Annotated in this window: 46 protein-coding genes and 1 pseudogene (1 of these 47 running past the window's edge); 12 read left to right on the top strand and 35 right to left on the bottom strand. The window is 72.2% G+C overall.

Annotated features, from left to right (window positions below; genetic code table 11):
* The 3 genes from J2X68_RS30370 to J2X68_RS30360 all read right to left on the bottom strand — a co-directional run.
* A protein-coding gene (locus tag J2X68_RS30370; protein WP_310435801.1) for a BTAD domain-containing putative transcriptional regulator crosses the window boundary here: on the bottom strand, positions 1–840 show its beginning. 993 nt of this gene lie to the left of the window's left edge; 840 of the gene's 1833 nt are visible here — the first part of the coding sequence; its start codon is at positions 838–840; its stop codon lies beyond the left edge, outside the window.
* Between the two features lie 55 nt (positions 841–895).
* Positions 896–1069, bottom strand: coding sequence for a hypothetical protein (locus J2X68_RS30365; RefSeq protein WP_310435800.1), 174 nt, complete (start codon positions 1067–1069; stop codon positions 896–898).
* Positions 1070–1261: 192 nt separating this feature from the next.
* Positions 1262–1561: a hypothetical protein gene (locus J2X68_RS30360; RefSeq protein ID WP_310435799.1), complete on the bottom strand. Its 300-nt coding sequence runs from the start codon at positions 1559–1561 to the stop codon at positions 1262–1264.
* Positions 1562–1868: 307 nt separating this feature from the next.
* On the opposite strand from J2X68_RS30360, the gene J2X68_RS30355 reads away from it, so the two are divergent.
* Positions 1869–2864 (top strand): helix-turn-helix transcriptional regulator, encoded by a 996-nt coding sequence (locus J2X68_RS30355; protein WP_310435798.1) that lies wholly within the window; start codon positions 1869–1871, stop codon positions 2862–2864.
* Positions 2865–3131: 267 nt separating this feature from the next.
* On the opposite strand, the gene J2X68_RS30350 is transcribed toward J2X68_RS30355, so the two are convergent.
* The 25 genes and pseudogenes from J2X68_RS30350 to J2X68_RS30230 form a co-directional block, all read right to left on the bottom strand.
* Positions 3132–4577, bottom strand: coding sequence for a DHA2 family efflux MFS transporter permease subunit (locus J2X68_RS30350; protein ID WP_310435797.1), 1446 nt, complete (start codon positions 4575–4577; stop codon positions 3132–3134).
* A gap of 50 nt (positions 4578–4627) precedes the next feature.
* A complete protein-coding gene (locus J2X68_RS30345; RefSeq protein WP_310435796.1) occupies positions 4628–5785 on the bottom strand; it encodes a hypothetical protein in 1158 nt (385 codons plus the stop codon).
* A complete protein-coding gene (locus J2X68_RS30340) occupies positions 5782–6399 on the bottom strand; it encodes a hypothetical protein (RefSeq protein ID WP_310435795.1) in 618 nt (205 codons plus the stop codon). The genes J2X68_RS30345 and J2X68_RS30340 overlap by 4 nt, the downstream gene beginning before the upstream one ends.
* Positions 6399–8717, bottom strand: a complete 2319-nt coding sequence (locus tag J2X68_RS30335; RefSeq protein WP_310435794.1) for a beta-ketoacyl-[acyl-carrier-protein] synthase family protein — start codon at positions 8715–8717, stop codon at positions 6399–6401. Before J2X68_RS30335 ends, J2X68_RS30340 begins: the two co-directional genes overlap by 1 nt.
* Positions 8717–9760: an aminomethyl transferase family protein gene (locus J2X68_RS30330; RefSeq protein WP_310435793.1), complete on the bottom strand. Its 1044-nt coding sequence runs from the start codon at positions 9758–9760 to the stop codon at positions 8717–8719. The genes J2X68_RS30335 and J2X68_RS30330 overlap by 1 nt, the downstream gene beginning before the upstream one ends.
* A gap of 31 nt (positions 9761–9791) precedes the next feature.
* The gene (locus J2X68_RS30325; protein WP_310435792.1) at positions 9792–11849 is read right to left on the bottom strand and encodes a GNAT family N-acetyltransferase; all 2058 of its coding nucleotides are present in this window, start codon (positions 11847–11849) and stop codon (positions 9792–9794) included.
* A gap of 51 nt (positions 11850–11900) precedes the next feature.
* Positions 11901–12425 (bottom strand): 3-hydroxyacyl-ACP dehydratase FabZ, encoded by a 525-nt coding sequence (gene fabZ / locus J2X68_RS30320; RefSeq protein ID WP_310435791.1) that lies wholly within the window; start codon positions 12423–12425, stop codon positions 11901–11903.
* Between the two features lie 2 nt (positions 12426–12427).
* Positions 12428–12718, bottom strand: coding sequence for an acyl carrier protein (locus J2X68_RS30315; RefSeq protein WP_142266012.1), 291 nt, complete (start codon positions 12716–12718; stop codon positions 12428–12430).
* A gap of 55 nt (positions 12719–12773) precedes the next feature.
* Positions 12774–13526: a 3-oxoacyl-ACP reductase FabG gene (gene fabG, locus J2X68_RS30310; protein ID WP_310435790.1), complete on the bottom strand. Its 753-nt coding sequence runs from the start codon at positions 13524–13526 to the stop codon at positions 12774–12776.
* Positions 13523–14551, bottom strand: coding sequence for a 2,3-diaminopropionate biosynthesis protein SbnB (gene sbnB / locus J2X68_RS30305; protein WP_310435789.1), 1029 nt, complete (start codon positions 14549–14551; stop codon positions 13523–13525). The genes fabG and sbnB overlap by 4 nt, the downstream gene beginning before the upstream one ends.
* Entirely contained in the window at positions 14548–15681 is a 1134-nt protein-coding gene (sbnA, locus tag J2X68_RS30300; RefSeq protein WP_310435788.1) for a 2,3-diaminopropionate biosynthesis protein SbnA, read from the bottom strand. The genes sbnB and sbnA overlap by 4 nt, the downstream gene beginning before the upstream one ends.
* On the bottom strand, positions 15678–18005 hold the full coding sequence (locus J2X68_RS30295) for a lantibiotic dehydratase (RefSeq protein WP_310435787.1): 2328 nt from the start codon (positions 18003–18005) through the stop codon (positions 15678–15680). The genes sbnA and J2X68_RS30295 overlap by 4 nt, the downstream gene beginning before the upstream one ends.
* Positions 18002–19192, bottom strand: a complete 1191-nt coding sequence (locus J2X68_RS30290) for a PLP-dependent aminotransferase family protein (RefSeq protein WP_310435786.1) — start codon at positions 19190–19192, stop codon at positions 18002–18004. The genes J2X68_RS30295 and J2X68_RS30290 overlap by 4 nt, the downstream gene beginning before the upstream one ends.
* 5 nt (positions 19193–19197) lie before the next feature.
* Positions 19198–19452, bottom strand: coding sequence for an acyl carrier protein (locus J2X68_RS30285; protein WP_310435785.1), 255 nt, complete (start codon positions 19450–19452; stop codon positions 19198–19200).
* The gene (locus J2X68_RS30280) at positions 19433–20962 is read right to left on the bottom strand and encodes a class I adenylate-forming enzyme family protein (RefSeq protein WP_310435784.1); all 1530 of its coding nucleotides are present in this window, start codon (positions 20960–20962) and stop codon (positions 19433–19435) included. The genes J2X68_RS30285 and J2X68_RS30280 overlap by 20 nt, the downstream gene beginning before the upstream one ends.
* Positions 20949–21887, bottom strand: a complete 939-nt coding sequence (locus tag J2X68_RS30275) for an ACP S-malonyltransferase (RefSeq protein WP_310435783.1) — start codon at positions 21885–21887, stop codon at positions 20949–20951. Before J2X68_RS30275 ends, J2X68_RS30280 begins: the two co-directional genes overlap by 14 nt.
* A 158-nt stretch (positions 21888–22045) precedes the next feature.
* Positions 22046–22840, bottom strand: coding sequence for an ABC transporter permease (locus J2X68_RS30270; RefSeq protein WP_310435782.1), 795 nt, complete (start codon positions 22838–22840; stop codon positions 22046–22048).
* Complete coding sequence (locus tag J2X68_RS30265; RefSeq protein ID WP_310435781.1) at positions 22837–23796, bottom strand: ABC transporter ATP-binding protein; 960 nt, start codon at positions 23794–23796, stop codon at positions 22837–22839. Before J2X68_RS30265 ends, J2X68_RS30270 begins: the two co-directional genes overlap by 4 nt.
* A gap of 228 nt (positions 23797–24024) precedes the next feature.
* Positions 24025–26235, bottom strand: coding sequence for a DEAD/DEAH box helicase (locus J2X68_RS30260; RefSeq protein WP_310435780.1), 2211 nt, complete (start codon positions 26233–26235; stop codon positions 24025–24027).
* Between the two features lie 508 nt (positions 26236–26743).
* A pseudogene (locus J2X68_RS30255) lies at positions 26744–27218 on the bottom strand (glycosyltransferase family 2 protein); the annotation flags it as partial.
* A gap of 15 nt (positions 27219–27233) precedes the next feature.
* Entirely contained in the window at positions 27234–28994 is a 1761-nt protein-coding gene (locus tag J2X68_RS30250) for an MGH1-like glycoside hydrolase domain-containing protein (protein WP_310435779.1), read from the bottom strand.
* An 81-nt stretch (positions 28995–29075) separates the two neighbouring features.
* Positions 29076–29903 carry a carbohydrate ABC transporter permease gene (locus tag J2X68_RS30245; protein WP_310435778.1) on the bottom strand — a complete coding sequence of 276 codons (828 nt, stop codon included), beginning with the start codon at positions 29901–29903 and terminating at the stop codon, positions 29076–29078.
* Positions 29900–30886 carry a sugar ABC transporter permease gene (locus J2X68_RS30240; RefSeq protein ID WP_310435777.1) on the bottom strand — a complete coding sequence of 329 codons (987 nt, stop codon included), beginning with the start codon at positions 30884–30886 and terminating at the stop codon, positions 29900–29902. The genes J2X68_RS30245 and J2X68_RS30240 overlap by 4 nt, the downstream gene beginning before the upstream one ends.
* A gap of 21 nt (positions 30887–30907) precedes the next feature.
* A complete protein-coding gene (locus tag J2X68_RS30235) occupies positions 30908–32155 on the bottom strand; it encodes an extracellular solute-binding protein (RefSeq protein ID WP_310435776.1) in 1248 nt (415 codons plus the stop codon).
* 197 nt (positions 32156–32352) lie between these two features.
* A complete protein-coding gene (locus J2X68_RS30230) occupies positions 32353–33369 on the bottom strand; it encodes a LacI family DNA-binding transcriptional regulator (RefSeq protein WP_310435775.1) in 1017 nt (338 codons plus the stop codon).
* A gap of 443 nt (positions 33370–33812) precedes the next feature.
* Between J2X68_RS30230 and J2X68_RS30225 the strand changes: the two genes are divergently transcribed.
* Complete coding sequence (locus J2X68_RS30225) at positions 33813–37463, top strand: LamG-like jellyroll fold domain-containing protein (protein WP_310435774.1); 3651 nt, start codon at positions 33813–33815, stop codon at positions 37461–37463.
* 507 nt (positions 37464–37970) lie between these two features.
* Here the strand turns inward: J2X68_RS30225 and J2X68_RS30220 are convergent.
* Both J2X68_RS30220 and ychF read right to left on the bottom strand, forming a co-directional pair.
* Positions 37971–39389, bottom strand: coding sequence for an ATP-binding protein (locus J2X68_RS30220; RefSeq protein ID WP_310435773.1), 1419 nt, complete (start codon positions 39387–39389; stop codon positions 37971–37973).
* Between the two features lie 425 nt (positions 39390–39814).
* Positions 39815–40903: a redox-regulated ATPase YchF gene (gene ychF / locus J2X68_RS30215; RefSeq protein ID WP_310435772.1), complete on the bottom strand. Its 1089-nt coding sequence runs from the start codon at positions 40901–40903 to the stop codon at positions 39815–39817.
* Between the two features lie 246 nt (positions 40904–41149).
* Here ychF and J2X68_RS30210 point away from each other — a divergent pair, with 246 nt between their 5' ends.
* On the top strand, positions 41150–41737 hold the full coding sequence (locus J2X68_RS30210) for a DUF6542 domain-containing protein (protein ID WP_310435771.1): 588 nt from the start codon (positions 41150–41152) through the stop codon (positions 41735–41737).
* Positions 41738–41909: 172 nt separating this feature from the next.
* Here J2X68_RS30210 and ppgK read toward each other — a convergent pair whose 3' ends face one another.
* Both ppgK and J2X68_RS30200 read right to left on the bottom strand, forming a co-directional pair.
* The gene (gene ppgK / locus J2X68_RS30205) at positions 41910–42656 is read right to left on the bottom strand and encodes a polyphosphate--glucose phosphotransferase (protein WP_310435770.1); all 747 of its coding nucleotides are present in this window, start codon (positions 42654–42656) and stop codon (positions 41910–41912) included.
* Positions 42657–42705: 49 nt separating this feature from the next.
* Positions 42706–43761, bottom strand: coding sequence for a 4-hydroxy-3-methylbut-2-enyl diphosphate reductase (locus J2X68_RS30200; RefSeq protein WP_310435769.1), 1056 nt, complete (start codon positions 43759–43761; stop codon positions 42706–42708).
* Between the two features lie 106 nt (positions 43762–43867).
* Between J2X68_RS30200 and J2X68_RS30195 the strand changes: the two genes are divergently transcribed.
* The 4 genes from J2X68_RS30195 to J2X68_RS30180 all read left to right on the top strand — a co-directional run bounded on the left by J2X68_RS30195 (position 43868) and on the right by J2X68_RS30180 (position 47803).
* Complete coding sequence (locus J2X68_RS30195) at positions 43868–45250, top strand: APC family permease (protein WP_310435768.1); 1383 nt, start codon at positions 43868–43870, stop codon at positions 45248–45250.
* A gap of 119 nt (positions 45251–45369) precedes the next feature.
* Entirely contained in the window at positions 45370–46641 is a 1272-nt protein-coding gene (xseA, locus tag J2X68_RS30190; protein ID WP_310435767.1) for an exodeoxyribonuclease VII large subunit, read from the top strand.
* Entirely contained in the window at positions 46638–46862 is a 225-nt protein-coding gene (locus J2X68_RS30185; RefSeq protein ID WP_310435766.1) for an exodeoxyribonuclease VII small subunit, read from the top strand. The genes xseA and J2X68_RS30185 overlap by 4 nt, the downstream gene beginning before the upstream one ends.
* A 350-nt stretch (positions 46863–47212) precedes the next feature.
* Entirely contained in the window at positions 47213–47803 is a 591-nt protein-coding gene (locus J2X68_RS30180; protein ID WP_310435765.1) for a malonic semialdehyde reductase, read from the top strand.
* Between the two features lie 120 nt (positions 47804–47923).
* On the opposite strand, the gene J2X68_RS30175 is transcribed toward J2X68_RS30180, so the two are convergent.
* The gene (locus J2X68_RS30175; protein WP_310435764.1) at positions 47924–48448 is read right to left on the bottom strand and encodes a DUF4245 domain-containing protein; all 525 of its coding nucleotides are present in this window, start codon (positions 48446–48448) and stop codon (positions 47924–47926) included.
* A gap of 130 nt (positions 48449–48578) precedes the next feature.
* On the opposite strand from J2X68_RS30175, the gene glpX reads away from it, so the two are divergent.
* Positions 48579–49613 (top strand): class II fructose-bisphosphatase, encoded by a 1035-nt coding sequence (gene glpX, locus J2X68_RS30170; protein WP_310435763.1) that lies wholly within the window; start codon positions 48579–48581, stop codon positions 49611–49613.
* 70 nt (positions 49614–49683) lie between these two features.
* On the opposite strand, the gene J2X68_RS30165 is transcribed toward glpX, so the two are convergent.
* Together J2X68_RS30165 and J2X68_RS30160 are read right to left on the bottom strand one after the other, a co-directional pair.
* Positions 49684–50061, bottom strand: a complete 378-nt coding sequence (locus J2X68_RS30165; protein ID WP_028806547.1) for a WhiB family transcriptional regulator — start codon at positions 50059–50061, stop codon at positions 49684–49686.
* Positions 50062–50266: 205 nt separating this feature from the next.
* The gene (locus tag J2X68_RS30160) at positions 50267–50953 is read right to left on the bottom strand and encodes a DUF1707 domain-containing protein (RefSeq protein WP_310435762.1); all 687 of its coding nucleotides are present in this window, start codon (positions 50951–50953) and stop codon (positions 50267–50269) included.
* Positions 50954–51120: 167 nt separating this feature from the next.
* Here J2X68_RS30160 and J2X68_RS30155 point away from each other — a divergent pair, with 167 nt between their 5' ends.
* The 4 genes from J2X68_RS30155 to J2X68_RS30140 all read left to right on the top strand — a co-directional run bounded on the left by J2X68_RS30155 (position 51121) and on the right by J2X68_RS30140 (position 57563).
* Positions 51121–52788 carry a fumarate hydratase gene (locus J2X68_RS30155; protein WP_310435761.1) on the top strand — a complete coding sequence of 556 codons (1668 nt, stop codon included), beginning with the start codon at positions 51121–51123 and terminating at the stop codon, positions 52786–52788.
* Positions 52789–52933: 145 nt separating this feature from the next.
* Positions 52934–54319: a class II fumarate hydratase gene (locus J2X68_RS30150; RefSeq protein ID WP_310435760.1), complete on the top strand. Its 1386-nt coding sequence runs from the start codon at positions 52934–52936 to the stop codon at positions 54317–54319.
* Positions 54320–54403: 84 nt separating this feature from the next.
* Positions 54404–55096, top strand: a complete 693-nt coding sequence (locus J2X68_RS30145) for a DUF402 domain-containing protein (protein ID WP_310435759.1) — start codon at positions 54404–54406, stop codon at positions 55094–55096.
* Positions 55097–55412: 316 nt separating this feature from the next.
* Positions 55413–57563 carry a SpoIIE family protein phosphatase gene (locus J2X68_RS30140; protein WP_310435758.1) on the top strand — a complete coding sequence of 717 codons (2151 nt, stop codon included), beginning with the start codon at positions 55413–55415 and terminating at the stop codon, positions 57561–57563.
* The last annotated feature ends 108 nt before the right edge of the window (positions 57564–57671 follow it).

The following is a 57671-nucleotide window of genomic DNA, read 5'->3' as shown; positions in this document are numbered from 1 at the left end:
CAGATAGTGCCTGCCGTTGCCGGGCGACGCGGACGGTTCCGTCCCGCGGTCGTCGGGCGGCTCGGCGCCGGCCGCCGCGAGGGCGGGTCCGCCCGGTCCGTGCAGGTCCGGCGAGTCGGCGAGGATCTCCGCGTGCAGGGCGCGCAGCCGGGGGCCCGGCTCCAGGCCGAGCTCGTCCACCAGGAACCGCCGGCCCTCGTCGTAGACCGCGAGGGCGTCGGCCTGCCGGCCGCTGCGGCACAGGGCGATCATCAGGCTGCCGCGCAGCGCCTCGCGCAGCGGGTACTCCGCGATCAGCGCGTGCAGTTCCCCGACGAGGGAGCCGGTCTCCCCGAGCTTCAGGCGCAGGGCGACGAGGTCCTCCACGGCGGTCAGCCGCTGTTCGGCGAGCTTGACCGCGGCGCCGGAGACCGAGGGGCACTGGATGCCGGCGAAGGCCTCCCCGCGCCAGAGGTCGACCGCCGACTGGAGCAGCCGGACGGCCTCGGCGTACCGGTGTTCGCGCTCCGCCGCCTTGGCGGCCCGCACCCGGCCGGCGAACCGGTGCGCGTCCACGGCGTCCTCGGGTACGACGAGGCGGTAGCCGACGTCCACGGTGACCAGGCTGGTCCCGTCGGACGCGGAGAGGATGCGGCGCAGGTCGCGGATCGCGTTGTGCACCTGCGGACGGGCCGACGGAGGCGGGTCCTCCCACAGCTCGTCCACCAACACGTCCATCGGAACGACCCGGTTGGCGTGGAGGAGCAACAGGGCGAGGAGCCGCTGTTGCCGCATGCCCCGGACGCGGATCGGGGTGCCCGACTCACGCAGTTCCAGAGATCCCAGGACCAGGAATTCCATTTCTTCTGTCCCCCGATGTCTTTCAACTCGGTTCAGCACATGCCCCCGTGAATATTCAGGGGCCCCAGGTGACATCGCCGTCGGTGTGGTCGCCCGCGGTGGTGCGGAGGTCGCTCTCGACGATGTGCGTGATGTTCTTCGGAGAATCCGTGACGGTCGCCGTCATCGCCATTCCACCGAGAACGATCAGCGCGGCGGCGACGATTTTGGAGACACGGGTGCCCTGCATGGATTTTCTCCTCGATGAAGTGAGTGGATTTCCGGAGTGGATGCCTCCGGAATGTTCAGCGGACTCTTCGGCGGCTTTCGTTCCGTCGATGGCCCAACTCTGCTCGGCGGGCGGGCCGGAGGGAACAGCAGACGGCTGGACGGAATGTGCAGCGGCCTAACCCGTCCACCCCGACCTGGGGAAACGCGGGGCTCACGTGTCCCACCAGGGGCCGGGCACCAGGACCGCCCCGGAGGTCACGACGCCGTAGCCGAGCAGGTCCGGATGGTGCTCCACGGCCCGGCGCGACAGTCGCGCGGCGCTGTCCTCGGCCACGGCCAGAGAGCCGGCGAGGAGGAAAAGTCCCAGCGTGAGGCCCTGGTCGGCGTGGCGGTGCACGGAGACGTGCTCCAGCCCGTCGCTTTCCTCGGCGTACGAGGAAATGATCGCCGCCAGATCGGGCCGGGAAGGCGCCGCGGCGGGGGCGCGCAGGCGCACGTGGATGAGATACATGAGTTCATCTTCGGCGCTGTCGAGCGGCCGCGGACCGGCTCACGATGGACGCTTTGTGCCATGGCACAAAGCGTCATGCGGAAAGGTCCCGGAAGCGGCGTTCGAATGGGCGGGGAGGCGCCTCGCGCCGGCCGGGATGTGCCGTGGCCCCACTCTGGCACCCCGGATGGTTGAAAGCCGAGCGATTGGCCGGAACCGTCCTCCGTGCCGCTGGGCCGCCATCCGCAGTTCAAGGTCAGTAAGCTCAGGGGCACTAAGTTTCGAACAGGATGTGTGCAGTGTGTGACAGCAACAGGGGGACTGCATCATGTTGGAGGTTCTGGGACTGGATGCCGAGGCTGAAGCCATCTACCGGTGGATGCTGGCCAATCCACTGGAGGGCATCATCGTCCTCGTGTCCCGGCTCGGACTGCCGGAGGAACGGGTTCGCGCGGGGCTGGACCGGCTCAGCGAACTCGCACTGATCCAGCCGTCGGCCCGGCAGGGCATAGGGTTCCGGGCCGTCGGCCCGGAGACCGCGATGGAGGTGCTGCTGGCGCGCCAGCAGGCGGAGTTGGCGGCGCAGCAGATGCGCGTGGAGAAATCCAGAGCCGCGGCGGCCCAGCTGATCGCCGAATGCTCCTCGTTGCGGCCACGGGGCGTCGACAGCGACTCCGAGCAGCTGGACGGCCTGGAGGCGATCCGGGAACGGCTCGCGGAGCTGGCCCAGTCGGCGCAGGTCGAGGTCGCCACGTTCGCGCCGGGGGGCGCGCACCGGGCCGAGGACCTGCAGGCCAGCCGCGCTCCCAACTCCGCGCTCCTCGACCGCGGGGTGCGGATGCGGACGGTCTATCTCGACAGCGTGCGCAACCACCAGCCCACGCTGGACCACGTCGGCTGGCTGCACTCCCGCGGCGGGCAGGTCCGTACCGTGCCCGAACTGCCGGTCCGGATGATCATCTTCGACCGGTGCAAGGCCGTGCTGCCGGTCGACACGAGCGATGCCCGGGTCGGCGGGGTGGTGCTGAGCGGGGCGGGGACGGTCGCGGCCCTGTGCGCGCTGTTCGAGGGCGTGTGGAACACCGCCACCGCGTTGGGGAGCACCCCGAAGTGCGAGGCGAACGGCATGCCTCCGCAGGAGCGGGCGGTGCTCAAGATGCTGGCCCAGGGCTACACCGACGAGGCCATCGCCAAGCGCCTCGGCGTCTCGCCGCGCACGGCCCGGCGGACCGCCGCCACCCTGATGGAACGCCTGGACGCGCGCAGCCGCTTCGAGGCGGGCGTGCACGCGGTCCAGGACGGCTGGCTGCCCTCCTCGCGCTGACCGCCGGCACCGGACCCCGCCCCGGGCAAGCGGACACCGGGGCATCGGACACCGGGCAGTCGGCCGCCCGGGCCACCGGACACCGGGCAGTCGGCCGCCGGGCCGCCGGCACCGCGCAGCCGGCGCCGGAGCGCCCGGCACCCGGACCCGGTACGGGCACGCCGTACCGGGTCGTCGCCTCGGGCAGCCGCCGCGGGCCCTGTCGTCGCATTCCCGCCCGCCGCGCCCGGCGCGGACGGCGGAGGTGCGGTGACAGGGCCCGCACGGTCACGCGGGCACCGCGTCGGCGCGTGCCTCCTTGCGGTCGGCCAGCAGCAGGGCCAGGGCGGGCAGCAGGGTGACGGCGTAGATCGCGAGGACCCAGGTGAAGGAGTGGGCGAAGGCGCCCGGCACCAGTCCGTGGCGCTGCTCGGCCGCCTGCTCCAGGACCACCGTGACCACGGCGAGGGCCACCGTGCCGCCGATCCGCTGGATCAGGTTGAGCTGGGCTGAGGCGTCGGGGATGGACTGCGGGCGGATCGACTGGAAGGCCCGGGTCATCGCCGGCACGATCGTCAGTCCGGTGCCCAGACCGCGCACCACGAGGCTCGCGCAGAGCAGCGCGTACGAGGTGTCCGAGGACAGCGTGGTCAGCGGCACGGTCGCCAGCATCGTCAGGGTGATGCCGACGACGACGGTGCCGCCACCGCCCAGCCGCTTCATCAGCACCCGGCACAGCCAGGCCGCGGTGACCACGCCGAGCCCTCCCGTGGACATCAGCAGACCCGTCGTGACGGCGCTCTCGCCGCGGGCCGTCTCGAAGTAGAGCGGGATGAGCATCATCGGCGAGTAGAGGACGAAGCCCAGGCAGAAGATGTTGATCGCGGCCGTCCGGTACACGCGGTGGGCGAACAGGCGCACGTCGAGCAGGGGGTGGGCCGCGCGCAGTTCCCGGACGACGAACACCGCGCCGCTCGCCACCGCGAGGGCCAGCGGGACCAGGAAGGCCGCCCGGCCCTCCAGGGCGTGGTCGGAGAACTCGTGCACGGCCAGCACGGTGCACACGGTGCAGGCGGCCGAGGACACCAGTCCGACCACGTCCAGCGGCTTCGCGGCCGTCTCCCTCGGGGGGTCGGCGGGCACCCGGCGCAGGGTGACGAAGAGCAGGCCGGCACAGAGCGGGACGTTGACGACGTACACCGCGGACCAGCCGCCGGCCTCGACCAGCAGGCCGCCGATCGTCGGGCCGAGCAGCGGGCTGATCAGCATGACGCTGCCGTTCAACGACTGCACGCGGCCCAGGTGTTCACGGGGCACGCCGCTGGTGAGCAGGATCGTCGACGCGGGGGTGAGCACACCCGCGGCGGCACCCGCGAGCCCGCGGGCCGCGATCAGCTCGGGCAGGCTCTGACTGGCCGCGCAGGCCGCCGAGCCGAGCGCGAACAGCAGGGTCGCGGCGGCGAAGACGCGCCGTACGCCGAACCGGGTGGCCAGCCACCCGGTGGCCGGCATGGTGGCGGCCAGCGCCATCAGATAGGTGGTCACCACCCACTGCACCTGGCCGATGGAGCCGAACCTGGCCGTGGTCTCGTGCAGGGACACGTTGACGATGGTGGTGTCGAGCAGGGCGAGGAAGCCGCCGGTGATGGCCGCTGCCATCGTCACGAGGGCGGGGCCGGAAGCGGCCCGCGGAGGGCTCGGCGCGTCCTCTTCGGTCTGTTCGGTCAGTGCCATGGGTGGGCGTCCTTCACAGGGCGGTGGAGTCAACAGGGAGGTGGACCCGGTCAGTTCGGGTCGGTCAGCGCGCACTCGATGTCGTCGAGGACGGCCGCGGCCGCCTCGCGTGCGCCGGGGCGCCCGCGGCACGACAGGGTCAGTTCGGTCTCGTCGTCGACCTGGCAGGTGCTCAGGAACATCTCGGCGTAAGGCACGAGCATCGGCAGCGTGGAGAAACCGGTCGGGCGGAACCCGTCGGTGCGCAGTTCGGCGGTGTCGATCCGGCCGTGGTCGGAGACGATCGCCGTGCAGGGGAACCGGGTGCCGTCCAGCTCCTGGGCCTCGCGCAGCGAGTTGGCGAACGGGTTGCTGCGCAGGAAGTCCCCCTCCAGCGCGGCCACCTCGCGTTTGCCGAGCAGGGCCCGGACGATCTGGCCGTGCAGCCGCTTCCAGCTGTCGTCCCGGTGCAGGTCGAGCACCAGCCGGGAGGTGAGGTTGGCGGTGGAGCGGACCGCGCGGTCGTGGCGGCGCAGGTCCACCGGCACGATCAGCCGGCCCGTCTCGCCGCCCAGACGGCCGGAGAGGGCGGCGGCCACCCGGGCGGTGACCGCCGACGGGGCCGCCCGCACCCGGCGCCGCACCCAGAGCGGGGTGCCGTCGGCCGGTCCGTCGCCGAGGATCGCGGGCAGGCCGGCCAGCCGGGCGGGCGGCTCGGCGGGCGGCACCTTGCCGGCGGCCGTCCGGAAGTGCGTGTCGTCGACGACGGACGCGGCGCCGACCGGCTCCTCGCCGCGCAGCACCCGGAACACGTCGGCGATCCACTGCCGGAGCCCGCGGCCGTCGGTGACGATGTGACTGGCCCGCACGACCAGCCGGGTCGACGGACCCTCGGTGAGACCGACCTCGCAGACCGGGCCGGTGACGACGTCCAGGTCACGGTGGAAGAAGGGGGCGTCGAAGCCGTCGCCGCCGGGAAGTTCGACGACCGGCGGGAGCGGGCCGTCGGCGCGCCAGCCGGCGCCGCGGCGCCGCACCGCGAGGCCGGGGCTCGCGAGGGTGGCGGACCGGACGGCGGCGCGCAGCGCCTCGGGGTCGATGCGGCCCTCGCCCTCGACGATCATCTGGATCAGCTGCGGGGTGCCGGTGGCCGCGGCGTTGAGATAGCCGCGTTCGATCTGCGAGATGCGGCGGGTGTAGGGCCGTACGGCGGCCGCTGTGGCTGTCATGCCGGCTCCGGGGTCGGGGTGTGCAGACGGACGGGGGCGGGGACGTCGGCCGCGAGGGCCAGGTGCATCGCCGGGGCCACGGTCGTCGACCGCACCCGGTACGCGCCCACGTTGGTGGGGCGCCAGCCCGGCCGCCACGCGGGCAGCCGGACTCCGGCGAAGGTCTCCTTGGTGACGTGCGAGGCCTTGATGAGCGCCTCGCACTCGGCGAAGTCACGGATCTCGGCGGGCTGCCGGCGGCCCAGCAGGGTGCCGAGCCACCGCATGGCGGCCGGGCGGTCCCGTTCGTCCTGGAGGTCCACCCCGAGGTGGACCGGACCGGCCGACAGGGCCACGGCGCTCCAGCCGGCGCAGTGCGCGACCGAGGCGGTGAGCCCGTGGGCCGGGACGTGCCAGCGCTTGTGGACGTCCCGCGTGAGGTCGCGCGCCCCGATGTCGAGGCCGTACACCCGGGCGACGGCCCCGATGATCAGCGAGCGGCCGGAGGCGTCGAGGCGGTGGCCCATGCGGTCGCGGGGAAGGTGCGGGTGGCGGGTGACCAGGCAGTCGATCGGGGCGGGCCGCGCCGCGCCGCGCACCACCGGGTCCATCACCAGCCCCAGCAGCGCCCCCATCACGCCTCCGTGTCGAACACGGCCGCCGCGTAGCTGCCGCCGTAGGCGAAACTGGAGAGCAGGAGGCTGCCCTGCCGGTCCGGGGCGGTCAGCGCCGCGACCAGACCCAGGGCGCCCGCGCTGCCGTAGGTCTCCCCCAGCAGGGCCTTGGGGGTGATCGTCGGGCGGTCGGCCAGACCCGCGAGCCGCAGGGCCCGGGCCTGGGCGGTGTCCACCAGGCTGTAGCCGGAGGCCGCCGAGACGACGGTGCCGATCTCGTCGGGCGTCACCCGGGCCTCGGCCATCGCGCCGCGCAGCGCCCGCGCCCAGGCCTCGCCGTCGCGGCCGATCCGGCCGATCCCGGCCGACTCGCCGGAGGCGCCGTAGCCGCGCACCTTCGCGAGGACGTCCGCGCCCCGGGACGCGGCCGACCGCTCGCTCTCCAGGAGCACGGCCGCCGCTCCCTCGCTGAGCACCATGCCGCTGCGGCCGCCGGGGACCACCGGTCCGGAGCGGGCGTAGCCGGGGAGGCCGGCCTGGGTGGCCAGGGCCTGCTCGGGGAACTCGTCGGCGATCACGACCATGATCCGGTCCGCCATGCCGCGCGCGATGACCCGGGCGGCGAGCTGGAGGGCCAGGACGGAGCTCGTGCCGCCGTTGGCGATCGTCGCGGTGTAGCCGCGGTAGCGGTGCAGCATCGCCACATGGCCGGCCGCCGCGTTGACGACCGTGTTGGCGAACAGCGCCGGGTTGGCGCCGCTGATGCCCTGCTGGAGGACGCCCTTGTGGAACTGGAGGACCGAGGTGACCGGCCCGTAGCCGGTGGCGAAGACGATGCCCGTGCCCTCGGCCTCGGCCCGCGAGGGCTTGCCGTGCCGGCCGTAGAGGTCGGCGACCGCGGCGGCGGCCAGCAGGCTGAGCGGGTCCATGCGGCGGGCCCGGCTCGGGTTGATGCCCCGGGAGGCCGACTTGACGTCCACCCGGCCGACCGGCACCGCACCCACGCCCTCGACGTGCTCGGTGGCGGTGAAGCAGGCGCGCCGGTCGCCGAGGGCGGCCACCAGGTCGGCGGTGCTGCCCGCGCCGCCCGCCAGACCGGCGACCCCGGTGACGACGACCTCGTGGACCTGCTCGGTGCGGCGCGGGGCCGAACTCGGGCGGCCCGGCCGGTTGAGGACGACGGAGGCGTTGTTGCCGCCGAAGGCGAAGGAGTTGGAGATGACCACCCCGGGACCGGCCCCGGCGCGGCCGGTGTCCGGGATGACGTCCAGGCCGAACGGCTGGGCCACACCCCGGGTGTTGATGGTCGGCGGCAGCGTGCCGCGGTCGATGGCCAGGGTGCTGACGACCGCCTCGACCGCCCCGGCCGCACCGAGGGTGTGGCCGAGGATCGACTTGGTGGAGCTGGCCGGCGGCACCGAGGAGCCGAACAGCAGCTTCACCGCCTTCGGTTCGGAGGCGTCGTTCGCCGGGGTGCCCGTGCCGTGCAGGTTGAGGTAGTCGACGTCCTGCGGCGTCAGACCCGCCGTGTCCAGGGCCTGGGCCATGGCGGCGCAGGCGCCCTTGCCGCTCGGGTCGGGGGCGGTCTGGTGGTAGCCGTCGCAGGAGAGGCCGTAGCCGCCCAGCTCGGCGAGGACGCGGGCGCCCCGGGAGGCGGCGCGGTCCGCCGGCTCCAGGACCATGAACCCGGCCCCCTCCCCGAGGGTCAGGCCCGTGGACGCCGACATCGGCGAGCACGGCTCCGGGTCGAGCGCGCCCAGGGCGCTGAACCCGTACGCCGAGAGCGAGGCGAGCGGGTCGACACCGCCGCAGACGACGTGGTCGACGTCGCCCTTCCACAGCAGCTCGGCCGCGTAGCCGAGGGCCACGGCGCTGGCCGCGCAGGCGTTGGACAGGACCACGCGCGGGCCGCGCAGGTCGAACTCGGCGGCGATGTAGTCGCCGACGCAGGGCAGTTGGACGGCGGCCGCCCGCTCGGCGTCCAGCTTCCCCTCGTGGACGAGGTCCGCGTGGACGCTCTCCAGTGTCGGCATGGCGCCGAGGCTGGAGCCGACCACGACCGCGACCCGGTCCCGGTCGACGGTGTCCAGGTCGAGCCCGCTGCTCGCCAGGGCCTCGCGGATCGCGGTGGCGGCGAGGGCGTAGCAGCGGTCGACGTCGGCCGGCTGCTCGCCGGTGACCATGCCGGCCCACTCGGTCAGCAGCTCGGAGGTGTCCATGAGGGTGTTGGCGCGGATGCCGGAGGTGCCGGCCGCGATGGACGACCAGCCCTTCTCGACGTCGTCACCGGCACCGGTGATGAGTCCCAGGCCCGTCAGGGCGATTCTCGGCGTGGACATCAGGCGATCCGGGTGGTGAGGGAGCGGGCGATGACACGGGGCAGGGTCACGGTGCGCAGCGGGCGCTCGGCGGTCTGCTCGTCCAGGGCGGCCAGTTCGAGGCCGGAGACCCAGAACGGGGCGTCCAGGAGGGCGAGGACGAGCTCCTCCTCCGGGTTGGCGGAGGGCGCCTGCCACAGGATCGTGCCGATCTCCCGGCCGGCCGCCGTCACCTGCGTGCCGGCCGTGAACCGGCTGTCGGCGGGGGCGGCCAGGGCGGTCAGCCGGGCGGTCTCGGCGGTCGGCCCGACCAGGTCGTCGGAGCCGCGGAACTCGCCGATCCGGTTCCAGTCGATCATCCAGGACAGGTCGGCCTCGTCGACCGAAAGACCGGCGAAGCCGGCCGCGTAGACGGCCATGCCCGCCTCGGCCTGGACCCGGGCGAGGCCCTCGGCGCCGACCGGCGCGCCGCCCTCCTCGCGGACCGCGGCGAGCACGGCCCGGTGCGCGGCCTCGGGGGCGTTGCTGAGGAGCAGGTAGCCGTACTCGCCGGTGGTGCCGACGCGGGCGAGGTGGGCGAGCGCGGCCGGGTCGTCGGGCAGCGCGGACTCGGTGACGGCGTGCAGGGTCAGGCCCGAGATGTCGAAGTCGACGAAGCGGGCCGCGACCGACCAGGCCGTGGGGCCCTCGAACGCGGTGGCGCCCCAGCCCTCCGGCTCGATGTCGACCTCGACGCCCTCGGGGACGTCCAGGCCCTCGAGGTAGCCGCGCAGCTCGTCGGCGGTCACCCGGGTGCGGGGCAGCAGCCAGGCGTCCTCGCCGATCTCGAAGTGCAGCAGGATCGCGAACGGGGTGCCGTCGGCGTTCAGGGCGAGCACCTCGCGGACGGAGTCCGGCTCGACGAAGTCGCCCGACTTGGCCAGGAACCGGTCGAGCAGCGCCAGCCGCTCGTCGCCCGAGACGCGGACCAGCGGGGCGTCGATCCGGTAGGCGCCGATGGTGGTGCGCACGGTGGCGTAGTCGTCCGAGGCGGTGCGGAGGGCGGAGACGGTGGTGGTGGTCATGGTGTGCGGTTTCCTCTCGGGGAACGGTGGTTCAGGACGAAGTGGGTTCGCTGTGCACGGCCAGCTGCCAGGCGCTCGGCCGGCGGGCCGGGGACACGCAGCCGATCAGCAGGCCGGAAGGGGTGGTGCGCAGGACGAGTTCGGCCTCCGCGTGGGCGGCGTCGGCGGGCCGGCAGTCGAGCCAGCTGCCGTCGGCGAGTCGCACGGTGGCCGCGGCGGCCCAGACCTGGCGGAGGCCGGCCGAGCCGAGCTCCCACCGGGTGCCGGCCGAGTCGAGCAGCACGGTGGTCTCGCGCGGGGTGTTCGGGGTGAGCCAGAGGACGATCTCCTCCTCGCTGTCGGGGGCCTGGATGTCGGCCCTGACCGGCTCGGCGGTGTCCTCGGGGGCGGTCAGCTCCCAGCCGATCCGCTCGCGCGGGGCGAACAGGCCGAGCGGGTGCTTCTCCTCCCAGGCGGCCGGCCGGACGCCCCAGCCGAGACCGCTCGCGCGGCCGGACCGGCTGTTCTCCGCGGTGACCCACATGCCCGCCGACCAGCGGGGGTTGTAGCCGAAGGCCCGGGTGCGCGGGTACGGACTGCGCAGGACCTTGGTGGCGCCCTCCTTCCAGGAGGTGACTCCGGCGGCGGAGGCGCTGACCTCCAGCCGGCGGGCGGCGCCCGGTTTCGGGGCGGTACGGGCCGGTCGTACGGCTCCGGTCCCGGCCCGCGTCCCCGCGTCGGTGCGCGCGCCGGTCCTCGCGGCCACCGGGCGGAAGTCGGTCCGCAGCCGGGCCACGCCGTCCGGGCCGGCCGCCAGGCCGCGCTCCAGCAGGGCGCTGTGGATCAGCCGGACCGGTTCGCGGACCGGCAGCCGGATCTCCCACGACGTGCCCTGCCAGGCGAGCCCGGTGCCGGACGGCACGACATGGGAGGCCGCGACGGCTTCCGAGGCGTCGCGGACGCCGAGGCCGAGGCCGATCGGGTGCCGCTCGCCGTCCGGGTGGACGAAGGCGCCCTGCCGCAGCCCGACCGTCTGGAAGATGCGGCCGGGGCGGCTGGTGAAGGCGAAGTCCTGCCGCAGGGCGCCCTCGGCGAGGGTGACCGTGCCGACGACCTCGTCCCCGCCGCACCGCTCGGTGACCCGGACCCCGTTCTCGACGGGGACGACGTCCAGGTCGCGGGGCTCGCCCTCGCGCCAGCCCGCCGGGCGGTCGGCCCGGCAGCTGGGCCAGGTGGAGACGAACAGCGGGCCGTGGTGGCCCTCGGCCAGCACCGACAGCGTGCCGTCGTCGCCGTCGACCTCGCAGACGAGCCCGCCGGAGCCGAACCGGTGCGGCTCCGGCCGCCGCGGCGCGCGCACGTGGTACGGCGGTTCGGTGAGCCGCAGCGCGCGGGAGGCGCCGTCGGGTCCGGTGACCTCCGCCTCGCGCACGACGCCGCGGTCGACGTCGACGCTCGCGGTGATCCGGAAGTCGCCCAGCGCCAGGTGGTAGTCCACGGTGCGGACGCCGTCCACCAGCCGGACGTCGGAGCGCAGTTCGTCGTCCCGGGCCTCGGTGACCGTGCCGAAGCTGTTCAGTCCCCCGAGGGCCGACCTGACCTCCGGCCCCAGGTCCGCGAACACGCTGCGCAGGACCAGCGGGATGTAGTTGTGCAGTTCGACGTTGCCGTCCTCGCCGGGCACGGTCTGGCCCACGGAGACGCAGCCGACGCGCCGGTAGAGCTTGAACGCGACGCTGTTGGCCGGGTTGACGGTGAGCCGGAGCACGAGGCAGCCGGACTGGACCATCCACTCGACGGCCTCCGTGAACAGCCGGCCGGTGATGACGCCGTTGCGGTAGGCGGGGGCGACGAAGAACATGTCGGCGATGAGCTCACCGGCGCGGGCGGAGCGCCGGCCGGTGTTGTGGAACAGGCCGAAGGTGCCCACCACACGCCCGCCGTCCACGGCCACGAGGAACGTTCCCGTGTCGCGTTCGGCGAGCTCGCGCTCCAGCTCGTCACCGGTGATGCCGCCCGCTACCGGGTTGGGGTTGTCGCGGTGGCGGTTGTACAGCGCCGCGATGTCATGCGCGTCGCCCTCCTGGTACGGGCGGATCGTGATGGACATGCCTCACCTCCTTTTCTTCGGGGGTTCTTCGGTGGGACCCGTGCGGAGGGGTCAGGCCTTGCGGCCGGTGGTGACGATCAGGGAGCCGGCGGCGGCCAGTTCCGAGCCGACGCTCGCCCGCACCGACACCTGCCTGAGGCCGCCCAGCCGCTGGCCGAGCTTGGCGTCCAGGGTCAGCTGGTCGCCGGGGACGACGAGCCGGGAGAACTTCATCGAGCTGATGGAGCCGAGGTAGCCGACGCTCTCGGAGGGGTCGCCGCCCCCGGGCTCACCGGACGCCGCGGCTGCCGCAGCCGCCTCGACGAGCTCGGCGACGTACACGACGGCCACCAGCTGGGCCATCGCCTCGACGATCATCACGCCCGGCATGATCGAGTGGTCGGGGTAGTGCCCGGCGAAGAAGGGCTCGTTCACCGAGACGCTCTTCACGCCGCGGCCCGAGACGCCGGGGACGACGTCGTAGGCACGGTCGATCATCAGCATCGGCCAGCGGTGCGGCAGCATGTGCTTGATGTCGTCGGAGGAGTAACTGTGCTTCTGCTTGGGCCTCGCGGGGGCCTCGGAGGCGATCGTCATGCTCAGACCTCGCGGGCTTCGATGAAGTCGACCAGGGCGTTGATGGAGCCGAAGGCCTCGAAGTCGTCGTCGCTGATCAGCACGTCGTACTCGTTGTTGACCATGACGACGATCTCCAGGGTGTCCAGCGAGTCCATCTCCAGACCGCGGCCGAACAGCGGCTGGTTGTCGGAGACGACGGCGGGCTCGACGTCCAGGCCGAGGCGGTCGATGATCATCGACTTGACCTTCATGTTCTTCTCCAGACGGGTCTCGGCCTGGGTGCGGATGTCCTCGAAGGTGGCGACGGACACGGTGACTTTCCTTTCACTGAGGGACAAATGCCGGGTGACTGCTGTTTTCTGCTGGTCAGTTGGGGATCATTCCGCCGTCGACGGTCAGCACCTTGCCGGTGATGTAGGAGGCGGCGGGCGCGGCCAGGAAGGCGGCCGCCTGGGCCACCTCGGCCGCGGTGCCCATGCGTCCCATCGGGATGACCTGGAGGGCCTCCTTCATATGGGCGGGCGGCACCTTCTTGACCATGTCGGTGTCGATGAACCCGGGCGCGACGACGTTGACCCGGATGCCGCGCGGGGCGACCTCGTACGACAGCGTCTTGGCCATGGCGATCACCCCGCCCTTGCTGGCGGCGTAGTTGGCCTGGCCGGCCCGGCCGGCGATGCCGCTGGTGGAGGCGATGAAGACGATCGCGCCGCCGCTCGCGTACATCTGCTTGGTCGCCTCGCGGGCGGTGTAGAAGGTGCCGGTCAGGTTGGTGCCGATGACCTCCTGCCACTTGGCGGAGCTCATGGCGGCCAGATGACCGTCGGCGGTGACCCCGGAGTTGAGGACGGCCACGTCGAGACCTCCCCAGGCCGTCCTCAGCTGCTTGTACATCGCGGCGACCTGGGCCTCGTCGGAGACGTCCGCCCGGACCGGCAGGGCCTCGCGGCCGAGGTCGCGGATCCGCTCGGCGACCTCCTCGGCCTTCGCCGCGTTGGAGCGGTAGTTGAGGGCCACGTCGCAGCCGTGCTCGGCCAGGGTGAGCGCGATCGCCGCGCCGATGCCGCGCGAGGCGCCGGTGACGAGGGCCTTGGTGCCCTCGGCGAAGAGGATGCTCACGCGGCCCTCCCCGCCATCGCCGCGGTGACCCGGTGGCTGCCGGGGTCGAAGCCCGCGGCCTCGGTGCCGAGGCCGGCCGCGACGGCGGCCTTCAGGACCGCCCGGGCGACCGCGAGGTCGAGGATGCCGAGCCCGAAGGGCGAGAAGACGATCGTGCCGTCCGTGGCCGGCGGCTCGGAGCAGCCCAGCACGCCGGCGATCTCGGCGTGCACGAACTCCCGGTGCCCCACCTCCTGTTCGGCCCTGTGCAGCGAGGTCCGCTCGCGGACGGCGTGCTCGATGTCGTCGACCACGTTGTAGGCGCCGAGCACCGACGCCGTGCTCAGGTCGCGCAGCGACAGGTGCAGGATCACCTGGCGGGACGGGCGGTCGGGGTAGGCGGCGAGGTCGAGCCAGTACGTGGAGTCGGTGGTCGCGATGCTCACCGTCTCGGCGCCGAGCGCCGCGGCCACGTCACCGGTGCGGAAGGTGATCCCCGGGTACTCGCACTCCAGTTCGGTGGCGAACACCTCGGCACGGCCCGGGACGACGTCCTGGAGCACCACGGTCTCGAGCTCGGGGTGGGTCAGGGTGAGGAAGGCGAGGACCCGCTGGTTGATGGTGCCGCACCCGACGAGGCCCGCCGTGCGCACCGGACGGGAGCCGTGCAGCGCGCCGCTGGCGAGGGCGGCGCTCGCCGCCGTCCGCGAGGACGAGATCCGGCTGCCTTCCAGCAGGGCCTGCGGATAGCCGGTGTCGAGGTCGTTGAGCACCTGGACGGAGGACGCCCGCTGGAGTCCCTGCTCGACGTTGGCCGGGAAGGACGAGATCCACTTCAGGCCCATGACGGGCTCCGGGCCGCCCAGATAGGCGGGCAGCGAGATGATGCGCGAGCCGACGGGCCGCGGCGGGCGCAGGAAGCTGGAGAAGGGCACCTGCGAGTGGCCCTGGCCGTGCAGCACGTAGGCGCTGCGGACCGCGTCGAGGACGACGGGTCCGAGGCCCTTCAGGGCCACGTCGACGTCGTCGCGACCGAGGATCCTCATGACTCACTCCTTTCGTGATCGGTGGTGTCGCTACGGGTGGTGTCGCTACAGGTGGGGTCGAGACGGGTGGGGTCGAGTCCGGTGGGGTCGAGACCGGTGCGGTCGGGCGGCGGGAAGTCCTTGAACCGCTCCTCGACCCAGGAGTCGGAGTAGACGGTGTCGAGGTAGCGGTCGCCGCCGTCGGGAAGGACGGCGACGCAGGTCGCGCCCGGTTCGATCCAGGAGGCGGCCGCCTGGAGCGCGGCCACGACGGCGCCCGAGGAGCCGCCGGCCAGGATGGACTCCTGCGCGAGCAGCTGCCGGCAGCCGCGTACGCAGTCGAAGTCGGTGACCTTGACGATCCGGTCCGCGAGGCCCGGCCGCAGCAGCGGCGGCACGACCGCAGCCCCGTGGCCGGGGATCGTGCGCCGGTGGGTGAGCTCCCACGGCTCCGGCGGCCCGAAGATCACGCTGCCGGCCGCGTCCACCGCCACCACGTTCGTGGCCAGGCCGTGGTCGCGGATGTACTCGGCGCAGCCGCGCAGCGTCCCGGTCGTGCCGGCCGCGAGGAACAGGTGGTCGGGGCCGCCCGGCAGGGCCTCGTGGATCTCCCGCATGGTGTGGTGGTGGGCCCGGGAGTTGTGCTCGTTGGCGTACTGGTTGGGCCAGTAGGCGTCCGGGACGCTCTCCAGGAGCGAGCGCACCCGCTCGATCCTGGCCGGCAGGTACTCGCCGGTGGCCGGGTCGCGGTCGACGACCTCGACCCTGGCGCCGTACGCCCGCATGATGGCGGCGTTCTGCGGGGTGGTGCGCGGGTCGATCACGCAGATCAGGTTCAGCCGGTAGAAGTTGCACAGCTGGGCGAGGGCGATGCCCAGGTTGCCGGAGGAGGACTCGACGACCGTGGAGACGCCGGGGACGAGCTTGCCGGCCCTGATGGCGTGCTCGATCATCGACTTGGCGGCGCGGTCCTTGATGGAGCCGCCCGGGTTGAAGCGCTCGCACTTGGCGTACACCTGGAACCGCGCGGGCGGGAACAGGCGGTCGAGGGCGACCAGCGGGGTGCCGCCGATCGTCGCGACGATGTCGGGGTCCCGGGAGCGGGTGGCACGGACCGCGAGGGCCGCGCCGTCGGAGGCGAGGACGGTCATTCCGGCACCTTTCTGCTGATCTGGAGCCGCAGTTCGCTGACGAAGCGCTCGCCGTCGGCGTCCGGCAGCCAGGAGTCCTCGGGAGCCGGCAGCGGCTCGCTGAGGGTGATGACGGCGTCGGGGTCGAGCCGGCGCGCGGCCCGGACGAGGTTGGCGAAGGACAGCACCAGCGTCGGGCTGGTGAAGTCGACGAGGGACGGCTTGGTCTCCTCGGGGAACTTGACGAAGAGCAGGTCGGGCAGGGCGTGTTCGGCCACCCACCGGCGGACGGCGAGGTAGTCGCGCTCCCGCTCGGCCTTGTCGGGCAGCTCCGTCCCGGCGGCCGGCAGCCGCCAGGTCTCCCGGAACAGGACGAGGTCGTCGAGGGCCACGCGCGGGGCGTGCGGCCGGTCCAGGCCGATCTTGAAGGCGTCCGCGGCGATGATCGCGACGGGCACCGCGAGCAGCTCCGCGACGCTCCAGACGCCCCCGTCGGGAGTGGTCGCGGTGACCGTGCCGTCCTGCTCCGTCAGGCCGACGGACACCGCGGGGTCGACGCGGGCGCGCTCGTCGTACGGGGCCCGCGTGAAGCCGATCAGCCGGTCCCCGGCGCCGATCGGGGCGGGCACCATGCGGCCGCTGTTGCGCTTCCACTCGACCGGCAGCAGCGGCACCAGCCGCCGGGCGCCGATCGCGGTGTTCACCTTGTCCCGCAGCGAGCCGGTGTCGGTGGTCCAGTCGAGGAACGGCAGGTCCAGGGTGGCCAGGCAGGCGTGCAGTTCGCCGAGGACGGTGGTGTAGTCGCCGGCGTTGAAGGCGTCGACCGACCTGGCCACCACCTGCAGGTCCGGGCTGTGCACGGCGAGATGGGGAGAGCGCACCGGGCCGGTCGCGAAGACCTCGCGGGCCCGCTCCTCGATGTCGGACACCGCCAGGCGCACCGGGGCCCGCTGTTCCCCGGCGAGGTCCAGCACCTCGCGCCACTTCTCGGCGAGTTCACGGGTCGCGGTCTCCACCGGGGTGGCGCCGTCGCCCCAGAACAGGCCGAGCACCTGCGTCCACACGTCGGCGAGGGTGACGTTCCCGCGGCGGCGGGCCGCGGCCCTGCGCACGAACCCGGCGACCTCCGCCTCCACCAGTTCGGCGAGCCGGTTGCCGAACCAGTCCGCCGCGTCGGCGACCAGGGCCAGCGGACGGGCGACGCCGTCCAGGAAGTCCCGTCCCAGGTCCATCCGGCAGTCCCGGAGGGAGTCCTGGTAGCAGAGCGTGCGGCCGGCGTACGCCTTGCCCTCCTCGCGGGAGGCCGACTGTCCCGTCGTCCGGACGAAGAAGTCGTCCAGCCGGTCGAGCGCCGCCACCAGCTCCTCGGCGCTCGACGCCCGGTCGATGCCGTCGCGCAGCCGGTCGAGGCCGGTGAGGACGGCGTCGAAGCGGACGAACAGCTCCGGGTCTCCGATGCCGGCCACCCGGCGGCGCAGCACCTCCTCGGCACGGACGTCGACGGGGATGTTGGCGTCCCAGGTCAGGACCCGCTGCCGGAGCAGCCGGGTCAGGATCTTCTCCACCCGCTCCCGCGCCGTCGCCGGATCCCAGCCGGTCGCCTCGGCGACGGCCTCGCCGCCGCGCTCGCCGTCCACCAGGCGCAGCACCCGGACGTCGTCCTCGCGCAGCCGCACCGTACGGCCGCCCTGCAGGACGAGCCGGTCGCCGTCGAGGTGCACGTCGGGGCGCAGCATCGGCGGGAACCACCAGCGGGCGCCCGGTTGCCCGGCCATCCAGTCGGCGAGCGCGGCCACCGTCCAGCGTTCGAGGAAGGTACGGCTGCGGGAGGTGAGCGACGGGCCGAGATCGAGGTCGACGGCGCGCTGCCCCTGCCCGACGGAGATCCACGCCCCCGGCCCGAAGAAGCCGATGGTGTCGGCCTTGGCGCAGTACCGCAGCCAGTACATGGCGAGGGTGCGTTCGCGCTGCCGGCGCTTGGACTCCTTGCCCTTCCGGGCGGCGAGGGAGTCGAGGATCTGGTAGACAGTGCGGTTCTGCCAGGCGATGGCGGTGCGCACCTTGTCGTCGGTGGCGAGCCGGGCCAGCCGCCCGGCCTCGGCCTCGGTGTCGGCGCGGTAGGCGGCGCTGAAGGCCTCCTGGCCGTCCGGCCCGCCGCCGCTCTCCAGCAGCCGCGCCGCCAGGGCCGCGCGCGGTCCGCCGAGCAGGTCGAGACCGGAGACCGGGAAGCCGGCGCTGCGGAGCAGTCCGACGCCCCACACCCGCCACGCGCTGTCGCCCAGCCGGTACGACGGTCCGAAGGCCGTCCAGTCGAGCGTGCGGGTGGCCTCGAGCGTGCCGGTCATGCCGCCGCCCCTTCCGCCGCGCCGTGGCCGAGCGCGGCCGCCAGCCGGGAGATCCCCTCGGCGATCCGCTTCTTCGGCACGTGGCTGAAGCAGAGCCGGAGCGCGTCGGCGTTCTCCCCGCCGATGCCGAAGTGGGAGCCGGGCACGAAGGAGACCCCGTGCTCGGCCGCCGCGTCCGCGAAGGCGGTGGTGTCGACGCCGTCGCGGTGCCGCAGCCAGATGTAGAAGCCGCCGTCCGGCCGCTGCCACGACCAGGGCCCGTCGGTGCCGAGTTCGGCGTCCAGCGCGTCGGCCATCAGCGTCGACCGCTCCCGGTAGCTCGCCCGGTAGGCGTCGATCAGGTCCGTCCAGCCGGACCGGGCGTGGAACGCGGCGAGCGCCGCCTGGGCGAGGGCCGACGGGGACAGCGCCATGATCTCGGTCGTGCGGCGCAGGGTGCCCGCGAGTTCCGCCGGCGCCGCGATCCAGCCGCAGCGCAGCCCCGGCGCGAACACCTTGGAGAAGGTGCCGAGGTAGATCACCCGGTCGGGGTCGAGGCCCTGGAGGGTGTCGGTGGTCCGCCCGTCGAAGCCGAGCAGGCCGTAGGGGTTGTCCTCGACGATCAGCAGGTCCAGCTCCCGGGCCGCGGTGAGCAGTTCCTCGCGGCGGGCGACGGAGAGGGTGGCGCCGGTCGGGTTCTGGAAGGTGGGGTTGCAGTACAGGAGGCGGGTGGTGCGGCCGTCGGCGCGCAGTCGCCGTACCGTCTCGCGCAGTCCCTCGGGGTCGAGTCCCGCGGCGTCCTCGGGCACGGCGTGCGGGTGCAGTCCGGCGGTGCGGAAGGCGGCCGCGGCGCCCGGGTAGGCGGGGGTCTGGCACAGGATCGTCTCGCCCGGGGCGGCGAGGCCCAGGGCCACCGCCATCAGCCCCATCTGGGAGCCGCCGGTCGGGACCAGGTTCTCGGCGGTGGTGCGCGCGGCCTCACGGCCCATCAGGTCGGTGATCGCCGGCACCAGGGCCCCCGCGACATGCGGGGTCGTGTACTGGAGGGCGAGCTTCCCGCCGAGCCGCAGGAGCCGGGAGAGCTGGGCGGAGATGACGTCCAGCGGCAGGACGTCCAGGTCGGGCAGTCCCCCGGCGAAGGAGATCAGGTCCCCGCCGCGCTCGAACAGCCGCGGCATCTCCACCGCGGGTCGGGTGTCGGTCCACATGGCGGTCAGCTCCCGGTTCTGGCCGGCAGCGCGGCGGCCAACTGGTCCTGTACGCAGGCCAGCAGGCCGGCCGAGGAGGTGAGCGCCGGGTCGGCGAGCGCCTCCGGGTCGATCTCGATGCCGTACCGCTCCTCGACGGCCATCACCAGGGCGATGGTCTGCAGCGAGTCCACGCCGAGGTCCACGAGCGGGGTCTGCGGGTCGGTGACCGTCACGGCGCAGATCTCCTCGACGAGCTGGTCAAACTGCGACTGGTTCATGGGTGGTCCTCGTCTGTGTGGGCTGTCGTGTCGTCTGTCCGATGGGGCGGGGGTCGTCGGCGCGGACCAGCAGCTCGGCCGCCTTGCGGTCCGGTTTGCCGTTCGGCGTCAGCGGTACGGCGTCGACGGGGACGATCCGGTCGGGCAGCCGGGCCCGGTCGAGGCTCCGCCGCAGCCCGTCGCGGATCTCTTCGGGCGTGAGGGAGGTCTGCACGACCAGGCGCAGGGGCGCGTCCTCGGTCTCCGGCCGGAGCGCCACCGCCGCGATCACGCCGGGGATCCGTTCGGCGGCGTCCTCGATCTCGGTCAGCCCGAGGCGGATCCCGCGCCGCTTGATCATGTCGTCGTCGCGGCCGACGAAGTAGAGCCGGCCGTCCTCGTCGAGGCAGCCCTGGTCGCCGGTGTGGAGTTCCAGTTCGCCGTCGGCGCCGCGGACGTAGCGGTTCTGCGCCTCCAGCGGGACGCCCCAGTAGCCGGCCATCACGGTGGCGCCGCCCACGACGATCTCGCCGACCTCGCGGGGGCCGAGCTCCCGCCCGGCGCCGTCGACGATCCGGACCCGGTCGCCGGGGATCGGCCGCCCGACCGAGTCGGGGTGGGCCGCGTACTCGGCGGGGTCGAGGATCGAGATGCGCTTGCACTCGGTCATGCCGTACATCGAGGCGAACGCCGATCCCGGGAAGACGTCGAGGAGTTCGGCCATGACGGCCCGGCCCGGCCGGGCGCCCGTGTTGGTGAACAGGCGCACCCCGGTGGGCCGCCGCAGCCTGCTCTGGAGCAGGGCCAGCATCTGGGCCAGCGAGGGCACGAGCGGGACGACGGTCACGCCGTGCTGCTCGATCGTCCGCAACAGGCCCCGGTCGCCGCCGCGTTCGGCGAGGACGAGGGTGGCGCCGGTGCGGGCGCAGAGCAGGGCCTGGTAGAGGCCGTAGTCGAAGGAGAGCGGGAGCCGGCACAGCACCACGTCGTCCGCGGTGTAGCCGAGGCAGGCGCCCACGGCCTCGACGGCCGCGATCATCTGCCGGTGCGGGCAGACGACGCCCTTCGGGCGGCCGGTGGTGCCCGAGGTGTAGATCAGCATCGCCACGGCGTCGTCCGGCACCCGGGCGGCACAGCCGTCGGCGGGGGCGTCCCGGATCTCCTGCCGGGCCTGTCCGACCGGGACGGTCCGGCCGGCCCGCTCTCCCGCGCCGGGCGGGCAGATCGCCAGGGCCGCCGAGCAGTCCTCGACGATGCCGCCGATCTGGAGGTCGGTCAGGTCGGGGTGGACGGGGACGAAGACGGCGCCGATCCGGAGGGTGGCGTGGAAGAGGGCGAGGAAGGTGCGGTCGTTGCCACCGGCGTGGACGACCCGCTGCCCGGGGGCGATGCCCTGGGCCCGCAGCCAGCCGGCCGCGCGGTCGACGTCCGCACCGAGTTCGGCGTAGGTGAGGACGCCGTCGCCGTCGACGACCGCGGGGTGGCCGGGGCGTTCGGCGCGGGCGCGCTCGAAGAGGTCAGACACCAGCATGGGCGGGTTCCTCCTTACCGGCGCTCTCACCGACGCGCACGAGGGCCTTGCCGATGTCGCGGGCCGTGTTGACGGGGAGGACGTCGAGTTCGGGGTGGCGGCGCTTGAGGATGTTGGCGAGGGTGCGGGCGGGCGGCAGCGACAGCGTCAGCCGGGGCGCCAGGCGGGCGAGGGTGTGCAGGCACAGGTCCCAGCGCACCGGCCGGACCACCTGGTCGACGAGCCGCCGGCGGACCGCCTCGGGGTCGGCGACGACCTCGCCGTCCGCGTTGGAGAGCAGGGCCCCGCGGGGTGCCGCGAAGGCGGTCGCGGCGGCCGCGGCGGCGAAGGCCTGCCGCGCGGACTCCATGTACGGGGTGTGGAAGGCGCCCGCGACCGGCAGGGGTTTGACGGTCGCCTCGGGCGGGGGCGCCGCCGCCAGCCGCTGGAGGTCCTCGGCGAGCCCGGCGGCCACGATCTGACCGGGACCGTTGAACGTGGCCGCGTACAGGCCGAGTTCGGCGATCCGCTCCAGCACCCGGGCCTCGTCGCCGCCGACCACGGCCGCCATCGAGGTGGGCGCCTCGGCGCAGGCCGCGGCCATCGCCCGGCCGCGGACCGCGGCCAGCCGCACCGCGTCGACGGGCGTGAGGACTCCGGCCCAGGCGGCTGCGGTGAGCTCGCCGACCGAGTGTCCGGCCGCGACCGCGGCGCCCGCCGCCGCCAGCGCCTCGTGGGCCAGCAGGCCCTGGGCGACCAGCAGCGGCTGGGTGTTCTCGGTCCGGGCGATCTCCGCGGCCGAGGCCCGGGTGCCCAAGTGGACGAGGTCGCAGTCCGCGGCCTCGGACCAGGCCCGTACGCGCTCGGCGTGGACCGGGTCGCGCAGCCAGCCGGCCATCATGCCAGGGGTCTGCGAGCCCTGACCCGGCGCCATGATTGCGAACATGTGTTCTCTCCCCCTTTCGTGTGGAGCCCGTCGCACGGCGCTCGGGCCGGCGGGCGGTGGGATGCGGATGGGATGGGACGAGGTGGGACGGGAGGCGAAGGCAAGGAAGGCGGTGGGCCGACGGGCGGCGCGGTGAGGTGCGGGCCCGGTGGCCGCCGCTACTGGCGGCCGGTGCTCCTCGCGAACCGGCGGACGGCCATGAAGCCGAAGCCGGCGAACCAGGCGACGATGTTGAAGACGGCGCCCGCCAGGCTGGAGTGCTCGCCGCTGAAGCTGTAGCCGTCGGTGAGGGCGTAGCGGGCGAGGGTGGAGACGCCGTACATCGGCGTGTACCGCGAGATCTCGAGCATGGTGCCGCTCAGCGGGATGAACAGGTTGCCGAGGAAGGCCAGCGCGGTCATCGTCAGCCCCGGCATGTGCATCACGACGTCGGGCTTGAGGGCCAGGCCCAGCGAGATGCCGAGCGCCGCGAAGACCGCGGCCCCGAGCCAGGCGACGACCAGGGACGTCACCCACACCTCGGCGTCGGCGTGCGCGCCGGTGAGGAGGCCCAGCACTCCGACGATGGCCACCGGCACGGCGGCCGTCACCACCGAGCACAGGACCTTGACGAGCAGGTATCCGGGCGGGGCGAGCGGACTCAGCGCGATCGTGCGCATCCAGCCCGCCGACTTCTCGACCGAGATGGTGGCCGCGGAACTGGTGGCGGCCATCGCGGCCCCGTACACGGCGAGGCCGATCATCATCCAGGCGGCGAAGTTGCCGTGCGGCAGCGTGCCGTGGGCCGGCGCGGTACGGAACAGGGCGAGGTAGAGGACGGCCGGGAGGAGGAGGGTGAAGATCGTGGTCTGGCGGTTGAAGCGGCGGGCCAGTTCGTAGCGGAGGAAGGTGGGGTTGACTCCGCTGAAGGACGAGGCGCGCGGGCGGCCGGGCGGCGCGGTCAAGGTGGTCATCGCGGGTCCTCCTGGCCGGTGCGGCCGTGCTGCGTGAGGGCCATGAAGGCCTCTTCGAGGCTCCGGGGGGCGACCTCGATCTCGGTGGCGGAGGTGCGGGTGACGAGCAGCCGCAGCAGGGCGTCGGAGTCGGCGGCGTCGAAGTAGTGGCGCTCGCCGCGGACCGCCACCGAGCGGACGGACGCGGAGTCGGCGACCGCGGCGGCGTCCTGCGGGCTGATCAGGGCGGAGACGGTACGGCCGCTGATGCGGGCGCGGATCGAGGACGCGGACCCGTCGGCGACGACCCTCCCCCGGTCGACCATCACGACGCGGTCGGCGAACCGGTCGGCCTCCTCCATGTAGTGCGTGGCGAACAGGACCGTCATGCCGTGCCGGGCGTCCTCGCGGACGGTGGCCCAGAACTCGCGGCGGGCCGCCACGTCCATCCCGGCGGTCGGCTCGTCCAGCACCAGGAACTCGGGGTCCGACAGCAGGGCGATCGCGAACCGCAGCCGCTGCTGCTCGCCGCCCGAGCACTCGGAGACCCGGCGGTCCCGCAGCCGGGAGACGCCGGCCCTGCTCATCACGGTCTCCGGGTCCGCGCCGGGGTGCAGCGAGCCGAGCATCCGCACCGTGGCCTCGACGGTCAGGTCGGGCAGCAGCCCGCCGCTCTGCAGGACCGCCGCCACGCGACCGGCGCGCACCGCCTGCCGGGCCGCCTCGCCGAACAGCTCCACCTGTCCCGAGTCGGGCCGGGTGAGTCCCAGCAGCATGTCGATCGTCGTCGTCTTGCCCGCGCCGTTCGGTCCGAGAAACGCCACGACCTCGCCGCGCCGGATCCGCAGGTCCAGCCCGTCGACAGCGGTGAACTCCTCGCCCTTGGCGTTGGTGAACCGCTTCACGACCGAGCTGAGCCGGGCGGCATCCGGTGACGTCACCTCCCCCGACGCCGGGCGGAGTTGGGTTTCGGTCATCTTCAGGTCCTCACGATCCGGTGGGGGGTGGCTTGACGAGAAACACTCTTGCGCGCCCCGCTATCCGCCCGAACCGAAGCGGCTATCCCTGCCCTATCGGGCCCCGGGACGGCCGAAAAGAGCCCTCCCCGTCGCCGGCCTCGCGGCCCCTGCGCGTCCGCCCCGGACCCCGACGAACTCACCCCGCCCCGCGCCGGCCGGCCGGCGACCGCCGCGGGGCGGGGGCGTTCACTCCCCCGCCGTGAGCGACTCCCGCGCCATGCCGAGGCGCGCCTGCTCCTCCTCGACGATCCGGCGCGCCAGTTCGGTGTCCGACACGTCGACCGCGTCCGGGGAGGCCTCGGCCACGGCGCTGCGCCGGGCGTAGGCGTCGAACAGCCGGGTCTTGGCCTCCAGCATCCTCACCAGGCGTTCGTCCACGCCCCCGGTGGCGAGGAGGCGGTACACACGCACCGGCCTGACCTGGCCCATGCGATGGGCGCGGGCCACCGCCTGGTGTTCGATGGTCGGCTTGATCTGGGGCTCACAGATGACGACGACGGACGCGGCCTGCATGTTGAGGCCAATACCCGCCGCCTGGATCTGCGCCAGCAGCACCGCGGGCCCGGGGGCGTCGGCGAAGTCGTCGACGATCTGCTGGCGCCGCCCGGCCGGGACGCCTCCGGTGAGCGGCCCGAACAGCGTGACGCCGTCGGTGGCCGCGGCCGCGAGAGCCTCCTGGACCACGCCCAGCACGTCCTTGAAATAGGAGAAGACGACCGTCTTCTGCCCGTTCTCGGCGGCCTCCTGAACGATCTCCCGGAGCCGTTCCAGCTTGGCCGACTTCTCGGGGCGCCGGTACGCGGCCCTGCGCATCGCCATGAAGTTGCCCAGGCGCACGGCTTCCCGGTACGCCTCCTCGTCCGACGCGCTCAGCTCCTCCCACTCGTCGGTCCGCTGGAGACTGGGGAGTTCCGTCAGCACGTCCTCCTGGTTGCGCCGCAGATAGACCGGCGCCACGGCCTTGCGGAAGGCGACCGATCCGGCCAGCGCGTCCCGCTCACCGAGGGCGTCCGCGACGCCGCCGTCGAGCATCCGGACCAGGTTGCGGAACTCCACGACCCGGTTCTCCATCGGCGTTCCGGTCATGAAGAGGGTGCGCCCGCAGCGTTCCGCCCACAGGGCGACCGCCTGGGACCGCTTGGCCTTCGGGTTCTTGACGGAGTGCGCCTCGTCGACCACGAGCAGCCCGACCTCCCCGCCGCCCGGCGCGGGAAAGCCGCGCAGCGCGTCGAACGTGGTCACCCCGACCCCGCCCCTCCCCTTCCAGTCGGCGAACGCGTCGTGCCGGTCGGGGCCGTGCAGCACCATGACGCGCAGAGCGCTGCGGGCCTCGACCTCACGGGTCCAGTTCACCAGGACGCTGGCCGGGCAGACGACCAGGAAATGGCTCTGCCCCTCGGCGGCCAGGTGCGCCAGCACGGCGATCGCCTGGATGGTCTTCCCGAGACCCATCTCGTCCCCGAGGATCACCTTGCGCTGCGCCAGCGCGAACCGCGCGCCGAATGCCTGGTAGCCGCGCAGGGAGACCCGGCGGTGCGCGTCGTCGAGGGGCTGGTTCCGCACCCGGTCGGCGATCTCGTCGGGCAGGAACCCCTCGGCGGCGGCCTCGTCCGACAGCCGCCCGGAGAGCTCGGCGAGCAGGCTGTAGTACTCGGCGGAACGGAGCTCGAAATCCACCTGGGCGGCGAGGTCCGACGAAGGTCCTCGCAGCAGGTCCACCGACGCCTGGGCCAGCAGTTCCGGCAGGTCCGCCCGCTCCGCCTCGCCCAGCAGCGACCGGATCGCGGCGACCGCCCGCACCGCGCGGGCCCTCTTCTCCTGGCCCGCCAGAAGCATCCGGACGCGTCCGGCGGCGGGCCGGGCGTCGGCGAGCAGCGGATCGAGCCGTTCCGACACCTCGGTGGCCCTGCCGACCGCGCGACGCGTGTCCGGGCCTGCCTCGACCAGTACGTGCAGGGCGACGACGAGCGCGGTGGTGCGCGGTTCCCACCGGTCCACGTCGACGTGCACCGCCACCGTCTCGTGCACGGCCTCCGAGAGCCGCCGCGCGGCCGCCAGCATCTGATCGACGGTGCGCTGCCCGACACCGGCGATCTGCCGCAACCGGTAGGGGCCCGCCGCGAGCACGTCGCCGACGGTGCGCAGCCCGCTCTTCTCGACGCTGCCGAGCCGCAACCGCCCTTCGGTGACGTCCTGCAACCGGGCGACGGGGATGGCCGCCAGCTCCCGCTGCACCGCCGCGTCGTGGATCGGCTTCAGCGCCGCCCGTACCGCGTCCACCGCCCTCGCGTGGTCGCCGACCACCGCCCGCGCCGCCTCGGCCAGTCGCGCTCCCCTCGCGACCACGTCCCGCTCGCCACGCCCCACGCTTCCCGCCCCTCTCCCGCCTCCCCGCATCCTCCCACCGCGGCCCCGGCCCTCGACGGCCGTTCCCCGCACCCGGCGGACCCCGACGCCTCGCCACCACCGTCCGCCGAGCCCGTCACAGCCCCCGTCCCTCCACCCCCGTCCCTCCCCCTCGCCCCCTCGCCCGTCGGCCCCCGGCCCACCGCCGAGCCCCCGCTCGACCCGTGGCCCGGAACACGGCAGGGGCCCGGCTCCGAAGAGCCGGGCCCCTGCGGGTGACGCGTCACCCGCTACACGTTGAAGCGGAACTCAGCCACAAAGCTTCGACCTGCGAAAATGCGCCGTCATCCAGCACCGATCCAACACGGGTGCCGCGACAACGTACGAGAAGAACCAAGACCGCAAACGCTAGCCGACAGCACCCGCACATGTATGAAGTCTGTGGGACTTCCATATATGTCGCCGTCCGCGGCCCGAAGGACCAACGACCCGGGAAGGCCGACTGAAACCACCGGTTGCATCTCGCTGTGAAGCGGGGCCGCCCATGACGCGGCCCCGCTCAGCCCGTGTACCGGCGGGCGGTCGACCGACATTGAAAGACCTCCAGGAGCCGTAGCGGGACTCGACCTCGATCGGCAGCACACGCCGTTCGCGCAGCACCCACGGCAGGGCAGCGGCCTCGGCGAAGGCCCGCAGGGACACGATGTCCCGCGGGACCGTGAGGGCCAGTTGCACGGTGTGGCGCAGCACGGGCGGCCGGCGCAGCCAGGTGAACCACAGCGTGTTGCGGATCCCGTGGCCCTGGCGCACTGTGGCGTCCCTGACGACCGACGGCTGATGACGGGCCGTCAAGTGTTCGGCGTAGGTCCGCCACCAGCCGGCGGCGGCGAGGTCACCGGCGAGATGCTTCTCCTCGCCGCCGAGCCACAGTCGGGGGTGGAAGCGCCCGCGGCCCTGAAGGCGTCGGCGCGCAGTACCGTCGCCGCGGCCAGGAAGGAGCCGAGTGCCGGTCCTGGGAGCCGACTCGGTCCTGGGTTCTCGCCCGCGGGTCAGGCGACGGTGTCGTCGGTCCCGGTGCCCGCAAGGCGGAGGTGGTGGTCACGGGCGAGGAGGAGGTAGCTGCTCGCGGTCCACGTATAGGCGCGGTCGCGCAGGCCGGTGCCGGTCAGGGCGTCGAAGTTCTCGGCGAACCCATGGGTCTCGCACAGGGCGCGGAAGCGGGCGCTGATGTCGTCCGCCAGCCGGAGGTGGCCGGCGCGGCGTAGGCCGTCCTCGACGAGGACGGTGGCGGGGGCCCAGATCGGGCCGCGCCAGTAGCCGTCGGCCAAGTAGTGCGGGGAGGTGGTCAGCTCGGTGGCGAGGCCGTACGGGGTCAGGTGGGCCTTGATGTGGTCGGCCAGCGCGCTGGTGACCTCGCCGGGCAGGTGCTCGCCCAGCGCGATGGGCATCAGGTCGAGGAGACTGGCGCTGCTCCAGGTCTCCCCGGTACCGGCCGAGCGCGCGACGAACCTCTCTCCGGTCCAGAGCTGGTCGAGCAGAGCCGTCTGGATCTCCTCGGCTACCCCCGTCCACCGGCTCGCCTCGTCCGGTCTGTCCAACTCTCGCGCCAACGCCGCGAGTTCGCGGAGCTGCAGGACGAGGAAGGCGGTGAGGTCCGCGGTGACGACCACCCGCCCGGGGTCGAAGGTGGTGGCGTTGTCCCACCCGCTGTCGTTGCCGTGCTGGTAGTAGGGCAGTTCGGCGCCGGGCGCGCGCCGCGCGGTGAGCCAGAAGCCGGTCCAGCGCTCCAGGCGCTCGTACACCTCGGTCAGTTCGGCCCGGCCCACAGGGGTCGGCAGACTGCGCCGCAGGTGGCCGAAGGCCCAGCCGTGGATGGGCGGCTTGACGAAGTTGTAGAGGACTTCGGAGTGGGTGACCGAGTCCGGCAGGGCGCCGCTCTCGTCCTGGTGGTCGAAGGGCAGGTGGAACTGGTCCCAGGCCAGCTCCGGCGCACCCGACGCCAAGGCGACGGCGTTGAAGCAGTGGTCCCAGCTCCAGACCTTGTCCATCCAGTGCTTGGACATCAGCACGCCCGGCCGGGTGACCAGGCCCTTCGCCGCCACGGTCGCCGACCAGACGACGTAGACGGCGAGTTCGGCGGCGGGGGTGGCTTCCGAACGCCAGGGCGCCACCGCGTCCACGAAAGCCGCGAACGCTCCCCGCGCGGCCGACGCGATGTCGTCGAAGGACGCCGAGGACGCGTAGGGCGGGCGAGCGGTGTCGAGTTCCTCGACCGCGACCTCCCAGCCGCCATCCGCCTCCGCTGTCACGGTGACACCGCGGTCGCTACCGCCCAGGGCCTGGTCTCCGGGCGTGTCCGCGAGGGTGCCGGACAGCACGGTGACCCGGTAGCGGCGGCCGGTCTCGTACGAGGTGAAGACGTGCGCGTTCGCGGCCGGGTCGTGGAAGAAGTACGTTCCGCTGAACGGGGTGAGAGTCCGTACGGCGGCGAGGACGCCGAAGTCCAGGCCGCCGCCCCTAAGGCGTACCGTGTCCGGGGCCTCATAGGCGAGCTCGACGCGCCCGCTCTCGCCGACCCAGCTGAGCAGGCCCGGTATCGCCTCGACGCGGGTCTCGGCCCGCCCGCCTCCCACCGGGTCCAGGGGGACCAGGCGCAGGACACCGTGCATGCCGTTCTGGTGCGAGACGAGGTGGAGGTCCTCGGCATACGTCTTCTCCGCGATCACGGGCGAGATGTCGAACCAGGATCCGTACGCGCTGAACGGGATGTCGTGGACGGAGAAGGCCGGGCCGGACAGTGCGGCGGTCATGTGGTGTGACTCGTTTCTCGATCAGGGGGTTCCGGCCGGCCGGCGCGGGAGAGCGCCGGTCGGCGTGGCGGGTCGGGGGACTCAGTCCTTGACGGCGCCGGCGGTCACACCGGCCGCCACATAGCGCTGGGCGAGGACGAGAATGACCGCGGCGGGCAGTGACGCCACGACGGCGGTGGCCATGATGGCGTTCCACTCCTGGTTGTTGTTGCCGATGTAGTGGTAGATGCCGAGCGTGATCGGCTCCTGGGCGCCGCCGTTGACCAGGGTGTTGGCGAAGACGAAGTCGGACCAGGACCACAGGAAGGCGAACAACGAGACCGTGACGACGGCGTTGCGGCTCATCGGCAGGACGATCGACCAGAAGGTCCGCAGGGCCCTCGCTCCGTCCATCTGCGCGGCCTGGAGCAGCTCGCCGGGAATGCCCGACATGAACGCGGTGAAGATCAGCACCGCGAAGGGGACGGCCAGAGTGGAGTCGGCGACGATCAGGCCGGGCACGGACTGGAGCAGGCCGAGCTGGAGGTAGATGGCGTAGAAGCCCATCGCCATGATGATCCCGGGGATCATCTGGGCGGCCAGCAGGACGAAGCTCAGCAGGCCGCCGCCGCGTGGACGCAGCTTGGCCAGGGCGTAGCCGGCGGGCGCGGCCAGGGCCACGGTCAGCACGACGGTACCGAGGGCGACCACGAGGCTGGTGCCGAGGTAAGGCAACTGCTCGTCAAGGACGGTGCGGTAGCCGGCCAGGGTGCCGTGGGTCGGGAACAGGTCCGGCGGGCTCTTGCGCATGTCCTGGTCGCGGGTGAGGGACACATTGATCATCCAGTAGACCGGGAAGAGCATGACCCCGGTCAGCAGCAGGCCGACGGCCGTCTTCCAGCCTGTCTTCGTGACAACGCCCGTTTTCATGACAGCGCCTGCTTTCGCTGGACTCGGACGTAGATCAGGCCGAACACCAGAGCCGCGACCACGAGCAGGTTGCCGACGGCCGCACCTGGGCCGAAGGCCGGCAGGAGATTGCCGAAGCCGAGCTGGTAGGACCAGGTGGCGAAGGTGGTCGACGAGTCCGCCGGGCCGCCCTTGGTCATGATCCAGATGATGTCGAAGACCTTGAGCGTGTAGACCAGGCCCAGCAGCAGGGTGATCGCGGACACCGGGCGCAGGAGCGGGAAGGTGATGCTCCAGAAGCGCCGCCAGGCGCCCGCGCCGTCGAGGGCGGCGGCCTCGTACAGCGATCCGGGGATGGACTGCAGACCGCTGTAGAGCACGACCAGGTTGAAGGGGACGCCGATCCAGATGTTCGCGATGATCACCGAGGCGAGCGACCAGGACGGCGAGGTCAGCCAGTTCACCGGCCCGATGCCGACGGCGTGCAGGACGGCGTTGACCACACCCGAGTCGCTGTTGAGCATCCACGACCAAGTGGAGGCGGAGACGATCAGCGGCAGCAGCCACGGGACCAGGAACAGGGCGCGGAGCGTGGCCGAGAGCCGGAAGTTCTGGTTGAAGAAGACCGCGAGGGCGAGCCCGACGGCGTACTGGAAGACCAGGCACACGGCGGTGAAGACCGCGGTATGCAGCAGGGCCGGCGCGAAGACCGGGTCGTCGAGGACCTGGCGGTAGTTCGCCAGGCCCGTGAACGGCGCGTCGCCCTGGACGAAGGAGCGGACGGTGTAGTCGCGCAGACTCAGGTCGAGGTTGCGGTAGAGCGGATAGGCGTAGAAGAGGGCGAGGTAGAGGGTGACCGGGGCGAGAAAGCCCCAGGCGGCCCACTGCGGGGAGGCCGGACGGCGCCGTTCTCGCGCGGGGGCCCGGGTCGGGGGGGCGGTGACCGCCCACCCGACCCGGTCGTGCGCGGACCGGCGGTCCGAGAACTGTTTCGTGTCGTTCATCTGTGGACCGCGAATCCCTGGTTACTTGACGGCCGACTGGGCCTCGGACAGCGCGTCCTTGGGCGACTTGGAGCCGCTGAGAGCGGCCTGGACGGCCTTCCACATCTGCTCGGAGATCTTCGGGTACTTGGTGCCCAGGTCGTCGCTGGTACGGCCCTTGGCCGCCCGGACCGCGTCGACCCACGGTTTCAGGTCGGCGTTCGCGGCCACCTGCTTGTCCTGGACCTCGCTGGTGGGGGCCACGTAGGACAGTGTGGTGTCGGTTTTGTAGAGGGCGTCGCCGCTGGTCAGGCAAGTGACCAGCTTCTGGGATGTGCCGTAGCGGGCGGAGTTCTTCTGGACCGGGATGGTCACGAACTCGCCACCGGTGGGGGCCGCGGCGTTGCCGCCCTCGGCGGCGGGGACGGGAATCACCCCGTAGTCGAAGCCGGCCTTCCTGGCGTTGGCGAGCTGCCAGGTGCCGTTCTCGCTGAACGCGTAGTCACCGCTGGCGAACTCCTGCCAGCTGGTGGTCTGGGTGTTGTTGAGCACCGAGTTCGGGGCGTAGCCCTTGTCGAGCCAGCCCTTCCACAGGGACAGTGCGGTGACGCCCTGCGCGGAGTCGAGTGCGGTGAGCTTCGCGCCCGAGCCCCAGAACCACGGCAGGAACTGGAAGCTGCCCTCCTCGGTACCGATCGCCGAGAAGGTGATTCCCTTCTTGCCCGCCTTCTTGACCTTCGCCAGCGCCGCCGTCAGCGACTCCCAGTCCTTGACCGAGGAGATGTCCACACCGGCCTTCTTCAGCACCTCCTTGTTGTAGTAGAGGGCCAGGGTGTTGGCGCCGATCGGTGTGCCGTAGGTCTTGCCGCCGGACTGGCCGGCCGCGAGCAGGTTGGCATCGGTCTTGGAGGTGTCCAGCTTGTTGTCGTCGGTCGTGGTGAGCACACCCGCCTCGGCGAGGGTCGACACCACCGGATTGTCGACGATGAGGACGTCCGGGGAGTTGCCCTGCTGGGCCGCCAGCAGGGTCTTGTTGGCCAGGTCGCTGGTGTCGAAGCCCGTCCGCTTGATCTTCACGCCCGCCTTCGTGCCGCACTGGTCCAGCAGCTTCGCCCAGTCCGAGCCTTTGGCGAACTGCGGGTACGGGTCCCAGACCGTGTACGTGCCGCTGACGGCGTCCTTCGATCCGGAGCTGCCCGAGCCGGAGGAGCAGGCGCTGGCGCTGACGGCCACGGCCAGGGCGGTCAGGGCCACGGCGGTCAGACGGCGTTGTCTGGAGGTGCTGTGCATGGCAGGTCCTTCGCTTTTTGGCACGGGCGTGTTGTGAGAGGGATGACGGGGGAAGGCCGGAGCACGCCGAACGGCGTCTGTGAAGGATGCGGGTGCTCGGTGCGCTGGAACGGAGATGCCCGTGAGTCGTGGTGGGCGGTGCGCCCGTGGGCCGTGGTCGGGAGTGCGGTGGGGTCGGGAGGCCGGAGTCTTCGGCCTCAGGAGGTACCGAAGACGGGCCCGGTACTGGCCCGCAGGGAGATCGGCGGTGCGAGCAGGTGGTTCCGGGCCGAAGCCCCGGGGTCGTCCAACCGCTCGACGAGGAGGTCGACGGCGAGACGGCCCATCTGCTCCGCCGGTACGTCGGCGGCGGTGAGCTGCGGTGTCACCGTCTCCGCCCACCGGCCGGCGACGACCCCGGTGACGGAGAAGTCGCGCGGCATATGACGGCCCGCCTGGGCGAGCCCCCGGTAGAGACCGCCGAGCGCGGCCTCGTTCAGCGTGACCAGCCCCGTGGTGGCCGGGTCGTCCCGCAGGATCCGTTCCAGGCACGCTTGCCCCGAGGCGGCGTCGTCCCCGCAGTTGTACGTCCGCACGGTCAGCCCGCGTTCGGCAGCGGCCTTGGTGAAGCCGTCCAGGCCACGGTGCGCGGACTCGTATCCGGCCCGCATCAGTTGCTCGGGACGGTTGACGAAGGCGACCCTGCGGTGGCCGAGGTCCGCCAGGTGGTGGACGCACGCCTCCACCAGCGCGGTGTGGTCCAGGCCCACCCACCAGCCGCCCTCCGGGTTGGCGGTGCGGCCGATGGCGACGGAGGGGAAGCCCAGCTCGGCCAGGTGGTCGACCCGGTCGTCCGCGAGCCTGATCTCCATGAGGATCGCGCCGTCGACGCGCCGTTCCCCCAGCAGCCGCTGGAAGGAACGGTCGCTGTCCACGCCGCTGGGAGACAGCAGCACGTCGTAGTCGTAGGCCGCGGCGGCCTCGACCACGCTGCCGATGAAGTCCAGCTGCATGCCGGTGTAGTGGTTGCCGGCCGGCGGGAAGACCAGGCCGATCGTGCTGGTCCGGCCGTTGGCCAGGGCGCGGGCACTGGCGTTCGGGCGGTAGCCCAACTCGTCGATGACCTGCTGGATCTTCCGGCGGGTGTCGTCCGAGACCGGGCGCTTGCCGCTCAGCGCGTAGGACACGGTGCTCCGCGAGACACCGGCCCGCCGGGCGATCTCACCGATGTTCACGGAGAACTCCTTCTTCGAACCGGTTCGAGAACCAGCCCGGTCGTCGAACCGGTTCGCGTGAAGTGAAGTTAGGAACAAGCCGGACGGCTGTCAATACCCGGCACGACACTTCTTGCAAAAGCACGACAACCCCAACACCGCATGAATTGCGCTGACTTCGCTTGTGTCAGAGGTGTTGCTGCGAGATTGCCTCGGTGCTAGCTTCCTGCGAACCGGTTCGACGTAGTGATCCTTCCGGCGGCGGGGGCCCATCCCGCACGCTCCCTGGAACGCGGGGCGCCGCCATCTGGCTAAGCCCTTCACCGCGGGGGCGTACGCAATCGAACCGATTCGACAACGCGTCACCTCGGATCCTCCTCACCGGCAACGGCATGCGGACCAGCAGCCGGGGGCCGAGGCGGGCCGACCGGGACCCGTCACTCAATGGATCGAGGACACACTCCATGCCATCCGCTGACAGATCAGCCCGGCGCCGGCCCCCGGCCGCCGCGGCGCTGGCCCTCTGCGCGAGCCTGCTGGCCACGCCGGCCGTCCCCGCACAGGCGGCCGACACGCCCCAGCCCACGGCCCACTACACCTTCGACAAGGACGACCTCGCGTCCGGGAAGATCAGCGACAGCTCCGGCAACGGCCTGACGGCGACCCTGGTCAACGCCTCCAACGCGCAGTCCGTCGAGGGCGCGAGCGGCGGCAAGGCGCTGTTCCTGCCCGGCGGTTCGCCCACCTCCGACGGCTCGTACGTCCGCCTGCCCCGTGACGTGGTCGGCGACGCGAGCAACTTGACGGTCTCGGCCCGCGTGAAGTGGAGCGACGACAAGTCGGCCTGGCAGCGGATCTTCGACCTGGGCACCGACACCAACAAGTACCTCTTCACCACCCCCTCCAACGGCGGGGTGCTGCGCACCGCCGTGACCACAGGCGGAGGGGGCGCGGAGGCACGGGTCTCCGGGTACGCGGCGCTGCCCGCCGACGGCTGGCGGACGGTCACTGTCACCCTGGACACCGCCGCCGGACGCCTGACGACCTACCTCGACGGCGTGGCGGTCTCCTTCGCCGCGACGAGCGTCAAGGCCAGCGAGCTGCTGGGCGGTTCGGCCGCGGCCGCCGGCTACATCGGCAAGTCCTTCTACTCGGATCCGCTGCTCAAGGGCGCGATCGACGACTTCACGGTGTGGCACTCGGCACTGAGCGCCGAACAGGTGGCGGGCATGGCCGGCGACGTTCCCACGCTCCAGGCACTGTCACAGACGTCCTTCGAGGGCCGCACCACCACCGGGACGGCCCCCTCCCTGCCAGCATCGGTCCGCTCCTCCTACTCGGACGGCTACGACCGTGACACGCCGATCGTCTGGGACGCCGTACCGGCCGAGAAGTACGCCCGGCCAGGCACGTTCACGGTGGCGGGCACAGCGGCTGGACGCACGGTGCAGGCGACCGTCACCGTGGTCCGCGAGGGACAGCTCACCGTCGACCTCGGCTCGGACACCGGCCCGTTCCACGGCGGCGCCTCCGGCAGCCTCTACGGCGTGTACGGGCCGGACGTCCCCACCAACAACCTCATCGAGGGCATGGGCCTGCGCACGGTCTCCACGAAGGCGCAGGACGGCCCGCAGCACCCGGGTGCCGACGCGCTGGAAGTGGTGAAGCCGCTGGCCGACTCCACCGACGGTGACGTGTACATCTACATGACGGACATCCACCGCGGGTTCCCGTACGAGTGGCCGGGCGACACCCCGGCGGAGAAACTCAAGCTCTACGAGGAGAAGATCGCCAAGCAGGTCGACCAAGTCCTCCAGTTGCCGAAGCAGTACCAGGACAACATCGTCTTCGTGCCGTTCAACGAGCCCGAGGGCAACATGTTCGGCACCGGCAACTGGAGCTACGACAAGGTCAGCTGGCTCGACGATCCCAAGGACTTCTTCGCCGCCTGGGACTCCGCCTACAAGCTCATCAAGGGCAAGATGCCCGACGCCCGCATCGCCGGCCCCAACACCAGCGTCCTGTACGACCAGGTGAAGGGCTTCCTCACGCACACCCTGGCCGTCGGCACCCTCCCGGACGTCATCACCTGGCACGAGCTGAGCCACCCGGAGGCGGTGCGCGAGAGCGTCGCCAAGTACCGGGAGTGGGAAAAGGACCTGTTCAAGGGCACCGACCGGGAGGGCACCCAACTCCCCGTCAACATCAACGAGTACGCCTTCAACTACCACACCTCGGTGCCCGGCCAGATGATCCAGTGGGTCTCCGCGATCGAAGAGTCCAAGGTGGACGCCGACATCGCGTACTGGAACATCGACGGCAACCTCTCCGACTCCGCCGTGCAGTCCAACCGCGGCAACGGCCAGTGGTGGCTGCTCAACTCGTACGCGTCGATGAGCGGTCACACGGTGGCGGTGACCCCGCCGTTCCCGGGTGAGAACTACACCATGCAGGGCGTGGCCACGCTCGACGAGAAGAAGAAGCAGGCGCGGCTGCTCTTCGGTGGCTCCACCGGCGAGGGCCACATCGCCTTCGCCGGCGTCCCGAAGAAGGTCTTCGGCAAGACCGTCCACGCCTGGGTGCGCGAGATCGACTGGAGCGGGCAGGTCGGCGACAACTCCGGCCCGAAGCTGCTCACGGAGACGAACCTCCAGGTCGGTGCCGACGGCACGGTCGTCGTGGACTTCGGCGACGGCACTCTGCCGGCGCTCAAGGAATCATCGGCGTACGAGATCGTCCTCAGCCCGGCCGGGAAGGCGAAGGCCACGCAGTCCGCGCCGGTACGCTGGCAGGGTTCGTACGAGGCGGAGGAAGTGGCCCACACCGGGTCCGGCTACTCCAAGAACGGCCCCGAGGGCTCGACGAGCGACGTCTCGAAGTTCTACACCTCCGGCGGCTACGACGTGGGCGGCCTGCGCACCGGCTCGGACGTCACGCTCGACTTCAGCGTGGACGTGCCCAAGGACGGCACCTACGACCTGAGCGTCTTCGCCAACTCCCTCAACACCTACGACAAGGTTAAGGAACAAGGCCCCACCAACGTCTTCCTGCGGGTGGACGGACAGGCGGACAGCGAAAAGGAGCTGTACCTGCCGCTCGGCTACAAGTGGCTGGTGTGGGACCACACCGACACCAAGGTCCATCTCACCAAGGGCAAGCACACCCTGACGCTCGCCGCGCAGAGCCTCGACGGCAAGGGCGCCACCAAGGGCGACGCGATCGTCGACCGCCTCACCCTGTCCCTGCCGAACGCCTCCGCCGGCACTCAGGTGTACGAGGGTGAACTGGCCTGGCTCGGCGGCGGGGCTCGTCCCGTCTATGACCTGCCCAAGCGTGCGGCCACCGGATCGGGCGCGGCCCGGCTCCCGAAGAACGGGACGGCTACCTTCTGGGTCTACTCCGCCGCCGACCGCGCGGCCATCCTCCGCGTCGACACCCTCGGCGACTCGGATGCCCGCGTCTTCGTCAACGGACACGACGTGCTGCGGCTGTCCAAGGACAAGCGCGCGGTGGCGGTCTCCCTCTCGGGCGGCCTCAACAAGGTGACGGTGATCGGCCGTTCCGGCGCCACCCTCGTCGACCGCCTGACGGTCACCGCGACCGACGGCGCCCTCAAGACACGGACGTACGAGGCACAGGACGCCAAGCTCACCGGCTCGGCCTCCCTGACCCCGCTGTCCCTCGCCACCGACGGCACGGCGATCACCGGGATCGGCGGCGCCCCGGGCAACGACAACTCCGCCACGTTCACCGTCGCCGCGGACAGGGCCGGCCTGTACGCGCTGCGCGTCCGCTACTCCAACCCCGAGCAGTCCGAGGCCACTCACTACAACCCGGACCCTCTCGCCCGCCACGCCGACATATCCGTCAACGGCGGCGCGATCCGGCGGGTCACCTTCCCGCACACCTTCCACCAGAACGACTTCTGGGAACTGACCGTCCCGGTCCAACTCAAGAAGGGACAGAACACGCTCGCCTTCCGCTCCGAGGAACTGCCCGACTTCGACGGCACGACCTACGCCTCGGACACCTTCCCCGGCGTACTGCTCCGCTCGCGGTACGCCCCGCTGATCGACCGGATCGCGGTGGCGCCGTACGCGAAGGGGGTGCGATGAGGCCGGCACCGGTGGCGAGGTGACGCGCGCGAAGACCGGGTAGCGGGGCACCGCCTCTCACCCGCCGCCCGCCAGGGCGCGCCCACCCCGCCATTGGTGCCGCGAGCAGGCGCCCGGGTCCGTCAGGCCGACGGACCCGGGCGCTTCGCTGTACGAAGCCGGCTCCGGCCCGGTCTACGACGCCGTCGCCCACCACCGACGACTCGCGCCGACAGCGGGGTCCGGCACCCTTCGGCCGCTTCGCCGCGAACGCCGTCGTACACAGGGCCTCGGCCCCTTCCTGACGCCGCCGCGTCTACGGGACCCCGCCAAGTACCGGAGTCCGGCCGAGGCGAAGAAGAAGTGGGATCCGGCCAACCCCTTCCGCCCTGACAACAACATCGAGCCGACGCGAGAGGCGGACGTCCCGTGACCGATCAGGAGGATCCACGCATACACGGGCCAGAGGGCAACTTTCCGATCTTCCGCAAACAGCGCACGCCGCCTCGTCCGCGATCCGCCACTCGCTCACAGCGGCCAAGCGGCCAGAAGATCGCCGGGACCATAGACAGCATCGAGCCCCGAACAGTCGACCCCGCTGCGCGAGACCGCCACGACCGGAACGGGTTCATCGGTGAGGGCGCCCCGGTGCCGATGGAGAGCCGCCAGGTCGTGCCGGTCGAAGGGTGCCTGCTCCAGCCACTTGATGGAGCCGACGAAGAACAGCTCCTTGGCAATGGGGGCGCGGTCCGCCCCGACGATGTCGATCTCGACGTCGTTGGTGCGGGTCCAGTACCCGCCCACTGCGGGGGCCGCGGGCAGCCGGTCGTCGGGCAGGATCCGCGCCAGGGCCTCACGGACAAGGGGCTCGACGGCCCGTCCGCGCCAGCTGGTCCAGTTCTCCCGGATCCGCGACAAGGTCAAATCGCCCCGCCCTCTCTCGATCTCCTCCATGGACGGGCCGAGCAGGTGCAGCCAGAACCGCAGGTAGGGATCTGTCACCCGGTAGCGGCGGTCCTTCGACGGACGCAGCGATACGGGCAGCTCCCCAGCGACGATCCGCTTGTCCATGAGCAGCTCCAGCGCTCGCTGCAGTGGCGTCGCCCCGATCCCGCCGGCCGCACGGGCGATGTTGGTGAAGGTCCGCTCGCCGCTGCCGATAGCCGCCAGCACCGTACGTGCCTGAGCCTGCGGGGGGAATCCGGCCGCCAGCGAGCGCTCGGCCGACACGAGCAGGGCCGAGACCGGGTCGCTCAGCGCCTCGCCGAGGAAGTCCCACAGCCCTGCACCACGCGGCCACTCCGCGCAGATCAGCGGCAGCCCACCCGTGACCAGCGCGGCGTCGAAGGCTTCCGCCGGTTCCAGTCCGAGCATGTGCCCCACCTCGGCGGGGTTGAGCGGTCCCAGCACCATCTCCCGGCCGCGCTGATGGAAGGGCCGCCCGTAGCTGTTCAATGCCTCCATCATCGGCAGATCGGAGCCGATGAGGACCAGCAGCACCGGCTTGGTTTCCAGCACCCGATCCCAGGCCCGCTGCAGCATCCCCTCAAAGGTCCCGTCGGCATCCATCAGATACGGCACCTCGTCGATTACCAGCACGCTCACCCGGTCAGCGGGCAGCGCCGCGGCGAGTACATCGAACGCGGCGTCCCAACTCTCCGGCCGCGCGGCGGCCACCAGCCCCGCCAACGGCAACGTCGACGACTGAGCATCCCGAGCCAGCCGTGCCAGATCACCCCTGAGGGACGCACCAGTCGCCGCGTAGAACAGGAACGGGACTCCGGAGTGCTCCGCGAACCGCTCGACCAGTCGCGACTTGCCCACTCGGCGCCGCCCGCGCAACATCACGCACCGACCGGGCCGCTCCCCGCCGACCCCTGCCGCCACCTTCTGCAGCTCGCGGTCCAACGTCGCCAGCTCCTGCCGGCGGCCTACAAAATCAGCCACGCCTGCCGACCTCCGCGCGCGAGACTAACGACAATGTTAGCAACATAAATGTTAGCCTGACCCACTTCGCCAGGTGTAGCTCACGGTCACGAATCGTGGCCCCGCGCCCCCTCGGACCGTGGAGTGCCGGACGGTCACGCCAAGTAGGGCCCGAAGACCGGCACCACGGGGCCGCAGGAAGGGAGCACTCCCGGCGTGACGTTGCTTGCCCCGACGGTACGCGCGCCCGAGGGTGTACACGCGTTCGCAGGCATCCGGCACGAATCCAGCACAGTACGGACATGAGGGGTGATGACAGATGACGAGAGGTCAGAAAATCCAGCACCTATCCAGCACGGTAAAAATCCAGGGGCCTGACCCCGGAGAGTCAGACCCCAATCGACCTGCACGTTTGCCAGATCAGCGAAGTGGTGTTGGGCCACCCGCTACACGTTGAAGCGGAACTCCACCACGTCGCCGTCCTGCATGACGTAGTCCTTGCCTTCCATGCGGGCCTTGCCCTTGGCGCGGGCCTCGGCGACCGAGCCGGTCTCCACCAGGTCGGCGAAGGAGATGACCTCCGCCTTGATGAAGCCCTTCTGGAAGTCGGTGTGGATGACGCCGGCGGCCTCGGGCGCGGTGGCGCCCTTCTTGATGGTCCAGGCGCGGGACTCCTTGGGACCTGCCGTGAGGTAGGTCTGGAGGCCGAGGGTGTTGAAGCCGACGCGGGCGAGGGTGGCGAGGCCGGGCTCCTCGGCGCCGACCGACTCCAGCAGCTCCATCGCGTCCTCCTCGTCCAGCTCGGCGAGATCCTGCTCCAGCTTGGCGTTGAGGAAGATCGCCTCGGCCGGGGCGACCAGCGCGCTCTGCTCGGCCTTGAAGTCCTCGTCGACCAGTTCGTCCTCGTCGACGTTGAAGACGTACAGGAACGGCTTGGTGGTGAGCAGGTGCAGGTCGTGCAGGAGCTCCTCGCGCCCGGAGCCCTGGACGATGCCCGCCGAGAAGAGGGTGTCGCCCTTCTCCAGGATCGCCTGCGCCGCCTCGACCGCCGCGACCTTCGCCGCGACCTCCTTCTTGATCCGCGATTCCTTCTGGAGACGCGGCAGGACCTTCTCGATCGTCTGGAGGTCCGCGAGGATCAGCTCGGTGTTGATCGTCTCGATGTCGTCCTTGGGCGAGACCTTGCCGTCGACGTGGACGACGTTCTCGTCCTTGAAGGCGCGGATGACCTGGCAGATCGCGTCGGACTCGCGGATGTTCGCCAGGAACTTGTTGCCCAGGCCCTCACCCTCGCTCGCGCCGCGGACGATGCCGGCGATGTCGACGAAGTCGACGGTCGCCGGGAGGATCCGCTGCGAGGAGAAGATCTCGGCCAGCTTCGTGAGGCGGGCGTCCGGCACGCCGACCACGCCGACGTTCGGCTCGATCGTGGCGAACGGGTAGTTGGCCGCCAGCACGTCGTTCTTGGTCAGGGCGTTGAACAGGGTCGACTTGCCGACATTCGGCAGACCGACGATTCCGATCGTGAGCGACACGTTGCGACTTCCCGTGGTGAGAGGGCCGGAAGGCCAGTTCCCGGAGTGAGAGGGCCAGGGGGCCAGAGAGCTGACCGATCCACCAGTTTACGGCGTGCCCGGCGCCGCCCCGGCGGACCGGTCGAACGCATGGCCAAGCTCCGCCGCCCGGCGTGTCCGACACCCGATTCGGCACATAAACCGACCTAAGTTGGTCCTGTGGAGCAACACAGGACGCGCCCCCCGGCCCCAGGCACCCGCCGCGACATGCCGCCCCTGCCGCCCCAGGCGGGCCGGGAGGCAGGCGGCCGGGGGCCGGGCGACCGGGAGCCGGGCCGCAAGCAGCCCCGCCCGGCGGGTGGCCCGGCCAGGCCCGGCGGGCCGCGTTCCGGCGGACCCCGTCCCGTCCCCGCCGGGCGACGGCCCGCACCGCCGCAGGAACGGCCGGCGCGGACGGCGGGCGGGCTGCCGAACCCGCGGCTCACCGGGCTCGGCGGCGGACTGTTCAGCGGGGTGCTGATGTTCGCGATCGGCTGCCTGGACCAACTGCTGTTCGGCGCCTCGCTGACGGTGTACAGCGTGCTGTTCCTGCCGGTGTGCCTGCTGACCGCGCTGTGGGTGCGCGCAGGCGACCTGCTGTCCGCGCCGGTCGTCGTGCCGATCGCCTTCGCCGTGGGGCTGCTGCCCGTGTCCGAGGGCGGGAACGGCGTCGGGGCGCGGCTGATGGGGCTGGTGACGGCGCTGGCCACCCAGGTCGGCTGGCTGTACGCCGGGACGCTCGTGGCGGCGGCCGCGATCCTGGCCCGGGGCCTGCGCCGAGCGGCGGCCCGCCGCCGGACGACGCACCACCGCTAGCCCGGCCCAGCGCCACTGCCACCGCCGCTGACGGCGACGAACGGAACCGACGGCCGAGCGCAACCACCGTCGACCGCAGCCTCACCTGGCTGCCGGCTGCCCCGTCGCCCGGGCCGGCGCACCGACGGGCGGCCGGGCCGGCCATGGCCGGCTGGGGTCTTCGCCGGCCGGGCTATTCGGCCTTCGCCGCTCGCATCGCCGCTCCCACGATGCCCGCGTTGTTCTGCAGTTCGGCCGGCACGATCTCCGCGCGGATGCCCTCGATGAGGTGCAGGAACTTGTCGGCCTTGCGGCTGACGCCGCCGCCGATGATGAACAGCTCGGGCGAGAAGAGCATCTCGACGTGGGCGAGGTACTTCGTGACGCGGCGGGCCCAGTGCTCCCAGGTCAGCTCGCCGTCCTCCTTGGCCTTGCTGGAGGCGCGCTTCTCGGCGTCGTGCCCGTGCAGCTCCAGGTGGCCGAGCTCGGTGTTGGGGACGAGGACGCCGTCGACGAAGACGGCGCTGCCGATGCCCGTGCCGAACGTCAGGAGGATCACCGTGCCGCTGCGGTCGCGGCCGGCGCCGAAGGACACCTCGGCGACGCCCGCCGCGTCCGCGTCGTTGACCACCGTCACCGGCAGTCCGCCCAGCCGCTCGCTGAAGAGGGCACGCGCGTCCGTGTCGATCCAGCTCTTGTCGACGTTGGCCGCCGTGCGGATCGTCGAACCGCCGGTGACCACGCCCGGGAAGGTCAGGCCGACCGGTCCCGTCCACGCGAAGTGCTCGACGACCTGCCGCACACCGTCGGCCACGCCCTCGGGCGTGGCCGGGTGCGGGGTGAGTACTTTGTGCCGCTCCTGAGCCAGGTCGCCCTTGTCCAAATCCACCGGGGCGCCCTTGATCCCGGAGCCGCCGATGTCCACGCCGAAGATCTGCATGGCCCTACGTTACGACGGCCGACGGACCGTCACCCGGCCGAGGTGCCGGTCAGCTGTCCGCCGGACCGGACGCCGCGTCCGACGCCGTCCCGGACGCCGCACCACGGCCGCCCCGCTCGGCCACCAGCGCCGCCGCCTCCTCGCGCAGGTCGCGGCGGAGCTCCTTCGGCAGCGAGAAGGTGATGTGCTCCTCGGCCGCCTTGACGAGCTCCACGTCGCCGTAGCCGCGCTCGGTCAGCCAGGCCAGGACCTCCTCGACGAGGACCTCGGGGACGGACGCGCCGGAGGTGACGCCCACCGTGGTCACGCCCTCCAGCCACGCCTCGTCGATCTCGCTCGCGAAGTCGACCAGGTAGGCCTCGCGGGAGCCGGCCAGCTTGGCGACCTCGACGAGCCGCTTGGAGTTGGAGGAGTTGCGGGAACCGACGACGATCACCAGCTCCGCCTCCGCGCCCATCTGCTTCACCGCGAGCTGACGGTTCTGCGTGGCGTAGCAGATGTCGTCGCTGGGCGGCGAGATGAGCTGCGGGAACTTCTCCTTGAGGGCGTCGACCGTCTCCATGGTCTCGTCGACCGAGAGGGTGGTCTGGGAGAGCCACACGATCTTCGACGGATCGCGGACCTCCACCTTGGCGACGTCCTCGGGACCGTCGACGAGCTGGATGTGGTCGGGGGCCTCGCCGGAGGTGCCGATGACCTCTTCGTGGCCCTCGTGCCCGATCAGGAGGATGTCGTAGTCCTCGTTGGCGAACCGGACGGCTTCCTTGTGGACCTTGGTGACCAGGGGGCAGGTCGCGTCGATGGTGGCCAGCCGCCCGCGGGCGGCCTCCTCGTGGACGACGGGGGCGACGCCGTGCGCGGAGAACATGACGATGTTGCCCGGCGGGACCTCCTCCGTCCGTTCGACGAAGACGGCGCCCTTCCGCTCCAGGGTCTGCACGACGTACTTGTTGTGGACGATCTCGTGCCGGACGTAGACCGGCGCCCCGTACTGCTCCAGGGCCTTCTCGACGGCGATCACGGCACGGTCGACGCCCGCGCAGTAACCCCGGGGGGCGGCGAGCAGGACACGGCGGCGGCCAGGCGAAGCAGTCATGCGTCCCATCGTAAGGCCGCGCCCGAGGGGTCGGAGATCACCGCATTGGGGAGACTGGGGGGACCGGCCGTGAGCCGAGGGGGGTGGCCAGGACCCGACGCGCGCGGAGGCACTGATGTCCGACCTCACCGGCACCGGCACGCAGGACCGTTCGGCCCGGGAGGGGCACGCACACCTGCGGCGCAGCCTGCGCTTCCGCGACCTGGTCGTCTACGGGCTGCTGTTCATCGCGCCGATGGCGCCGGTCGGCATCTTCGGGACGCTGGACGCGAAGTCGCACGGGGCGGTGGCGCTGGTCTACGTCGTGGCGACGGTCGCCATGGCGTTCACCGCCTTCAGTTACGCGCAGATGGTGCGGGTGGTCCCCCAGGCGGGCTCGGTGTTCGCGTACGCGCGCGTGGCGCTCGGGGAGAAGGCGGGGTTCGTGGCGGGCTGGATGGCGCTGCTGGACTACGTCCTCATCCCGGCCGTGGCGTACCTGTTCTCCGGCATCGCGATGAACGCGCTGGTCCCGGAGGTCTCCCGGTGGGCGTGGACGGCGCTCGCGGTCGTGATCACCACCCTGCTCAACCTGTGGGGGGTCCGGGCGGCGGCCCGGGTGGGCTTCCTGGTACTGGCGCTGGAGATCGTCGTCCTGGTCGTCTTCGTGGTGTCCGCGCTGGTCGTCCTCGCGCGTGACGGCGCGGAGCGCGGCTGGCTGTCGCCGCTGAGCGGAGACGGCTCGCAGGGGGCGTTCGCGCTGTCCGCGGTGATCGGCGCGGTGTCGGTGGCCGTCCTGTCCTATCTGGGCTTCGACGCGATCGCGAGCTTCGCGGAGGAGGTCACCGGGGGTTCGGAGAAGGTCGCGCGGGCCCTGCTGTTCTGTCTGGCGGTGGCCGGCCTGCTGTTCGTGGCGCAGACGTACCTGGTCGCGCTGCTGGAGCCGGTGTCGTCCGCCGAGCTGGCCGCCGACCCCGGCAGGCAGGGGTCGGCGTTCTACGACGCCGTGGACGTGTCCGTCGGCACCTGGCTGCACGATCTGGTGGCGGTCAGCAAGGCGATCGGCGCCGCGTTCGCCGCCCTGGCCGGACAGGCGGCGGCCGGCCGGCTGCTGTTCGCCATGGGCCGTGAGCGGCGGCTGCCGCGGGTGCTGGCCCGTACGGACGGGGGCGTGCCGCGGGTCGCGCTGCTGTGCTCGGCCGTCGTCACGACGGTCGCGGCGGTGTGGGCGGCGCGACGCGACGACGGGATGGATCACCTGGTGTCGGTGGTCGACATCGGCGCGCTGACGGCGTTCACCCTGCTGCACGCGAGCGTGGTGGGGTGGTTCGCGGTGCGGCGGGCGGGCGGGCCGGTGGTGTGGTGGCGGCATGTGCTGGTGCCGTCGGCGGGGGCCGCGATCACGATCGCGGTGATCGCGGAGGCGTCGGCCGCGGCACAGGTGGTGGGCCTCGTCTGGCTCGCGGTGGGGGCCGTCGTGCTGGTCGCGCAGCGCGGACGGTCCGGGGCCGCCGCGTAGGCCGGACACGGCCTCGGGGCGTGCTGCCGGCCCGCCGGCCGTTTCCGCCGGTCCCGGCCCCTGCTCGCCGTGGGGGCGGGACCCCCGGATTGTCGGTGGCGGCCGATACGCTCGGGCGCATGGCTGTGAACACGTCCGCGGACGCCCCGCTGCCCGTCGGCGAGGTCTCGCGGCTCATCGGAAGCTGGATCGACCGGCTCGGCGCGGTGTGGGTCGAGGGGCAGATCACCCAGTTGTCCCGGCGCCCGGGCGCCGGCGTGGTGTTCCTGACCCTGCGGGACCCGTCGCACGACATCTCGGTGAGCGTGACCTGCTACCGGCAGGTGTTCGACGCGGTCGCGGACGTCGTCGGGGAGGGCGCGCGGGTCGTCGTCCACGCGAAGCCGGAGTGGTACGCGCCGCGCGGCCAGCTGTCGCTGCGAGCCGTCGAGATAAGGCCGGTGGGGGTCGGCGAGCTGCTGGCGCGGCTGGAGCAGCTGAAGAAGTCGCTGGCCGCGGAGGGGCTCTTCGCCCCCGCGCGGAAGAAGCCGCTGCCCTTCCTGCCGCAGCTCATCGGGCTGGTGTGCGGGCGGGCCTCGGCCGCAGAGCGGGACGTCCTGGAGAACGCCCGGCACCGCTGGCCCGCGGTCCGCTTCGAGGTGCGCAACGTCGCCGTCCAGGGTGTGCACGCGGTGACGCAGGTCGTCCAGGCGGTGAAGGAGCTGGACGGCCTGGACGACGTGGACGTGATCATCGTCGCGCGCGGCGGCGGCAGCGTGGAGGACCTGCTGCCGTTCTCCGACGAACAGCTGGTCAGGGCGGTCGCGGCCTGCCGTACGCCGGTCGTCTCGGCGATCGGGCACGAGCCGGACAACCCGCTGCTCGACCATGTCGCCGACCTGCGGGCCTCGACGCCGACCGACGCCGCGAAGAAGGTCGTGCCGGACGTCGGCGAGGAGCTGGAGCGGGTGCGGATGCTGCGCGGGCGGGCGCGGCGCTGTGCGCAGGCGTTCCTGGAGCGGGAGGAGCGCGGGCTCGCCCACGCCCTCGCGCGGCCCGCGATACAGGATCCGCACCGGATGATCGACGAGCGGGCCGATCAGGTCTCCTCGCTCGTCGACCGTGCGCGGCGCACGGTCGGGCACCTCCTGGACCGCGCCGACTCCGAACTCACCCACACGCACGCGCGCGTGGTGGCGCTCTCGCCGGCCGCGACGCTGCAGCGCGGCTACGCGGTGCTGCAGCGGGCCGACGGGCACGTGGTCCGGGATCCGGCCGAGGTGTCGGCCGCCGAGACACTGCGCGCACGGGTGGCCGAGGGCGAGTTCACCGTTCGGGTCGACGACGACCGGGACCACGACGCCGACGACCAGGCAGCAACGACCACGACGACCACGGGAATGGATGCATGACGAGCAAGACGGACGAGGCGCTCGGGTACGAGCAGGCCCGCGACGAGCTGATCGAGGTCGTACGGCGGCTGGAGGCGGGGGGCACCACGCTGGAGGAGTCCCTCGCCCTCTGGGAGCGCGGTGAGGAGCTGGCCAAGGTGTGCCGGCGCTGGCTGGAGGGCGCCCGGGCCCGGCTGGACGCGGCACTGGCCGAGGAGGAGAAGGCGCAGGACGGGGAGTGAGCCGACGCACCCCGACCGGCGGTGGGTGCGTACGGGCGTGACGCAGCGGGCCCGGTGGAGCCGGGCGGCGTGAGGGAGCGGGCCCGGTGGAGCCGGAGGGCGTGACGCAGCGGGCCCGGTGAGCAGGCGTGCGGGGGACAGCGGGTCCGGTCAGCAGGCGTGCGGGGGACAGCGGGTCCGGTGCACAGGGCCGGTAGGGCCGGTGGGGTGCAGCGATCCTGTGAAGCGGATCACGGCGCTCCTCTATTTGTTGAACTTTGAACCTTCCCGGCGTACTGTCAGTGCCGTCAGCCTATCCGGACCGCGGTCCGGTACGGGATCCGGACGCCACCCCCCGAGGAAGTCCCCGCATGTCTCTCGTTCTCGACCCCGCCGCCCAGGACCTGCTGTTCCGCGAGGCGCGCACCGCGAACACCTTCACCGACGAGCCGGTGACCGACGAGCAGGTCCAGGCGATCTACGACCTGGTCAAGTACGGGCCGACGGCGTTCAACCAGACCCCGCTGCGCATCACCCTGGTCCGCTCCGCCGAGGCCCGCGAGCGCCTGGTGCAGCACATGGCCGAGGGCAACCGGTCCAAGACCGCCACCGCCCCGCTGGTCGCGATCCTCTCCGCGGACAACGAGTTCCACGAGGAGCTGCCGACGCTCTTCCCCGCCTTCCCGCAGGCCAAGGACCTGTTCTTCAGCGAGCGCCCCGTCCGCGAGGGCGCGGCCGCGCTGAACGCCGCCCTCCAGGCCGCCTACTTCATCATCGGCGTCCGCGCCGCCGGCCTCGCCGCCGGACCGATGACCGGCGTGGACCTCGAAGGCGTCCGCAAGGAGTTCCTGGACGACGACCACACCCCGCTGATGGTCGTCAACATCGGCAAGCCGGGCGAGAACGCCTCCTACCCGCGCTCCCCGCGCCTGGCGTACGACCAGGTCGTCACCACCGTCTGAGAACGGTCATCCGTGAGGAGGCCCCCGGCGCGCCCGCCGGGGGCCTCCTCACGTGCCGCCTCACTCGTCCCACCCGGCGTCCCGTCCGTCACCGCGGGAATCCCCTCACTGCCGGGGCGCTCAGGCCAGCTTCAGCGCCCCGGCCATCGCCGACAGCTGCTCGAAGGAGCCCGTGCCCGCCACCACGGTGGTGGAGCCCGCCGCGCCCTGGAGGACCAGCGCGTCGTAGCGGCCGCCGGTGTAGCGGATCCAGGTGCGCCCGCCGATCTGCTCGGTGACCTTGGTCGCCTTCGCGCCCTGGCTGGCTTCCTGGACGAACTCCGAGCGCTGCTGAGTGGACTGCTCGACCGCCACGTACTCCCCGTCGGGGGCGTGGAAACCGAGGTGCCAGGCGTCGTACGCGTCGCCCTGGAACCGCACCGAGGTCGCCTTCCAGGTGTCGGGCAGGCCCTCGGGCGCGGCCACCGGGTAGGACGCCGCGCGACGCGCCGTGAGGAGCTCGACGCGGTAGTCGACCTGCTGGACGTCGCGAGGGCGATCGTCGTGCGGGACGAAGAGGTAAATGACCCACGCCGCGATCATGATCACCCCGAGGGAGAGGATCATGTCGCGGGCCGTCTTCTGCTTGCCGTTCGAACCTGCCACGCCCCCTATCGTCGCAGGTGCCCGAAGCGCTCATCCGTGGGGTCCCCTGCTCATTTTGTCGGACTGACGATAGAGTCGGGTTCGAACCCTCATCCGGCCGTCGTCGTATCAGTCAGAAAGGTGCGCTCCGATGACCGAGCATCATCAATTGCCGTCCGAGCTCGATGTCCCGTCCGAGGCCCCCGACCGCAACCTCGCCCTGGAACTCGTCCGGGTGACCGAAGCCGCCGCCATGGCCGCGGGCCGCTGGGTGGGACGCGGTGACAAGAACGGCGCCGACGGTGCCGCGGTGCGCGCCATGCGGACCCTCGTCTCCACCGTGTCGATGAACGGCGTGGTCGTCATCGGCGAGGGCGAGAAGGACGAGGCCCCGATGCTCTTCAACGGAGAGCGCGTCGGTGACGGGACCGGTCCCGAGGTCGACATCGCGGTCGACCCGATCGACGGCACCACGCTGACGGCCAAGGGCATGCCGAACGCGATCGCCGTCCTCGCGGCCACCGAGCGGGGCGCGATGTTCGACCCGTCCGCCGTGTTCTACATGGACAAGCTGGTCACCGGCCCCGAGGCCGCCGACTTCGTCGACATCGACGCGCCCGTGGCCGTGAACATCCGGCGGGTCGCCAAGGCCAAGCGGGCCACGCCCGAGGACGTCACCGTCGTCATCCTGGACCGCCCGCGGCACGAGGGCATCATCGAGGAGATCCGGGAGACCGGGGCGCGCATCAAGCTCATCTCGGACGGCGATGTCGCCGGCTCGATCCTGGCCCTGCGCGAGGGCACCGGCGTCGACCTGCTGCTCGGCATCGGCGGCACCCCCGAGGGCATCATCTCGGCCTGTGCCGTGAAGTGCCTGGGCGGGGTCATCCAGGGCAAGCTGTGGCCCAAGGACGCCGAGGAGCGCCAGCGGGCGCTCGACGCGGGGCACGACCTCGACCGCGTCCTGACCACCGAGGACCTGGTGACCGGCGAGAACGTGTTCTTCGTCGCCACCGGCATCACCGACGGCGAACTGCTGCGGGGAGTCCGGTACCGCTCGGAGACCGCGACCACCGACTCGATCGTGATGCGGTCGAAGTCCGGGACGGTCCGGCGGATCGACTCCGAGCACCGGCTGAGCAAGCTGCGCGCCTACAGCGCCGTCGACTTCGACCGGGCCAAGTAGCCCCCGAAGTGCGTGAGAGGGGCACCCCCGGTGCGGTGGGGGTGCCCCTTTCGCGTACCCCGAGGTCCTGTCAGCCCGCGGCGGCTATGCGGCCCGCGGACTGTGCCGCCTTCTTCAGCTCCACGTCACGGCGGCGGCGCCGGGCGAGGGCCACCCGCCGTTCGGCGGCGGTGAGACCGCCCCAGACGCCGTAGGGCTCGGGCTGGAGCAGCGCGTGTTCGCGGCACTCCACCATGACGGGACAGCGCGCGCACACCCGCTTCGCGGCCTCCTCACGGGAGAGCCGGGCGGCCGTGGGTTCCTTGGAGGGGGCGAAGAACAGGCCTGCCTCGTCGCGCCGGCACACCGCCTCGGTATGCCAGGGGGCGTCTTGGTCCCTGTCGCGCGCTGGTACCCGCTGGGCCGGAACAGCGGCGACCTGCACGGGCGAATGCGGCGGTTGCAGCACGGGTCTACTCCTGACGACGGCTTCGCGAGCGAGAGACGATGCAGCAAGGCCTACCCGCTGTGCGCGCGCCTATGCACTGAGTCCCCGACCACCGTGCCTCACGGCGGCCTCGCGACGGCCTCACGTCCGGCAGCGGCGGCTCGCGGCAGACTGGAGAGCGACCTGCGAGCGATGCGAGGCGGACTCGAGGCCGGCTTCGCGACCGTCAATGACCCAGGTGCTTGCGCAAACCCCTGTCGACCTTGTGGTGCACCCGGTCGAGGATGTCCGCGACGAGCTTGCCCCGCTTCGGCCGGCCCTCGATGTTGCCGAGCACCGCCCAGCCGTCGACGTAGACCACCGGGGCGTCGGGCTGGGGCGAATCGAGCGCGTACACCTCGAAGTTGCCCAGCACCGCGCCGCCGGTGCCACGCAGCGAGACGTTCTCCGGGACGCGGACCTCGACATTGCCGAAGACCGAGATCGCCTTGATCACGACCTGCTGGTACTCGAAGAGCGCCTCGGTGAGGTCGATCTCGACGGTGCCGAAGACCGCGTAGGCGTGGATCCGGCGGCCCGCGCGCCAGCGACCCCTTCGGACGGCGCTGCTGAAGATCGCGACCACGTTGTCGTCGGGGTCGGCGGGGATCGCGCCCGCGGTGGGGCGGCTGGGGGCGGCGGAGGGGGCCGTGCGCCGCTCGTGCGCGGCGGGCAGGTCCCGGACGAAGGCCTCCAGCTCGCCGACCGTCTTGGCGGCCAGCACGCCCTCGACGCGCTCCGCGTGCTCGTCGGCGGTCAGCCGGCCCTCCGCGAGAGCCTCGCGGAGCATGTCGGCGATACGGTCACGGTCGGCGTCCGAGGCGCGCAACTCCGCGGCCGGCGCGGGGGCGGCGGTCTGCTTGTGAAGGTCCACGGGGGCAGCGTACCCAAACACGATAGATCGCGATACCCCCGTTCCGGGGCGGGCGGCGGACGAACTGAGCCTTACCTCACAAGCTCGCCGCCGACGGCAGGTCCTACGCTGGTGAGCGCCCGCCAATGGAGGCGGGCCCGCCGTCTGTCGAGTGAGGAATGGGCGAGATGCCTGAGTTCGCGTACACCGATCTGCTTCCCATGGGAGAGGACACCACCCCCTACCGGCTGGTGACCGCCGAGGGTGTCTCCACCTTCGAGGCCGACGGACGGACGTTCCTCAAGGTGGAGCCGGAGGCGCTGCGCAAGCTCGCCGAGGAGGCCATCCACGACATCCAGCACTACCTGCGCCCGGCCCACCTCGCGCAGCTGCGCCGCATCATCGACGACCCCGAGGCCTCCGCCAACGACAAGTTCGTCGCGCTGGACCTGCTGAAGAACGCGAACATCGCGGCCGCGGGCGTGCTCCCCATGTGCCAGGACACCGGCACGGCGATCGTCATGGGCAAGCGCGGGCAGAACGTGCTCACCGAGGGCGGCGACGAGGCGGCCCTGAGCCGCGGCATCTACGACGCCTACCTGAACCTCAATCTGCGCTACTCGCAGATGGCCCCGCTGACCATGTGGGACGAGAAGAACACCGGCTCCAACCTCCCGGCCCAGATCGAGCTGTACGCGGCCGACGGCGGCGCCTACAAGTTCCTGTTCATGGCCAAGGGCGGCGGCTCGGCCAACAAGAGCTTCCTCTACCAGGAGACGAAGGCCGTCCTGAACGAGGCCTCCATGATGAAGTTCCTGGAGGAGAAGATCCGTTCGCTCGGCACGGCCGCATGCCCGCCGTACCACCTGGCGATCGTCGTCGGCGGCACGTCGGCCGAGTACGCGCTGAAGACGGCGAAGTACGCCTCCGCGCACTACCTGGACGAGATCCCGGCCGAGGGTTCGCCGCTCGGCCACGGCTTCCGGGACAAGGAGCTCGAGGAGAAGGTCTTCGAGCTGACCCAGAGGATCGGCATCGGCGCGCAGTTCGGCGGCAAGTACTTCTGCCACGACGTACGCGTCGTCCGCCTCCCCCGGCACGGCGCCTCGTGCCCCGTCGCCATCGCCGTCTCCTGCTCCGCCGACCGGCAGGCCGTCGCGAAGATCACCGCCGAGGGCGTCTTCCTCGAGCAGCTCGAGACCGACCCGGCGCGCTTCCTGCCGGAGACCACGGACGAGCACCTCGACGAGTCCTCGGACGTGGTCCGCATCGACCTCAACCAGCCGATGGACGACATCCTCGCCGAGCTGACCAAGTACCCGGTCAAGACCCGGCTGTCCCTCACCGGCCCGCTGGTCGTGGCCCGCGACATCGCGCACGCCAAGATCAAGGAACGGCTCGACGCGGGCGAGGAGATGCCGCAGTACCTGAAGGACCACCCGGTGTACTACGCGGGCCCGGCCAAGACCCCCGAGGGCTACGCGTCCGGCTCCTTCGGCCCGACGACGGCCGGCCGCATGGACTCCTACGTCGAGCAGTTCCAGGCCGCGGGCGGCTCCAAGGTCATGCTCGCCAAGGGCAACCGCAGCAAGCAGGTCACCGACGCGTGCGGCGCGCACGGCGGCTTCTACCTCGGCTCCATCGGCGGCCCGGCCGCCCGGCTCGCCCAGGACTGCATCAAGAAGGTCGAGGTCGTCGAGTACGAGGAGCTCGGCATGGAGGCCGTCTGGAAGATCGAGGTCGAGGACTTCCCGGCCTTCGTCGTCGTCGACGACAAGGGCAACGACTTCTTCCAAAACCCGGCGCCCGCGCCGACGTTCACCACCATCCCGGTGCGCGGTCCCGGGCTGGGATAGCGGCCCCCGGAGGGCGGCGGGGCCGGGACGTGTCCCCGCCGCCTCCCGACGTGTCTCGTCCGCACGCGCCAGGACGGGATCGAGCGTGTCCGCCGGACGGCCCGGCGCGCGGAACATCCCGGCCTCCCCGATCGCTGTACGGGGCATGAGCGAATACCGGATCGAGCACGACTCCATGGGCGAGGTACGCGTCCCGGCGGAAGCCAAGTGGCGGGCCCAGACACAGCGCGCCGTCGAGAACTTCCCCGTCTCGGGACAGCGCATCGAGCGTGCCCACATCGAGGCGCTGGCGCGGATCAAGGGAGCCGCGGCGAAGGTGAACGCGCGGCTCGGGGTGGTCGACAAGGACATCGCCGACGCCATCCAGGAGGCGGCCGCCGAGGTCGCCGAGGGCCGGTGGGACGAGCACTTCCCGGTGGACGTGTTCCAGACCGGGTCGGGGACCTCGTCCAACATGAACGCCAACGAGGTCGTCGCCACGCTCGCCACCGAGCGGCTGGGCCGGGCCGTGCATCCCAACGACCACGTCAACGCCTCCCAGTCCTCCAACGACGTCTTCCCCTCGTCCCTGCACATCGCGGCCACCGCCGCCGTCACCCGCGATCTGATTCCCGCCCTGGAGCATCTGGCGGCGGCCCTGGAGCGCAAGTCCGCGGAGTTCGCCGACGTGGTGAAGGCGGGCCGGACGCATCTGATGGACGCCACGCCCGTGACGCTGGGCCAGGAGTTCGGCGGGTACGCCGCCCAGGTGCGGTACGGCGTGGAGAGGCTGAACGCCTCGCTCCCCCGGCTCGCGGAGCTGCCGCTGGGCGGCACCGCGGTCGGTACCGGCATCAACACGCCCCCCGGCTTCTCCGCCGCCGTCATCGAGGAGGTGGCGCGGGCCACCGGGCTGCCGCTGACCGAGGCGCGCGACCACTTCGAGGCGCAGGGCGCGCGGGACGGCGTCGTCGAGACCAGCGGGCAGCTGCGGACCATCGCCGTGGGCCTCACGAAGATCGCCAACGATCTGCGGTGGATGGCCTCGGGGCCGCGCACGGGCCTCGCCGAGATCAGCCTGCCCGACCTCCAGCCCGGCTCCTCGATCATGCCCGGCAAGGTCAACCCGGTGATCCCGGAGGCCGTGCTGATGGTCGCCGCGCAGGTCGTCGGGAACGACGCGACCGTGGCCACGGCGGGCGCGGCGGGCAACTTCGAGCTCAACGTCATGCTGCCGGTGATCGCCAAGAACGTGCTGGAGTCGATCCGGCTGCTCGCCAACGTGTCCCGGCTGCTGGCGGACCGGACCGTCGACGGGATCGTCGCGCACCGCGAGCGCGCCCGGGAGTACGCCGAGTCCTCGCCGTCCGTGGTGACGCCGCTGAACAAGTACATCGGGTACGAGGAGGCCGCGAAGGTGGCCAAGAAGGCGCTGGCGGAGCGGCGGACGATCCGGCAGGTGGTGCTGGACGGCGGGTACGTGGAGCGCGGCGACCTGACGGTCGAGCAGCTCGACGAGGCCCTGGATGTCCTGCGGATGACACACCCGTAAACCCTCGTGTGCTTTCGCGCCCCCGGCGTGAGAACCGTGACGCGCGCCGCAGCGTCGTATGCCCATGGCACCTAATATCTGTGCATGGCAGACGGTGGAGCGGTGAGACGCGTGGGAACGGGTGGTGCGGCGGGCTTCTGGGAGCCCGGGAGCCGGATTCTGTGGCGCTACCGGGAGAACGGCGGGGAGAATTTCCACATCGCCCGCCCGGTGACCGTCGTGCGGGACGACGAGGAGCTGCTCGCCGTGTGGCTGGCCCCGGGCACGCAGTGCGTCAAGCCGGTGCTCGCGGACGGCACCCCGCCGCACCAGGAGCCGCTGCGCACCCGGTACACCAAGCCGCGTACCGTCGCGCGGGGCCACTGGCTCGGCACCGGGGTGCTGAAGGTGGCCCGGCCCGGCGAGCCGTGGTCGGTGTGGCTGTTCTGGGACCAGGGCTGGCAGTTCAAGAACTGGTACGTCAACCTGGAGACACCGCTGGCCCGTTGGGACGGCGGGGTGGATTCCGAGGACCACTTCCTCGACATCTGCGTCTACCCGGACCGCAGCTGGGGTCTGCGTGACGAGGACGAGTTCGCGCAGGCCCAGCAGGACGGACTGATGGACCGGGCGGTCGCGGAGCAGGTGCGGGAGGCGGGCAGCAGGGCGGTGGAGGTGATCCGTGCGTGGGGGCCTCCGTTCAGCGAGGGCTGGCAGCACTGGCGCCCGGATCCGTCGTGGGCCGTACCGTTGCTGCCGGAGGACTGGGACCGTACGCCCGCGCACCTGTCCACATGAGACCCTTGATGCGCCCCCGGGCAACAAACGTAGGATCGTCCTCCGCAAGGCACGCTGGCAGTAACTCCCGGAGCAGACGCCGGGCCTGACCGAACGTCACCGAGGGGCGGCAGCACGTGAGCGAGGGGCACGAGGGCAACACCGGCGGGACGCTCGACGTCGGCCCCCGGGGCCGCGCGCGGTCCACCGGCGGCACAGGAACAACCTCTGACCACGCGGGAATTCCGTTCCGGGGGCACGTATTCCGGGTATCGGGTTTCCTGCGGGACCAACTGCGCGCGCGGCGCGCAGCCCCGGACGGACGGATTCGACACGCGTGACGGAGCAGCCCACCTCCTACGAACGCCCCCAGGGCGTCGACCCCACGGACCCCCGTGGGGCACTGCTGCATACCCAGGCGTCGGCGCCGGGCCAGTCCGCCTTACCTCCCGACACCTCGGGGACGACGACGCCGCGCGGCAAGGGCGGAAAGGGTGGCATGGGCGGCCAGGGAGCCAGGGGAACGGACGCGGCCGGCTCGGAGGCGGGTTCCGGCACGGAGCACTCCCAGCCGTCGGCGTCCGACGAGGCGCTGGGGACGCCGCCCGCGCGGGCCAAGCCGGGCGTGGGCGACCACCGGCCGCGCCCCGCGCCCGAGTCCATCCCGGCCCAGCCGGGCGCCGACGCGCGCCCGGAGCGGGGGCCGGAGGGCCAGGACCGGCGCGCCGGAGGGGCGCTCACGCCCGGTCGGCCCACGCCGATGCGGCGGGACGGGGACCGGCTGCGCTTCGTGGGCGCCGCGACCCGGCGGATCGCCCGCGGACTGGACCTCGACGAGATCGTGATGGGGCTGTGCCGGGCCACGGTGCCGACCTTCTCCGACGCGATCCTCGTCTATCTGCGCGACCCGCTGCCCGTGGGCGACGAGCGGCCCGCGGCGGACCGCATCATGCTGCGGCTGCGGCGCACCGACCGCATCCCGGAGGAACGGGACACCGAGACCGGCTTCGCCGCGCTCGCCCTGCCGCCCCCGGAGCCGGGCGAGCTGACGGCCGAGCTGTCGGCCGCGGTCGCCGAGCTGTGCGAGGTGCGGCCCGGCGGGGCGCTCGCGGAGGTGCTGCGCGGGGTGCGTCCGGTGTTCGCCGACCATCCGGCCGCCCGGGCCGCGTTGCCCGAACTGCTGGGCGAGGACAGCACGTTGGCCATCCCGGGCGGTCAGCGGGCGGTCCTGGCCCCGCTGCGCGGCCGCCGCCGGGTGATCGGCGCCGCGGTGTTCCTGCGCCGCCCGGAGCGCATCCCGTTCGAGAACGACGACCTGCTGGTGGCCGCCCAGCTCGCCACGCACAGCGCCCTGGGCATCGACAAGGCCGTGCTGTACGACCGTGAGGCGTACATCGCCGACGAGTTGCAGCGCACGATGCTGCCGGAGACCCTGCCGCGTCCCACGGGGGTGCGGCTCGCCTCCCGGTACCTGCCCGCGGCCGAGACCGCGCGGGTCGGCGGCGACTGGTACGACGCCATCCCGCTGCCGGGCAGCCGGGTGGCGCTGGTGGTGGGCGACGTCATGGGGCACTCCATGACGTCGGCGGCCATCATGGGGCAGCTGCGGACGACGGCCCAGACCCTCGCCGGCCTCGACCTGCCGCCGCAGGAGGTCCTGCACCATCTCGACGAGCAGGCCCAGCGGCTGGGCACCGACCGCATGGCGACCTGCCTGTACGCGGTCTACGACCCGGTCTCGCACCGCATCACCATCGCCAACGCGGGTCATCCCCCGCCCATCCTGCTGCACCTGGGCGGCCGGGCCGAGGTGCTGCGGGTGCCGCCGGGCGCGCCGATCGGCGTGGGCGGGGTCGACTTCGAGGCGGTGGAGCTGGACGCCCCGGCCGGGGCGACGCTGCTGCTGTACACCGACGGTCTGGTCGAGTCCCGGCTGCGGGACGTGGCGACCGGCATAGAGCAGCTGCGGGAGAAGCTCGCCGCGACCGCCCAGCTGACCGGGCCCGATCATCCGCCGCCGCTCGAGGCCCTGTGCGACGAGGTGCTCGACATGCTCGGCCCGGGCGACCGGGACGACGACATCGCGCTGCTCGCCGCCCGGTTCGACGGGATCGCGCCGAGCGACGTGGCGTACTGGTTCCTCGAACCGGAGGACGCGGCTCCCGGCCGGGCCCGCCGGCTGGCCCGGCGGGCGCTGTCCCGCTGGGGCATGGAGGACATGACGGACTCGGTCGAGCTGCTGGTCAGCGAGGTCGTCACGAACGCGGTGCGGTACGCCTCGCGGCCGGTGACCCTGCGGTTGCTGCGGACCGACGTGCTGCGCTGCGAGGTCGGCGACGACGTGCCGCAGCTGCCCCGGCTGCGGCAGGCCCGGGCGACCGACGAGGGCGGCCGTGGCCTGTATCTGGTGAACCGGCTGGCCCGGCGCTGGGGAGCCACCCGGCTGAGCACCGGCAAGGTGGTCTGGTTCGAGTTGAACCGGAGCTGAGGGACGGCGGACACATGTGGAGGGGGGGGGCCGCGGTGAACCGGGGGCCCCCCCCCCCCGGTGAAGCCCCCCCGGGGGGGGGACCCCCCCCCCCCGCCCCCCACCGCC

This window comes from Streptomyces sp. 3330 (assembly GCF_031456635.1).
GTDB lineage: Bacteria > Actinomycetota > Actinomycetes > Streptomycetales > Streptomycetaceae > Streptomyces.
The sequence above is the reverse complement of the archived record's forward strand: the minus strand, read 5'-3'. Positions and strand labels throughout refer to the sequence as shown.

Bases quoted from the DNA above. Each gene is read 5' to 3' on its own strand.
- J2X68_RS30240 (WP_310435777.1), bottom strand. From the start codon at position 30,886: ATGAACGACACGAAACAGTTCTCGGACCGCCGGTCCGCGCACGACCGG.
- J2X68_RS30275 (WP_310435783.1), bottom strand. From the start codon at position 21,887: ATGTTCGCAATCATGGCGCCGGGTCAGGGCTCGCAGACCCCTGGCATG.
- J2X68_RS30225 (WP_310435774.1), top strand. From the start codon at position 33,813: ATGCCATCCGCTGACAGATCAGCCCGGCGCCGGCCCCCGGCCGCCGCG.
- xseA (WP_310435767.1), top strand. From the start codon at position 45,370: ATGGCTGTGAACACGTCCGCGGACGCCCCGCTGCCCGTCGGCGAGGTC.
- J2X68_RS30285 (WP_310435785.1), bottom strand. From the start codon at position 19,452: ATGAACCAGTCGCAGTTTGACCAGCTCGTCGAGGAGATCTGCGCCGTG.
- J2X68_RS30325 (WP_310435792.1), bottom strand. From the start codon at position 11,849: ATGTCCATCACGATCCGCCCGTACCAGGAGGGCGACGCGCATGACATC.
- J2X68_RS30340 (WP_310435795.1), bottom strand. From the start codon at position 6,399: ATGGGGGCGCTGCTGGGGCTGGTGATGGACCCGGTGGTGCGCGGCGCG.
- J2X68_RS30250 (WP_310435779.1), bottom strand. From the start codon at position 28,994: ATGACCGCCGCACTGTCCGGCCCGGCCTTCTCCGTCCACGACATCCCG.
- J2X68_RS30245 (WP_310435778.1), bottom strand. From the start codon at position 29,903: ATGAAAACGGGCGTTGTCACGAAGACAGGCTGGAAGACGGCCGTCGGC.
- J2X68_RS30195 (WP_310435768.1), top strand. From the start codon at position 43,868: ATGTCCGACCTCACCGGCACCGGCACGCAGGACCGTTCGGCCCGGGAG.
- J2X68_RS30360 (WP_310435799.1), bottom strand. From the start codon at position 1,561: ATGTATCTCATCCACGTGCGCCTGCGCGCCCCCGCCGCGGCGCCTTCC.
- J2X68_RS30260 (WP_310435780.1), bottom strand. From the start codon at position 26,235: ATGCGGGGAGGCGGGAGAGGGGCGGGAAGCGTGGGGCGTGGCGAGCGG.
- glpX (WP_310435763.1), top strand. From the start codon at position 48,579: ATGACCGAGCATCATCAATTGCCGTCCGAGCTCGATGTCCCGTCCGAG.
- J2X68_RS30365 (WP_310435800.1), bottom strand. From the start codon at position 1,069: ATGCAGGGCACCCGTGTCTCCAAAATCGTCGCCGCCGCGCTGATCGTT.
- J2X68_RS30290 (WP_310435786.1), bottom strand. From the start codon at position 19,192: ATGTGGACCGACACCCGACCCGCGGTGGAGATGCCGCGGCTGTTCGAG.
- J2X68_RS30295 (WP_310435787.1), bottom strand. From the start codon at position 18,005: ATGACCGGCACGCTCGAGGCCACCCGCACGCTCGACTGGACGGCCTTC.
- J2X68_RS30270 (WP_310435782.1), bottom strand. From the start codon at position 22,840: ATGACCACCTTGACCGCGCCGCCCGGCCGCCCGCGCGCCTCGTCCTTC.
- J2X68_RS30145 (WP_310435759.1), top strand. From the start codon at position 54,404: ATGGCAGACGGTGGAGCGGTGAGACGCGTGGGAACGGGTGGTGCGGCG.
- J2X68_RS30200 (WP_310435769.1), bottom strand. From the start codon at position 43,761: ATGGGACGCATGACTGCTTCGCCTGGCCGCCGCCGTGTCCTGCTCGCC.
- J2X68_RS30155 (WP_310435761.1), top strand. From the start codon at position 51,121: ATGCCTGAGTTCGCGTACACCGATCTGCTTCCCATGGGAGAGGACACC.
- J2X68_RS30185 (WP_310435766.1), top strand. From the start codon at position 46,638: ATGACGAGCAAGACGGACGAGGCGCTCGGGTACGAGCAGGCCCGCGAC.
- J2X68_RS30335 (WP_310435794.1), bottom strand. From the start codon at position 8,717: ATGTCCACGCCGAGAATCGCCCTGACGGGCCTGGGACTCATCACCGGT.
- J2X68_RS30180 (WP_310435765.1), top strand. From the start codon at position 47,213: ATGTCTCTCGTTCTCGACCCCGCCGCCCAGGACCTGCTGTTCCGCGAG.
- J2X68_RS30265 (WP_310435781.1), bottom strand. From the start codon at position 23,796: ATGACCGAAACCCAACTCCGCCCGGCGTCGGGGGAGGTGACGTCACCG.
- J2X68_RS30280 (WP_310435784.1), bottom strand. From the start codon at position 20,962: ATGCTGGTGTCTGACCTCTTCGAGCGCGCCCGCGCCGAACGCCCCGGC.
- sbnB (WP_310435789.1), bottom strand. From the start codon at position 14,551: ATGAGGATCCTCGGTCGCGACGACGTCGACGTGGCCCTGAAGGGCCTC.
- J2X68_RS30210 (WP_310435771.1), top strand. From the start codon at position 41,150: ATGCCGCCCCTGCCGCCCCAGGCGGGCCGGGAGGCAGGCGGCCGGGGG.
- fabZ (WP_310435791.1), bottom strand. From the start codon at position 12,425: ATGACGATCGCCTCCGAGGCCCCCGCGAGGCCCAAGCAGAAGCACAGT.
- J2X68_RS30355 (WP_310435798.1), top strand. From the start codon at position 1,869: ATGTTGGAGGTTCTGGGACTGGATGCCGAGGCTGAAGCCATCTACCGG.
- J2X68_RS30235 (WP_310435776.1), bottom strand. From the start codon at position 32,155: ATGCACAGCACCTCCAGACAACGCCGTCTGACCGCCGTGGCCCTGACC.
- J2X68_RS30150 (WP_310435760.1), top strand. From the start codon at position 52,934: ATGAGCGAATACCGGATCGAGCACGACTCCATGGGCGAGGTACGCGTC.
- sbnA (WP_310435788.1), bottom strand. From the start codon at position 15,681: ATGACCGTCCTCGCCTCCGACGGCGCGGCCCTCGCGGTCCGTGCCACC.
- ppgK (WP_310435770.1), bottom strand. From the start codon at position 42,656: ATGCAGATCTTCGGCGTGGACATCGGCGGCTCCGGGATCAAGGGCGCC.
- J2X68_RS30345 (WP_310435796.1), bottom strand. From the start codon at position 5,785: ATGACAGCCACAGCGGCCGCCGTACGGCCCTACACCCGCCGCATCTCG.
- J2X68_RS30350 (WP_310435797.1), bottom strand. From the start codon at position 4,577: ATGGCACTGACCGAACAGACCGAAGAGGACGCGCCGAGCCCTCCGCGG.
- J2X68_RS30330 (WP_310435793.1), bottom strand. From the start codon at position 9,760: ATGACCACCACCACCGTCTCCGCCCTCCGCACCGCCTCGGACGACTAC.